57 protein-coding genes (1 of these 57 cut by a window edge) are annotated in these 55,078 nt (G+C 63.0%); 20 read left to right on the forward strand and 37 right to left on the reverse strand.

Going from position 1 to position 55,078, the window contains the following annotated elements; genetic code table 11:
• From ACSSVY_RS15895 to ACSSVY_RS15905, 3 genes are all read right to left on the reverse strand, one after another.
• On the reverse strand, positions 1-95 hold a 95-nt coding region (locus ACSSVY_RS15895; protein WP_139229758.1), incomplete at its 3' end, for a GTP-binding protein.
• 125 nt (positions 96-220) lie between these two features.
• Positions 221-877 (reverse strand): hypothetical protein, encoded by a 657-nt coding sequence (locus tag ACSSVY_RS15900; RefSeq protein ID WP_454270559.1) that lies wholly within the window; start codon positions 875-877, stop codon positions 221-223.
• 141 nt (positions 878-1,018) lie between these two features.
• Positions 1,019-1,753 (reverse strand): hypothetical protein, encoded by a 735-nt coding sequence (locus tag ACSSVY_RS15905; RefSeq protein WP_454270560.1) that lies wholly within the window; start codon positions 1,751-1,753, stop codon positions 1,019-1,021.
• A 119-nt stretch (positions 1,754-1,872) separates the two neighbouring features.
• Here ACSSVY_RS15905 and ACSSVY_RS15910 point away from each other — a divergent pair, with 119 nt between their 5' ends.
• Positions 1,873-3,273, forward strand: a complete 1,401-nt coding sequence (locus tag ACSSVY_RS15910; RefSeq protein ID WP_454270561.1) for a cytochrome P450 — start codon at positions 1,873-1,875, stop codon at positions 3,271-3,273.
• Between the two features lies 1 nt (position 3,274).
• Here the strand turns inward: ACSSVY_RS15910 and ACSSVY_RS15915 are convergent, their stop codons facing one another.
• Positions 3,275-4,435, reverse strand: coding sequence for a M20 aminoacylase family protein (locus tag ACSSVY_RS15915; RefSeq protein ID WP_009818141.1), 1,161 nt, complete (start codon positions 4,433-4,435; stop codon positions 3,275-3,277).
• A 189-nt stretch (positions 4,436-4,624) separates the two neighbouring features.
• Between ACSSVY_RS15915 and ACSSVY_RS15920 the strand changes: the two genes are divergently transcribed.
• Positions 4,625-7,012 carry a DEAD/DEAH box helicase gene (locus ACSSVY_RS15920; RefSeq protein WP_454270562.1) on the forward strand — a complete coding sequence of 796 codons (2,388 nt, stop codon included), beginning with the start codon at positions 4,625-4,627 and terminating at the stop codon, positions 7,010-7,012.
• 79 nt (positions 7,013-7,091) lie between these two features.
• On the opposite strand, the gene ACSSVY_RS15925 is transcribed toward ACSSVY_RS15920, so the two are convergent.
• Positions 7,092-8,600 (reverse strand): aldehyde dehydrogenase (NADP(+)), encoded by a 1,509-nt coding sequence (locus ACSSVY_RS15925; RefSeq protein ID WP_454270563.1) that lies wholly within the window; start codon positions 8,598-8,600, stop codon positions 7,092-7,094.
• 180 nt (positions 8,601-8,780) lie between these two features.
• Between ACSSVY_RS15925 and ACSSVY_RS15930 the strand changes: the two genes are divergently transcribed.
• From ACSSVY_RS15930 to ACSSVY_RS15945, 4 genes are all read left to right on the forward strand, one after another.
• Positions 8,781-9,587 carry an ABC transporter substrate-binding protein gene (locus ACSSVY_RS15930; RefSeq protein WP_454270564.1) on the forward strand — a complete coding sequence of 269 codons (807 nt, stop codon included), beginning with the start codon at positions 8,781-8,783 and terminating at the stop codon, positions 9,585-9,587.
• A 75-nt stretch (positions 9,588-9,662) separates the two neighbouring features.
• Complete coding sequence (locus ACSSVY_RS15935; protein ID WP_040651438.1) at positions 9,663-10,328, forward strand: amino acid ABC transporter permease; 666 nt, start codon at positions 9,663-9,665, stop codon at positions 10,326-10,328.
• Positions 10,329-10,339: 11 nt separating this feature from the next.
• Positions 10,340-10,993: an amino acid ABC transporter permease gene (locus ACSSVY_RS15940; RefSeq protein ID WP_454270565.1), complete on the forward strand. Its 654-nt coding sequence runs from the start codon at positions 10,340-10,342 to the stop codon at positions 10,991-10,993.
• Positions 10,986-11,708 carry an amino acid ABC transporter ATP-binding protein gene (locus tag ACSSVY_RS15945; protein ID WP_454270566.1) on the forward strand — a complete coding sequence of 241 codons (723 nt, stop codon included), beginning with the start codon at positions 10,986-10,988 and terminating at the stop codon, positions 11,706-11,708. Before ACSSVY_RS15940 ends, ACSSVY_RS15945 begins: the two co-directional genes overlap by 8 nt.
• Before the next feature lie 155 nt (positions 11,709-11,863).
• On the opposite strand, the gene ACSSVY_RS15950 is transcribed toward ACSSVY_RS15945, so the two are convergent.
• Together ACSSVY_RS15950 and ACSSVY_RS15955 are read right to left on the reverse strand one after the other, a co-directional pair.
• Positions 11,864-12,901 carry an Ldh family oxidoreductase gene (locus tag ACSSVY_RS15950; protein ID WP_454270567.1) on the reverse strand — a complete coding sequence of 346 codons (1,038 nt, stop codon included), beginning with the start codon at positions 12,899-12,901 and terminating at the stop codon, positions 11,864-11,866.
• 27 nt (positions 12,902-12,928) lie between these two features.
• Positions 12,929-13,564 (reverse strand): helix-turn-helix domain-containing protein, encoded by a 636-nt coding sequence (locus tag ACSSVY_RS15955; RefSeq protein ID WP_296634346.1) that lies wholly within the window; start codon positions 13,562-13,564, stop codon positions 12,929-12,931.
• A 156-nt stretch (positions 13,565-13,720) separates the two neighbouring features.
• On the opposite strand from ACSSVY_RS15955, the gene lhpI reads away from it, so the two are divergent.
• From lhpI to ACSSVY_RS15975, 4 genes are read left to right on the forward strand one after another with little or no spacing between them, the layout of a single operon-like run.
• Positions 13,721-15,421, forward strand: coding sequence for a cis-3-hydroxy-L-proline dehydratase (gene lhpI / locus ACSSVY_RS15960; protein ID WP_454270568.1), 1,701 nt, complete (start codon positions 13,721-13,723; stop codon positions 15,419-15,421).
• 40 nt (positions 15,422-15,461) lie between these two features.
• Entirely contained in the window at positions 15,462-16,421 is a 960-nt protein-coding gene (locus ACSSVY_RS15965; protein WP_454270569.1) for a dihydrodipicolinate synthase family protein, read from the forward strand.
• A complete protein-coding gene (locus ACSSVY_RS15970; protein ID WP_454270570.1) occupies positions 16,412-17,326 on the forward strand; it encodes a 4-hydroxyproline epimerase in 915 nt (304 codons plus the stop codon). The genes ACSSVY_RS15965 and ACSSVY_RS15970 overlap by 10 nt, the downstream gene beginning before the upstream one ends.
• Positions 17,327-17,347: 21 nt before the next feature.
• The gene (locus ACSSVY_RS15975) at positions 17,348-18,589 is read left to right on the forward strand and encodes an NAD(P)/FAD-dependent oxidoreductase (protein ID WP_454270571.1); all 1,242 of its coding nucleotides are present in this window, start codon (positions 17,348-17,350) and stop codon (positions 18,587-18,589) included.
• A 190-nt stretch (positions 18,590-18,779) separates the two neighbouring features.
• Here ACSSVY_RS15975 and ACSSVY_RS15980 read toward each other — a convergent pair whose 3' ends face one another.
• From ACSSVY_RS15980 to ACSSVY_RS15995, 4 genes are all read right to left on the reverse strand, one after another.
• A complete protein-coding gene (locus ACSSVY_RS15980) occupies positions 18,780-19,811 on the reverse strand; it encodes a trans-3-hydroxy-L-proline dehydratase (protein ID WP_454270572.1) in 1,032 nt (343 codons plus the stop codon).
• 139 nt (positions 19,812-19,950) lie between these two features.
• Entirely contained in the window at positions 19,951-20,808 is an 858-nt protein-coding gene (locus tag ACSSVY_RS15985) for a 3-keto-5-aminohexanoate cleavage protein (protein WP_454270573.1), read from the reverse strand.
• Between the two features lie 14 nt (positions 20,809-20,822).
• Positions 20,823-21,680 (reverse strand): alpha/beta fold hydrolase, encoded by an 858-nt coding sequence (locus ACSSVY_RS15990; RefSeq protein WP_454270574.1) that lies wholly within the window; start codon positions 21,678-21,680, stop codon positions 20,823-20,825.
• Positions 21,677-22,057, reverse strand: a complete 381-nt coding sequence (locus ACSSVY_RS15995; RefSeq protein ID WP_454270575.1) for a hypothetical protein — start codon at positions 22,055-22,057, stop codon at positions 21,677-21,679. Before ACSSVY_RS15995 ends, ACSSVY_RS15990 begins: the two co-directional genes overlap by 4 nt.
• Before the next feature lie 195 nt (positions 22,058-22,252).
• On the opposite strand from ACSSVY_RS15995, the gene ACSSVY_RS16000 reads away from it, so the two are divergent.
• Together ACSSVY_RS16000 and ACSSVY_RS16005 are read left to right on the forward strand one after the other, a co-directional pair.
• Entirely contained in the window at positions 22,253-23,128 is an 876-nt protein-coding gene (locus ACSSVY_RS16000; RefSeq protein ID WP_454270576.1) for a dioxygenase family protein, read from the forward strand.
• Between the two features lie 96 nt (positions 23,129-23,224).
• Positions 23,225-24,115 carry a LysR family transcriptional regulator gene (locus tag ACSSVY_RS16005; protein WP_454270577.1) on the forward strand — a complete coding sequence of 297 codons (891 nt, stop codon included), beginning with the start codon at positions 23,225-23,227 and terminating at the stop codon, positions 24,113-24,115.
• Between the two features lie 66 nt (positions 24,116-24,181).
• Here the strand turns inward: ACSSVY_RS16005 and ACSSVY_RS16010 are convergent, their stop codons facing one another.
• The 11 genes from ACSSVY_RS16010 to ACSSVY_RS16060 all read right to left on the reverse strand — a co-directional run bounded on the left by ACSSVY_RS16010 (position 24,182) and on the right by ACSSVY_RS16060 (position 34,188).
• Positions 24,182-24,871 carry an ABC transporter ATP-binding protein gene (locus tag ACSSVY_RS16010; protein ID WP_454270578.1) on the reverse strand — a complete coding sequence of 230 codons (690 nt, stop codon included), beginning with the start codon at positions 24,869-24,871 and terminating at the stop codon, positions 24,182-24,184.
• Positions 24,864-25,607, reverse strand: a complete 744-nt coding sequence (locus ACSSVY_RS16015; RefSeq protein WP_454270579.1) for an ABC transporter ATP-binding protein — start codon at positions 25,605-25,607, stop codon at positions 24,864-24,866. Before ACSSVY_RS16015 ends, ACSSVY_RS16010 begins: the two co-directional genes overlap by 8 nt.
• The gene (locus ACSSVY_RS16020) at positions 25,600-26,604 is read right to left on the reverse strand and encodes a branched-chain amino acid ABC transporter permease (RefSeq protein ID WP_454270580.1); all 1,005 of its coding nucleotides are present in this window, start codon (positions 26,602-26,604) and stop codon (positions 25,600-25,602) included. The genes ACSSVY_RS16015 and ACSSVY_RS16020 overlap by 8 nt, the downstream gene beginning before the upstream one ends.
• A 4-nt stretch (positions 26,605-26,608) precedes the next feature.
• The gene (locus ACSSVY_RS16025; RefSeq protein WP_008281969.1) at positions 26,609-27,478 is read right to left on the reverse strand and encodes a branched-chain amino acid ABC transporter permease; all 870 of its coding nucleotides are present in this window, start codon (positions 27,476-27,478) and stop codon (positions 26,609-26,611) included.
• Positions 27,479-27,532: 54 nt separating this feature from the next.
• A complete protein-coding gene (locus ACSSVY_RS16030) occupies positions 27,533-28,708 on the reverse strand; it encodes an ABC transporter substrate-binding protein (protein ID WP_454270581.1) in 1,176 nt (391 codons plus the stop codon).
• Positions 28,709-28,750: 42 nt separating this feature from the next.
• On the reverse strand, positions 28,751-29,530 hold the full coding sequence (gene benD / locus ACSSVY_RS16035) for a benzoate diol dehydrogenase BenD (protein WP_454270582.1): 780 nt from the start codon (positions 29,528-29,530) through the stop codon (positions 28,751-28,753).
• The gene (gene benC, locus ACSSVY_RS16040; RefSeq protein ID WP_454270583.1) at positions 29,527-30,549 is read right to left on the reverse strand and encodes a benzoate 1,2-dioxygenase electron transfer component BenC; all 1,023 of its coding nucleotides are present in this window, start codon (positions 30,547-30,549) and stop codon (positions 29,527-29,529) included. Before benC ends, benD begins: the two co-directional genes overlap by 4 nt.
• Positions 30,550-30,604: 55 nt before the next feature.
• Positions 30,605-31,132 (reverse strand): benzoate 1,2-dioxygenase small subunit, encoded by a 528-nt coding sequence (gene benB / locus ACSSVY_RS16045; protein WP_454270584.1) that lies wholly within the window; start codon positions 31,130-31,132, stop codon positions 30,605-30,607.
• 12 nt (positions 31,133-31,144) lie between these two features.
• Positions 31,145-32,533 (reverse strand): benzoate 1,2-dioxygenase large subunit, encoded by a 1,389-nt coding sequence (gene benA, locus ACSSVY_RS16050; protein ID WP_454270585.1) that lies wholly within the window; start codon positions 32,531-32,533, stop codon positions 31,145-31,147.
• Between the two features lie 39 nt (positions 32,534-32,572).
• A complete protein-coding gene (locus ACSSVY_RS16055; RefSeq protein WP_454270586.1) occupies positions 32,573-33,721 on the reverse strand; it encodes a muconate/chloromuconate family cycloisomerase in 1,149 nt (382 codons plus the stop codon).
• A gap of 206 nt (positions 33,722-33,927) precedes the next feature.
• Positions 33,928-34,188 (reverse strand): DUF2312 domain-containing protein, encoded by a 261-nt coding sequence (locus tag ACSSVY_RS16060; RefSeq protein ID WP_009818110.1) that lies wholly within the window; start codon positions 34,186-34,188, stop codon positions 33,928-33,930.
• 134 nt (positions 34,189-34,322) lie between these two features.
• Between ACSSVY_RS16060 and ACSSVY_RS16065 the strand changes: the two genes are divergently transcribed.
• Positions 34,323-34,538 carry a hypothetical protein gene (locus ACSSVY_RS16065; RefSeq protein ID WP_009818109.1) on the forward strand — a complete coding sequence of 72 codons (216 nt, stop codon included), beginning with the start codon at positions 34,323-34,325 and terminating at the stop codon, positions 34,536-34,538.
• A gap of 5 nt (positions 34,539-34,543) precedes the next feature.
• On the opposite strand, the gene ACSSVY_RS16070 is transcribed toward ACSSVY_RS16065, so the two are convergent.
• From ACSSVY_RS16070 to ACSSVY_RS16105, 8 genes are all read right to left on the reverse strand, one after another.
• The gene (locus ACSSVY_RS16070) at positions 34,544-36,526 is read right to left on the reverse strand and encodes an enoyl-CoA hydratase-related protein (protein ID WP_454270587.1); all 1,983 of its coding nucleotides are present in this window, start codon (positions 36,524-36,526) and stop codon (positions 34,544-34,546) included.
• Between the two features lie 72 nt (positions 36,527-36,598).
• Positions 36,599-36,808, reverse strand: a complete 210-nt coding sequence (locus ACSSVY_RS16075; protein WP_454270588.1) for a hypothetical protein — start codon at positions 36,806-36,808, stop codon at positions 36,599-36,601.
• 93 nt (positions 36,809-36,901) lie between these two features.
• Positions 36,902-37,228 (reverse strand): TraR/DksA family transcriptional regulator, encoded by a 327-nt coding sequence (locus tag ACSSVY_RS16080; protein ID WP_454270589.1) that lies wholly within the window; start codon positions 37,226-37,228, stop codon positions 36,902-36,904.
• Positions 37,229-37,326: 98 nt separating this feature from the next.
• Positions 37,327-38,355: a FliM/FliN family flagellar motor switch protein gene (locus tag ACSSVY_RS16085; RefSeq protein WP_454270590.1), complete on the reverse strand. Its 1,029-nt coding sequence runs from the start codon at positions 38,353-38,355 to the stop codon at positions 37,327-37,329.
• An 82-nt stretch (positions 38,356-38,437) separates the two neighbouring features.
• Entirely contained in the window at positions 38,438-41,122 is a 2,685-nt protein-coding gene (locus tag ACSSVY_RS16090; protein WP_454270591.1) for an ATP-binding protein, read from the reverse strand.
• Positions 41,123-41,389, reverse strand: a complete 267-nt coding sequence (locus ACSSVY_RS16095) for a hypothetical protein (protein ID WP_454270592.1) — start codon at positions 41,387-41,389, stop codon at positions 41,123-41,125.
• A complete protein-coding gene (locus ACSSVY_RS16100; protein WP_040650567.1) occupies positions 41,386-41,754 on the reverse strand; it encodes a response regulator transcription factor in 369 nt (122 codons plus the stop codon). Before ACSSVY_RS16100 ends, ACSSVY_RS16095 begins: the two co-directional genes overlap by 4 nt.
• A 69-nt stretch (positions 41,755-41,823) precedes the next feature.
• Positions 41,824-43,134 (reverse strand): helix-turn-helix domain-containing protein, encoded by a 1,311-nt coding sequence (locus ACSSVY_RS16105; protein WP_454270593.1) that lies wholly within the window; start codon positions 43,132-43,134, stop codon positions 41,824-41,826.
• Positions 43,135-43,476: 342 nt separating this feature from the next.
• Here ACSSVY_RS16105 and ACSSVY_RS16110 point away from each other — a divergent pair, with 342 nt between their 5' ends.
• The 3 genes from ACSSVY_RS16110 to ACSSVY_RS16120 all read left to right on the forward strand — a co-directional run bounded on the left by ACSSVY_RS16110 (position 43,477) and on the right by ACSSVY_RS16120 (position 45,776).
• A complete protein-coding gene (locus ACSSVY_RS16110) occupies positions 43,477-44,505 on the forward strand; it encodes a DMT family transporter (protein ID WP_454270594.1) in 1,029 nt (342 codons plus the stop codon).
• On the forward strand, positions 44,502-45,407 hold the full coding sequence (locus ACSSVY_RS16115) for a DMT family transporter (RefSeq protein WP_454270595.1): 906 nt from the start codon (positions 44,502-44,504) through the stop codon (positions 45,405-45,407). Before ACSSVY_RS16110 ends, ACSSVY_RS16115 begins: the two co-directional genes overlap by 4 nt.
• 102 nt (positions 45,408-45,509) lie before the next feature.
• Positions 45,510-45,776 carry a glycine zipper 2TM domain-containing protein gene (locus ACSSVY_RS16120; RefSeq protein ID WP_454270596.1) on the forward strand — a complete coding sequence of 89 codons (267 nt, stop codon included), beginning with the start codon at positions 45,510-45,512 and terminating at the stop codon, positions 45,774-45,776.
• Between the two features lie 125 nt (positions 45,777-45,901).
• Here the strand turns inward: ACSSVY_RS16120 and queF are convergent, their stop codons facing one another.
• From queF to ACSSVY_RS16145, 5 genes are all read right to left on the reverse strand, one after another.
• Positions 45,902-46,366, reverse strand: a complete 465-nt coding sequence (gene queF / locus ACSSVY_RS16125) for a preQ(1) synthase (RefSeq protein WP_454270597.1) — start codon at positions 46,364-46,366, stop codon at positions 45,902-45,904.
• A gap of 11 nt (positions 46,367-46,377) precedes the next feature.
• Positions 46,378-47,118: a 7-carboxy-7-deazaguanine synthase QueE gene (queE, locus tag ACSSVY_RS16130; protein ID WP_454270598.1), complete on the reverse strand. Its 741-nt coding sequence runs from the start codon at positions 47,116-47,118 to the stop codon at positions 46,378-46,380.
• A complete protein-coding gene (gene queD / locus ACSSVY_RS16135) occupies positions 47,097-47,453 on the reverse strand; it encodes a 6-carboxytetrahydropterin synthase QueD (RefSeq protein ID WP_454270599.1) in 357 nt (118 codons plus the stop codon). The genes queE and queD overlap by 22 nt, the downstream gene beginning before the upstream one ends.
• A complete protein-coding gene (gene queC, locus ACSSVY_RS16140; RefSeq protein WP_454270600.1) occupies positions 47,453-48,151 on the reverse strand; it encodes a 7-cyano-7-deazaguanine synthase QueC in 699 nt (232 codons plus the stop codon). Before queC ends, queD begins: the two co-directional genes overlap by 1 nt.
• A gap of 87 nt (positions 48,152-48,238) precedes the next feature.
• A complete protein-coding gene (locus ACSSVY_RS16145; RefSeq protein ID WP_454270660.1) occupies positions 48,239-49,717 on the reverse strand; it encodes a class I adenylate-forming enzyme family protein in 1,479 nt (492 codons plus the stop codon).
• Between the two features lie 120 nt (positions 49,718-49,837).
• Here ACSSVY_RS16145 and ACSSVY_RS16150 point away from each other — a divergent pair, with 120 nt between their 5' ends.
• From ACSSVY_RS16150 to accC, 3 genes are all read left to right on the forward strand, one after another.
• Positions 49,838-50,380, forward strand: a complete 543-nt coding sequence (locus ACSSVY_RS16150) for a LuxR C-terminal-related transcriptional regulator (RefSeq protein WP_454270661.1) — start codon at positions 49,838-49,840, stop codon at positions 50,378-50,380.
• A 149-nt stretch (positions 50,381-50,529) separates the two neighbouring features.
• Positions 50,530-51,018: an acetyl-CoA carboxylase biotin carboxyl carrier protein gene (accB, locus tag ACSSVY_RS16155; protein ID WP_454270601.1), complete on the forward strand. Its 489-nt coding sequence runs from the start codon at positions 50,530-50,532 to the stop codon at positions 51,016-51,018.
• Between the two features lie 12 nt (positions 51,019-51,030).
• Positions 51,031-52,380, forward strand: coding sequence for an acetyl-CoA carboxylase biotin carboxylase subunit (accC, locus tag ACSSVY_RS16160; RefSeq protein WP_454270602.1), 1,350 nt, complete (start codon positions 51,031-51,033; stop codon positions 52,378-52,380).
• Positions 52,381-52,529: 149 nt separating this feature from the next.
• Here accC and ACSSVY_RS16165 read toward each other — a convergent pair whose 3' ends face one another.
• Both ACSSVY_RS16165 and ACSSVY_RS16170 read right to left on the reverse strand, forming a co-directional pair.
• Positions 52,530-53,732 carry a pyridoxal-phosphate-dependent aminotransferase family protein gene (locus ACSSVY_RS16165; protein ID WP_454270603.1) on the reverse strand — a complete coding sequence of 401 codons (1,203 nt, stop codon included), beginning with the start codon at positions 53,730-53,732 and terminating at the stop codon, positions 52,530-52,532.
• A 168-nt stretch (positions 53,733-53,900) separates the two neighbouring features.
• The gene (locus tag ACSSVY_RS16170; RefSeq protein ID WP_454270604.1) at positions 53,901-54,584 is read right to left on the reverse strand and encodes a TIGR04283 family arsenosugar biosynthesis glycosyltransferase; all 684 of its coding nucleotides are present in this window, start codon (positions 54,582-54,584) and stop codon (positions 53,901-53,903) included.
• 64 nt (positions 54,585-54,648) lie between these two features.
• Between ACSSVY_RS16170 and ygfZ the strand changes: the two genes are divergently transcribed.
• A protein-coding gene (ygfZ, locus tag ACSSVY_RS16175; RefSeq protein WP_454270605.1) for a CAF17-like 4Fe-4S cluster assembly/insertion protein YgfZ crosses the window boundary here: on the forward strand, positions 54,649-55,078 show its 5' portion. The gene runs 317 nt beyond the window's last position; only the first 430 of its 747 coding nucleotides appear in the window; its start codon is at positions 54,649-54,651; the stop codon falls past the right edge of the window.

A 55,078-nucleotide genomic window follows, 5' to 3' on the forward strand; every position in this document is an offset into this window, starting at 1 on the left:
ATCGCCGCCGTCAACGTCGTCTTGCCGTGGTCAACGTGACCAATCGTGCCGATGTTCACATGCGGCTTGTTACGTGCAAACTTTTCCTTTGCCATATCTCAGGACGCCTTGTCAGTTGGGGGGCCGCCATGGCCCGATGGTTACATCGCGGGCCGTTTATTGGGTTGCGCCGGGAAAATCAAGCCGTTCCTCTCAAATGATGAGGCGAACAAGCAAGGTGTCATTTGGGTCCAAAGAGTCTCACCCTAGCATTCCCGGCCAAAGCCGACGCGAACAGCTTTACCTCTTCTTCTGGAGCCTTGGCCTTGGCACTGGTGCCAACAAGACCGCCCATCAATATATTGGTGGCGGCAGAGGCCTGACCGCGGAGGTCCATGCCACGCCCTAACTGCTCACCCGTAGCAGCATCCGTTACGGTTGCTCGGGCAAACACGGTGCTGATTTCGGGGGCTCCTCCGGGCGGGATGAAGGACATCCGACCCTGAGGTTTTATATATGCACCCTTCAAGGTTATATTGATATGCACGGACCGATGGCCCATTGGGTCGGCCGGTTTGACGATGGCATTCATGTACGCTTGAACAGTTTCCACAATTCTTTGATCGCTGAAGGATAACTCAGTCGGAACGCGCTCATAATCGGGCCCAAGCTCGACGGTCAATTTCTCGATTCTGAAGTCCTTGGTCTGCTCCAAGGTAAGCGCCTTGTTCGGATTAATCCTGCTAGAACTCTTGCTCGGCCCTGACGCATTGGTTTCACTCTTGCTCTGCAGCGGTGCGCCGGTTTCACTGGTTGAACCGGGAGTATCCAGGGTGGTTTGGCAACCAACCAATAAGCTTGCAGCGGAGACACAGAAAAACGCTCTTCTATCAATCATAAACCCAGTTCCCCTCGCTACAATTCCAACGTGTCCTGCGCAACGTGACACAAACCACGCAAAGACCTCAAGCCTTCCGGATTGAAAATATCTCGAATTTTGCCTGAGCCGAAGAATGGCCCCGTTCGCGCAATGTTCACACTATTCTACGGCCGGTGCGACGGTCGGCTCTTCGATCACTTCGGCAGCGGCGTTGGCGAGATCGGCGGCGCTTGGGGTCTCCGCCGGGGCAGGTGCAGGCGCATCCTCGGACAGGGTGGCAGGGACGATGGTCGCCTCTGCCTGAGGGGCCTCTGCCTGCCGCGCCGCGGGGCGCGGTTTGTCATTGGCGGGCACGCCGTCATCCTCGAACCAGCCGAATTCGTTGTTCTGCTGCACAAGCCAGTTCTGGATCTGCTTGGCCGCGTTGCGGCTCAGGTTCTCAAGCTGCTTTTCCTTGCTCTGGGTCAGGCCAGATCCAAGAAAAGTATTGCCCGAAAAGCTCTCGACCACCGTCACCAGATGCGGCTTGGCATTGAGCTTGGCGCCCTTTGCGTCATCCCATGCGGTGACATTCAGGATCAGCGCCGATTTTGGCGAAGCCACCAGCGGCACGCCCGGAATGGCCAGCACGTAGCCTTCGACACTCACCCCGAGATGATAGAGCTTGGTGCCTTCATAGCGCCCGAAGCGATCCGTCATCGCCAAGGTCATCGCCGCGATCCATTCCTCCTTGGAGGCCTCGCGTGAGGCCGGACCCTTGGTCAGGTTCGGGGCCACCACGACATTATGCCCAAGGTGAAAGTTACCCAAATAGGCCGGGGCCTCGTCAAGATCATTGGGATTGGTACACGCCGCCATCAGAGCAAGACCAAAGAGCGCGAGGAAACGGATCATCAAAAACTTCCCGAAACGTGACAGTTCGGGCAGGGATAGCCCAGCCACCGCCCTTGCGCAATCATTTGCCCGACGCCATCCCACGCCCTATGTCTGATGTGACCCGCAAGAGGTGCCCCATGCCGTCGATGTCCAAAACAAACCATCCCCGATCGCCCGTGCGTGTGCCTCTGGTGACTGAACCGATGGGGGTCTTGGCCAGCTTGCGCGCGGCGCGACGCAACATCCTGTCGATCATCCCGGAAATTGCCACCCGGCAGCCCATGGTCTCGGGGCGCACAGGCAAACGTTGGCATATGGTGATGGACCCCGGTGCAATCCGGCGCATGCTCTTGGAAAGTCTAGACAATTACCCAAAATCCATCGTCACCAAGAACCTCTTGCGTCCCGCGATCGGCGACTCTCTCTTTATCGCTGAGGGTGCCCATTGGCGCTGGCAAAGACGCACGGCGGCCCCGGTATTTTCGCATCGCAATGTGATGAACCTTGCCCCGATCATGACCGGCGCTGCCGACAGGAGCGCCGAGCGAATCGCGGCTGCGGGTCCACGCGCTGTGGATATGGCCGCCGAGATGGTGCGCACCACTTTCGACGTCATCGCCGATGTGACCTTTTCAGACGACGGCATGTTTGACGTCGATGCCGTGCACCGCGGGATTGACGCCTATATTTCTGAGGCGGGCAAGATCTCACTCTTTGATATTCTTGGATTTCCCGACTGGGTGCCGCGTCCGGGCCGGTTGATGTCAGGCGGCACTGTGAAAGAGATGAAGCGCGTGGCGGATCAGGCGGTCGAGGCGCGACGTTCGCGGGGCGCACAAGGCGTGCCCGACCTGCTCGATCTTTTGCTTGAGGGCGAAGACCCGGAAACCAAACGGCGCATGAACACGGCGGAATTGCGCGATAACCTGCTGACCTTTATCGTGGCAGGGCACGAGACGACGGCGCTGACACTGGGATGGTCGCTCTATCTCTGCGCCTATGATCAAACCGTTCAGGACCGCGCCCGCGCCGAGGCGCAAGCCGTGCTACAGGGGCGCGCCGCGACAGGCGAGGACGTGGCCCGCCTGCCCTATATCCGTCAGATCATAGACGAGGCGTTGCGGCTTTATCCGCCTGCGGGCATCATCTCTCGGACCGCGCAGGTTGCCGATACGCTCTGCGGGCGCGATATTCGTCCGGGGGATACGGTGATCATCCCGATCTATGCGCTGCACCGCAATCACCTCTTGTGGCCAGAGCCGGATGCCTTCGATCCAGATCGCTTTGCCGACCGCAAGAGCATCGAGCGTTACACCTACCTGCCCTTTGGCGACGGGCCGCGTATCTGCATTGGGGCAAGTTTCGCGCTGCAAGAGGCAGTGATCATCCTTGCAACGCTGCTCTCGCGATTCAGATTCACGCCCGTACCGGGCCGGGAGCCGGAGCCGGTGATGATCCTCACCCTTCGGCCACAGGGCGGGGTCTGGTTGATGGCCGATCCCATTCAAGAGATCGGTCAAAAACCCGCAACCGTTTGAATCAGGCTGGCATTCTCTCTTCGACAATCCCCGCCCACCAGCTACAGCCCGCAGGAATGGTCTCGTCGTTGAAATTATAGTCTGGGCTGTGAACCATCGCCGTATCGCCATTGCCCACAAGGATATAGGCCCCCGGCCGCTCTTCGAGCATGAAGGCGAAATCCTCACCGCCCATGATCAAAGGGGCTTCGTCGCAGCCGCCGCTGACCTTGGCCGCGACGCTCGCCGCGAACTCGGTCTGTTCTTCGTGGTTGATCATCACCGGGTAACCACGATGGTAACTCACCTCGGCACGACCTCCGAAACCCGCCGTCACATGCTCACACAGCGCACGAATACGGGCCTCTGCCAGATCTCGCATCTGCGTACTCATCGTACGAACTGTACCTCGAAGATGTACACCTTGGGGAATGACATTGAACGCGTTGGACGAGGTCTGAAAGGACGTGACCGAGACCACAACCTGATCCACCGGATCGGCGTTACGGCTGGCAATGGTTTGAAGCATTGTGACCAGATGCGCCGCCATGACGGTCGTGTCCACGGTCTCGTGCGGCTTGGCGGCGTGTCCGCCCTTGCCGGTGAGCGCGATGTCGAACTGATCGGTCGCGGCAAAGAACGCACCGGGTCGGATGGCAAAGCTGCCCACCGGGCGACCCGGCCAGTTGTGCATGCCGTAGACCTCCTGAATGCCGAAGCGGTCCATCATCCCGTCCTCGCACATCTCGCGGCCCCCGGCCCCTCCCTCTTCGGCGGGTTGAAAGATCACCACGGCAGTGCCATCGAAATTGCGGGTCTCCGCCAGATATTGCGCGGCCCCAAGCAGCATGGCGGTATGCCCGTCATGGCCACAGGCATGCATCGCGCCGGGGGTCTTGGAGGCGTAGTCAACACCAGTCGCCTCATGGATCGGCAGAGCATCCATATCCGCGCGCAGGCCGACCACCCGCCCCGACGCTGTGCTGCGGCCCTTGATCACCCCCACAACGCCGGTGCGCCCGATCCCAGTGACCACCTCATCACAGCCAAAGGCCTTGAGCTTTTCCGCGACAAGCGCGCTGGTACGATGCGTCTCGTAGAGGATTTCGGGATGGGCGTGGATATCGCGGCGCCAGTCCGTGATATCATTGTGCAATTCGGCAAAGCGGTTCTTGACGGGCATCGGTCACACTCCTCTTGGCAATTCGGCCTGTTCGCAAATTCGGGATTTGTCCCACCGTGGCGCAAAGCCGGTGCGACCACAAGGGGCACGGCCACAGCGGCGCATTTGCCATATACAAGAGCGCATGACTGAGGTATGCGTCGCGGCTTGACGCGCAAGCCGCACCCCTTTTCGGAACCGACCTCCCCCATGATCCTGCCTGCTCTCTCCAATGCTCTTGCCGCGCGCGGCTATGAAACCCTGACGCCTGTGCAAGAGGCGGTGACGGACCCCGCGCTCTCTGGGTCTGACCTTTTGGTGTCGGCTCAGACCGGATCGGGCAAGACCGTGGGTTTTGGTCTGGCGATTGCGCCGACCTTGCTCGATGGTGCGGAGCGTTTGCCACCTGCGGCCGCGCCGCTTGCGCTCATCGTGGCGCCCACGCGCGAACTGGCGTTGCAGGTGATGCGCGAGCTGAGCTGGCTCTATGCCGAGGCGGGCGCACGGTTGGTGTCTTGTGTGGGGGGCATGGATGCCCGCGACGAGCGGCGCGCGCTGGAGCGCGGCGCGCATATCGTCGTCGGCACGCCCGGACGGCTGTGTGACCATATCAACCGTGGCGCGCTCGACATGACCAGCCTGCGCGCCATTGTGCTCGACGAGGCCGACGAAATGCTCGATCTCGGCTTTCGCGAAGATCTCGAATTCATGCTCGCCGCCGCCCCGGCAGAACGTCGCACACTGATGTTCTCGGCCACCGTGCCGCCGATGATCGCCAAGCTCGCTGAAAAATTCCAGCGCGATGCGCACCGCGTGACCACCCTGACCGGGGCCAAGCAGCATGCTGATATCGCCTATCAGGCGCTGACCGTGGTGCCGCATGACGCCGAGGGTGCGGTGATCAACCTCCTGCGGTATCACGATGCGCAGAACGCCATCGTCTTTGCCAATACCCGCGCGATGGTGGCCCGGCTGACCGCGCGTCTGGCCAATCGCGGCTTTGCCGTGGTGTCGCTCTCGGGGGAACTCAGCCAAGCCGAGCGCACCCATGCCCTGCAAGCGATGCGCGACGGGCGGGCACGGGTCTGCGTGGCCACCGATGTGGCGGCGCGCGGCATCGACTTGCCCAATCTCGATCTCGTGGTGCATGCCGAACTGCCCACAAACTCCGAAGGCCTCTTGCATCGTTCTGGCCGCACGGGTCGTGCCGGACGCAAGGGCATCTCTGCCCTGATCGTCCCGGTCAAATCCGCGAAAAAGGCCGAGCGCCTGCTGAAATTCGCCAAGATCACCGCAGAATGGACCACGCCCCCGACACCCGAGGATATCGAGGCCAAGGATCGCGAGCGGCTCCTGTCCGATCCGGTCTGGTCCGAAACCCCCTCTGAGACCGAGGCGGCCTTTGCCGCCGAATTGCTGGCGCTGCACAGCCCCGAGGTGATCGCCGCCGCCTATCTGCGGCTCTATAAATCGCGCTGGTCCGCGCCTGAGGAACTGAGTGCGCCCGGCACACCTGCACCCGCCCGCGAGCGCGCCGCCTTTGGCCCGAGCCGTTGGTTTGCCCTCTCGGTCGGCAACAATGACCGGGCCGAGGCGCGGTGGTTGCTGCCGCTCTTGTGCCGCGCCGGCAATATGGACAAATCCGCGATTGGGGCCATTCGCGTGCAAGCCTCCGAGACCTATGTCGAATTGGCCGAGGCCGCTGTTCCGGGCTTTCTCTCCGCACTTGGCGAGGGCGGGCAGTTGGATGAGGGTATTATCGCCCGTCAGTTGGACAGCCCCCCCGATCTGGGCTCTGCGCCGCGCGCCCCGCGGGAGGACCGTCCCGAGCGGGCGCCCCGTGCCCCGCGGGACGATCGCCCAGAGCGTGCTCCGCGTGAAGACCGCCCCGCGCGCGCACCGCGCGAACAGCAGGTGTCCCGCGAGCATCATGCCCCCCGCGACAGCGCCCCGCGCCCCAAGCCACGTCCCAAACCGCTCGCTGATGCGCCGCGTCCCGCAGCCAAATCGCATCCAAAACCGGCCGGTGCCGCCACCGATGCGATGACCCGCGCGGTCGAGGACGGCTCTGTCACCGCCTATCGCAAACCCCGGACGGAGTCTGGCGATGCGCCACGACCAGCCAAAAAGCCGTGGTCAAGCGACAAACCCGCTGGAAAGCCTGCCAGCAAGCCCTTTGGCAAGCCTTCAGGGGATCGCAAACCGGGCAAACCCTTTGGCAAGCCCGAGGGGCGGCCCTATGCCAAGTCGGACAGCAAACCCGGTGCGAAACCCGGTGCAAAACCCTATGGCAAACCGGGGGCCAAACCCGGCGACAAGCCGTTTGACAAGCCTCGCGCACGTCCGGCCCCCCGCGATGCCGAGCCTGCCGCCCCCAAGCCCAATATGGCGGCCGATACCTCCAAACGCTTTGTGCCGCCCGGCGCAGCTAAGAATCCCGGCAAACCGGGAACGGGCAAACCTTTTGCGGCAAAGCCGGGAACAGGCAAACCGGGCGCAGGGAAACCCGGCGCAGGCAAACCCAAGGGCAAAGGTGCCCCGCCCAAGGCCGGTGCCGGCTTTGGCGGCAGCACGCCGCCCAAGCGCGGCAAGCCGTAAGCTCTCAAATCACGCTATCAAAACCATGAGGCCGGGAGGAAAATCCCGGCCTGAGTGCTATGGGGGTCTGCGCCTTGGCTCACGCTTCGGGCAAGAGGGTCTCTGGCATGTTCTGATAGCAGACCGGACGCAGGAAGCGGCGGATCGAGAGGGTGCCCACAGAGGTCGCGCCGAAATTGGTCGAGGCCGGGTATGGGCCGCCATGCACCATCGCGTCGCAGACCTCGACCCCCGTGGGAAAGCCATTGGCCAGCACACGGCCCGCCTTTCGTTCCAGCACCGGCAAAAGGCGGCGCGCGAGGGGCGTGTCGCCTGCATCCATGTGCAGCGTCGCCGTCAATTGGCCTTTGAGGCTCTGCGCGACCGCCATCATTTCCTCTGCATCCTGCGCCACCACGATCAGGCCAAGGGGGCCAAAGACCTCGTCGCTCAGTGCATGATTGCCCAGCCAGTCGCGCGCGGCGACCTTGAACAAGTAGGGTTTTGCCTCACGCTGATCACACATCGCGGTCAAGAGATCCTGCACCCCCGCCTGCTCTGCCATCTGCGCCGCGCCTGCCGCATAGGCCGATGCAATGCCCGTCGTCAGCATCACCTGCGCGCCGGTCGCGCTCAGCGCCGCGCGGGTGGCCTCGGCAAAGCCCTCCGCCTCTGGCCCCTTGGTCACCACGGCGATACCGGGATTGGTGCAAAACTGGCCTGCGCCCATGGTCAGTGACCCGGCCCAGCCAGTTGCCAACTCCGCCCCGCGCGCCGCCATCGCTTCAGGCAGCAGGAACATTGGATTGACGCTGCCCAATTCGCCAAAGAACGGGATCGGATCGGGGCGTGCCGCGCAGAGATCAAAGAGCGCCCGCCCGCCGGTCAGCGAGCCGGTAAAGCCCACCGCGCGGATCAGCGGATGCTGCACAAGGGTCTCGCCCACGCGCCGGGTGCCGCCCTGCACGAGGCTGAAGACGCCGCTTGGCATGGCGCATTTCACAATTGCCGCATGGATCGCCTCGGCCACAACCTCGGAAGTGCCGGGATGCGCGCCGTGGCCCTTGACCACGACGGGACAGCCCGCCGCGAGCGCCGCCGCCGTGTCGCCGCCGGCTGTCGAGAAGGCGAGCGGGAAGTTTGACGCGCCAAAGACCGCCACCGGCCCGACGGGCCGCTGCATCATCCGCAGATCGGGGCGCGGCAGGGGCTTGCGCTCGGGCAAGGCGGCATCGTGGCGGTGGTCAAGGTAATCGCCCGTCTGGATATGCTCGGCGAAGAGGCGCAATTGACCGGTGGTGCGCCCGCGCTCGCCCTCCAGCCGCGCGGCGGGCAGGCCGGTTTCGGCGCAGCCGATCTCGGTGATCTGCGTCCCCCGCGCCTCGATCTCATCGGCGACGGCATGCAGAAACGCGGCGCGCGCGGCCCGGCTGGTGGCGCCATAGGTCCAGAACGCCGCTTCCGCCGCCACGCAGGCGCGGTCCACCAACTCTGGTGTTCCGACCGAAAACGCCTGCCCCACGCCCTCCGCCGGATCAGAGAGGAATGTCTCCTCCGTGCCGGTCCACTCTCCTGCAATCAAATGCCTGCCGTGCGGTGTGAAACTCATGGGTAGCGTCCTTTCGGTCTGGGGAAGCCAGTCATTGCGCAGAACAACCCTTCCAACAACGTTTTCACGGCTTACCGATTTTTTTCCCCAGATGCCAGTATTTTTCTTATAGGAAAATTATTGCAAAAAAGAACCAAAGGCCCCATGCTGAAAATAGAATCAACAGAGAGGTCACCACCAATGAAAAAAATGACACTGATCGCCGCCCTGCTGGGGATGACCAGCATTGCTGGCACCGCTCAGGCGGATAAACTCGATGACATCATTTCCTCGGGCACCTTGCGCTGCGCTGTCGTGCTCGATTTCCCACCGATGGGCATGCGCGACGAAAGCAACGTGCCAATCGGGTTTGACGTCGATTATTGCAACGATCTGGCTGCGGCCCTTGGTGTAGAAGCCGAGATTGTCGAAACCCCATTTCCAGAGCGTATTCCGGCGTTGATGTCAGGCCGCGTCGATGTCGGCGTCGCCTCGACCTCGGACACGCTGGAGCGGGCCAAGACGGTTGGCTTCTCGGTGCCCTACTTTGCCTTTGAAATGGCCGTAACCGCGAACAACGCGACCGGCATTTCTTCTTATGAGGGTATGAAAGGGTTTACCGTCGGCGCCGTTGCAGGCACCTATGAGGCCATCGCGCTCGAGGCACAGGTCAAGGAATGGGGCGACGGAGAATTCCGCCCCTATCAGACCCAGGCCGATGTTTTCCTGGCGCTCAGCCAAGGTCAGCTTGACGCCACCGTCTCGACCTCGACCGTGGCACAGGCAAATGTGCAATCGGGCAATTTCGGGGATATTTCGGTGGTCGGCTTTGCCCCCTTCGACACTGATTATGTGGCGCTCTTTGCCAAGCGAGATGAGTATGGTTTCCTCAACTATCTCGACCTGTTCGTGAACCAGCAGGTCCGCACCGGCCGCTACGACGAGCTATATGAAAAATGGGTCGGCGGTGAGGTTCCGAAACTGATGGTGCCAAACGTCTATCGCTGATAGCTTCTGAACCGATTGGCGGCGCGGATCACCCGCGCCGCCTTTTTGCTATTTTCCAAGGGGCGCATCACCCAGATGTTTGATTACACCTTCCAATGGAAACAGGCGCTGAACCGGCTTCCGCAAATGCTGGATGGTGCCATGGTCACGATGGAAATCGCGATCCTGTCGATGGGGCTGGGCATTCTGCTCGCCATTCTTCTGACGGTGATGCGTCTGTCCGGCTCGCGCCCGCTGATGGCCTTTGCGACCACGTGGGTCGAGATTGCCCGCAATACGCCTGCCCTCTTTCAGATCTATATGGCGCATTTTGGCGTGGCGAGTTTCGGCATCCATTTCAGCCCCTTCGTGTCACTGTTGATCGGCATCACCTTCAACAACGCGGGCTATCTCACCGAGAATTTTCGCGGCGCGCTCAAGGCCATTCCCGACACGCAGGGACGTGCGGGCCGGTCGCTTGGTTTGACGCAATTGCAGGCGTTTCGTCATATCATCATGCCTCAGATGCTGCGCATCTCCTTTCTGCCGATGACCAATCAGATGGTCTGGGCCATCCTGATGACCTCTCTCGGTGTGACGGTCGGCATGAACAGTGACCTTTACGGGGTCACGCAGGATCTCAATGCGCTGACCTTCCGCACGTTTGAGCTATTCGCGCTGGCCGGGGTGATCTTTTACCTGATCACCAAAGCCATCACCTTTGGCGGCCGCCTGATCGCCGCCCGCCTGTTCCGGTATTGAGGGGGAAACGCATGTTTGATACCGCCCTCTCCGCCAATGATCTGGTCTTTCTCGCCAAGGGCGCGGGGATCACAATCCTTGTCACCGCCATTTCCGTAGTCATCGGCACCCTGCTTGGCATCCTCTTTGGGGTGATCCGGGTGCAACTTGGCCCCGTGCTGGCCGCCCCGCTGACCTTCTTTCTCGACATTTTCCGCTCTGTGCCGCTGCTCATTCAGCTTGTCTTGGGCAATGCTTTCGTTGGCATGGTGCTGCAACTCCAGATTTCGGGCTTTACCGTCGCCTGCATCGTGCTGTCGCTCTATACCTCGGCCTATTGCGCCGAGATCGTGCGAGGGGGCATTGATGCGGTGCCGGAAATCACCCGTCGCGCGGCCCGGTCGCTCGGCCTCACATGGGGTCAGGACATGCGCTATATCGTGCTGCCACTGGCCACACGCGTGGCGCTGCCATCCTGGATCGGTCTGGCGCTTGGGGTGATGAAGGACTCGGCGCTGGTCTATGTGGTGCAGGTCACGGAACTCTTGAAATCCACCCAGATCCTCATCACGCGCCTGCAAGAGCCGCTGTTCCTGTTGCTCATCTGTGGTGCCTTCTACTTTGTCATCAGCTTCCCGCTTGCCCGTTTTGGCGGCTATCTCGAAAAAAGGTGGTCCAATGATTGAGATCCAGAATGTCCGTAAATCCTTTGGCGAGTTGGAGGTTCTCAAGGGGATCGACCTGACGGTTCAGCGCGGCGAGGTCGTGACCGTGATCGGCGGCTCGGGGTCGGGTAAATCAACATTGCTCACCTGCATCAACGGGCTGGAGCCGATTGACAGTGGCCGGATCACCATCGACGGCACCGAGGTGCATGCCAAATCCACCAACCTGAACAAGCTGCGACGCAAGGTCGGGATCGTGTTTCAGCAATGGAACGCCTTTCCGCATCTGACGGTGCTGGAGAATGTCACATTGGCACCGCGCAAGGTGCTGGGCATGGCCAAGGCTGAGGCCGAGGCGATTGCCGAAAAGCAACTGCGCCATGTCGGTCTGGGCGACAAGCTGACGACCTATCCGTCGCGCCTCTCGGGCGGGCAACAACAGCGCATGGCGATTGCCCGCGCTCTGGCGATGTCGCCGGACTACATGCTGTTTGACGAGGTGACATCGGCGCTTGATCCGCAGCTTGTGGGCGAGGTTCTGGAAACCCTCAAGATGCTGGCCGAGGAAGGCATGACCATGATCTGCGTGACGCATGAGATGGGGTTTGCCCGCGATGTGTCCAAGCGGGTGGCGTTCTTTCATCAGGGCATCATGGCCGAGATCGGCGCGCCGGATCAACTCTTTGGCGATCCACAACACCCCGAGACGCAAAGGTTTCTCGCGAACGTGCGCTGAGACAGACGACAGAAAAGGGCGGAATGTGGGCGGAAGCCGACCTTCGCCCCAAGCGATGAGCCGAGCGGCGCGTGCCGCGCCTTTGTTCCGCGCGTCGGGGAGTGCCCCTCAAGACCACTTTCAAACCGCAAAGCCCGGCCCGAACACCCGCTCAATCACCCTGCGACCGCCGCCAGCCCGTCCGCTTCGAACCGCGCCAGTTGCGTCAGTTCCGCCTCGCTCAGAACGATCCCGTCGCGCAAGGACGCCTCGCGCGCGGCAAAGCGCCGCTCCGACGGCAGGCGCGCGCCCTGTGCCCCGATGGCGCTCAAGAGCCGCTCGCCTTCGGCAATCGGATCGCGCCCGCTGCGGGCGGCAAAGCTGGCCGGATCAAGCGCCAGAACCAGCGCGCCATGGCGCGGCAAGAGGCTGGTGCCGCCGGAAAACTCCAGCGCTTCCTTGCTCATGAATTCGCCCAGCATGGCGCCCGCCAGCAATTCGACCATGGTCGAAATCGCCGATCCCTTGTGCCCGCCAAAGGGCAGCATTGCGCCCGCCAATGCCGCCTCGGGGTCGGTCGTTGGATTGCCATCGCGGTCCATGGCCCAGCCCTCGGGGATGGGCGTGCCGGCGCGGCGGTGGAGTTCAATCTCGCCGCGTGCAGCGACGCTGGTGGCGAAATCAAACACATAGGGATGCGGGCCGGGGCGCGGCCAGCCAAAGGCGATCGGATTGGTGCCCAAGAGCGGTTCCTTGCCACCCGTGGGCGCGACCGAGGAATAGCTGGGACACATCGAGAGGGATGCAAGACCACGCGCAGCCAAAGCCTCGACATCGTGCCAGAGCGCAGAGAAATGTAGGCAATCGCGGATAACCAGTGCGGCAAGGCCCGTGTCGCGGGCGCGCGCAGCCAGTGCATCGACGGCCGCGTCAAAGGCCGGGTTGGAAAAGCCGCCGCCCGCGTCCACCTCGATCACCGCGCGGCCCGTGTCGTGCAACGCGGGCACCGCATCCGGCACCACCTTGCCCGCTGCGATCACCCGCAGACAGCCCTCGATCCGGTAGATGCCGTGCGATTTGCAATGATCCCGCTCGCCCGCAACGATCACCCGCGCCACCGCTGCGGCACTCTCGGGGCGCACGCCACAGGTCTCGAAAATCGACGTCACCCGCGCCAAGAGGTCATCAACGGAAATCACGGTCTGCTCGGCCATGCGGGCGGCTCCTTTTGCTTGGGCGGGTTATTTGTCGACGTCGGTATAGGTGCAGGCCCAGAACACCTTGGTCTCGGTGTCATCGAGCGCGCGCAGCCCGTGCTTGATCGTGCTGTCGAAATAGGCGCAATCGCCGGGTTCCATGATCACCGGCTCGTAATGCTCGACCGTCAACTCGACCCGGCCAGAGAGGACATAGAGCGTTTCCTCGCCGTCATGCGATTCCAACTCGTCGCGCGTGAGGGGCGCGCGTTTCTCGACCAGCGTCACCAGCGGGATGATTTTTTTCTCGGCCAGTGCGTTGCACAGCACCTCGTATTCGAAATTCTTGGCGCGCACCTTGCGGCCTTGGCCTGCGCGCGTCACCGTCATGCGGGTGGTTTGCGTGGCGTCGTGGTCGGCGGAAAAGAGCCGCTCCATGCCGATATCATAGGCGCGGGCGATCTTGATCAGGTTCTCATAGCTGGGCGAGACACGCCCGTTCTCGATCTTGTGGATGGTCGACAGGGCAAGGCCCGTGCGCTGCGCCGCCACTTCGAGCGTATAGCCGCAGGCCTGCCGGACCGCCTTCATCCGCGCGCCAAGATCGGCACGCAGTTGATGACGCTCGACATCCCAGTCATCCGCCGCGCTCTCGACTGAGGTTTTTTCTGTTTCGGCCATAATTTTTCTTTTCTTACCAGTCGTGATTGTTTAAGCATATATTTACGTTGGGCACAACAGTAGCAATCCGGAGTGCGCAGGGGGAGACCGAATATCGGATTTTTCCGAAATCCCTGCCGGACCGCGCCAAGACAGACTTCAACAAAGGGTGATCTCATGCCGGACCTGATTGTCGCCGCCGAGGTTGAGGGGCCGATCCTGCTCTGCGACGAGGGGTTGAGTGTCTGGGGCGGTGTTGATCCTCTGAGCGGTCGGATCATCGACGCGCATCACCCGCAGCAGGGCCAATCGCTGGCCGGTCACGTCGTGATGATGCCGACAAGTCGCGGCTCTTGCACCGGAAGTGGTGTGCTCTTGGGATTGGCCTTTGCCGGAACCGCGCCCAAGGCGCTGATTTTCCGCGAGGGCGAGGACATTCTCACCTTGGGCGCGCTGGTCGCCACGCGGCTTTTTGAACGGCCGATTGCTGTTCTGCGCCTCTCAGCCTCCGATTACGACCGTCTGGCGCGCGAATCCCATGCCGTGATTACCGGCACCCATCTGCGGGCGGGTGATCTGGAGTGGCCGCTGACCTCTGTTGCCTCTGAGGGTCTGACCCTCTCGGACGTTGACCGCGCCTTTCTGGCCGGGGAACATGGCGAGGCGGCGCAATTGGCGATGGAGATCATCACCACACTTGCCGCCGCCCAAGGTGCTCCGAGCCTGACGGATGTGACCCGCGTGCATATCGACGGCTGCATCTATGCCAGCCCCGCCTTTCTGACCTTTGCCCGCGCCATGGCGGACAAGGGCGGGCGGGTGCGGGTGCCCACGACAATGAACGCCATTTCGGTCGATCACGCCAACTGGCGTGCGCAGGGTGTGGCCGAGAGCTTCGGCTTGCCCGCCAGCCAACTGGCCGACGCCTATGTCGAGATGGGCGCGCGTCCCAGTTTCACCTGTGCGCCCTATCTGCTCGACGATAGGCCGGTCGCCGGCGAGGATATCGCCTGGGCCGAGAGCAATGCAGTGATCTATGCCAACACGGTTCTGGGCGCGCGCACCGTCAAGCATGCTGATTTCATGGACCTGTGCATCGCGCTCACCGGGCGGGCCGCGCGGTCTGGCGTCTATCTGGACCAGAACCGCGCAGCCCGCCGGATCATCGACATCGACGTGCCCGAGGGCATCGACGATGCCTTTTGGCCGATGCTGGGCTGGATCGTTGGTCAGGTTGCCCCTGACCGCATCCCGCTCTTGCGCGGGCTGGAGGGATTGCATCCCTCCGACGATGATCTCAAGGCGCTTTGCGCGGCCTATGGCACCACCTCTGCGTCACCGATGATGCATATCGCGGGAATCACGCCCGAGGCGGACATGCCCCCCACGCCCGATGCCGATCACGCGCGCGTCACGGCGCAGGATTTTGCGCAGGCTTGGCAGGGGTTCAATCAGGGGGCCGACAAGGTTGATCTGGTCGCACTCGGCAGCCCGCATTTTTCCGCCGCAGAAAGTGCGGTCTTTGCCGATCTGATGGAGGGGCACCATACCAATGCAGATGTAGCCACGATCATCACCCTCGGGCGCGGCACGCTGGTGACGATCACCGCGAATGGCGTCAAGGCGCGGCTTGAGGCCGCTGGCGTGATCATCGTGCCCGATATCTGCTGGTGCTCGATTTCCGAGCCGGTGTTTCCGCCAACGGCAGAGGTCCTGATGACCAACTCCGGCAAATACGCGCATTATGCCCCCGGCCTCAGCAATCGCGCCGTGCGGTTTGGCTCGCTCGAACAATGTGCCATGACCGCGCAATCCGGTCTGGCCCCCACAACCCCACCGCCGTGGATCGCCGCGGCCCCGGCCCTTGTGGGCCACTGACCGCCGCCACCGGCCCAACGCCAATCCAAAGGAGTTTCCCATGAAGAAAGACGTCTTTCACGGCACCATCCCCGCCCTGCTGACCCCCTGCACCCCGGATCGCAAACCCGATTTCGACGCGCTTGTGCGCAAGGGGCAGGAAATGATCAAAGCGGGCATGTCGGGCGTGGTCTATTGCGGGTCTTGCGGGGATTGGCCGCTCTTGACGGACGCCGAACGCATGGAGGGCGTCGAACGCCTGACAAAGGCGGGCGTGCCGGTGGTCGTGGGCACCGGGGCCATCAACACGAAATCCGCCGTGGCCCATGCCGCGCATGCGCAAGAGGTGGGGGCCGCGGGCCTTATGGTGATCCCCCGCGTTCTGTCGCGCGGTCTGTCGGTCGCTGCGCAGCGCAACCATTTCAAGGCCATTCTCGAGGCCGCCCCGGATGTGCCCGCGATCATCTACAACAGCCCTTATTATGGCTATTCCACCAAGGCTGACCTCTTCTTTGCCCTGCGCGCTGAGCATAAGAACCTGATCGGGTTCAAGGAATTTGGCGGCAAGAATGATCTCAGCTACGCCGCCGAGCACATCACCCATCAGGATGATGATGTGATCCTGATGGTGGGGGTCGATACCGAAGTGTACCACGGCTTTGTCAAATGCGGGGCGGTGGGGGCCATTACCGGCATCGGCACGATTTTCCCCAAAGAGGCGCTCTTGCAAGTGGCGCTGTCGCGGCGCGCGGCGCAAGGTTGCCCCGAGGCGGATATGCGCGCCCGTGAATTGGCCGATGCGTTTTCTGTGATCGCGAAATTCGACGAAGGTGTCGATCTCGTGCTCTATTTCAAGCATCTCATGGTGTTGAAGGGCGAAGAGGAGTACCGCCTCAACATCAACGAGACCGATGCGCTCTCGCCGTCTCAGGCGCGGTTCTGCGAGGCGCAGTTCCATCAGTTCAACACATGGTTTGCCAATTGGGTCAAACAGGGCGGGGTGATCGCTGAATGCATGTGATCGACAGCCACACCGGCGGCGAGCCGACGCGCGTGATCCTTGACGGGGGGCCGGACCTTGGGTCCGGGCCTCTGTCCGAGCGCGCCCGACTGCTGGCCTCGGAGCATCGCGATTTCTACCAGTCGGTCAGCCTTGAGCCGCGCGGTCAGGTGGCGATGGTCTGTGCGTTTCTGGTGCCGCCGACTGATCCGAGCTGCGTCACCGGCGTGATCTATTTCGACGCCGAGGCGGTTTTGGGCATGTGCGGTCATGGAACCATAGGCCTTGTCGTCACGCTCGCGCATATGGGGCGGATCAAACCGGGCATTCACCGGATCGAGACACCCGTGGGCATCGTCACGGTCGATCTGATTGACGCCAACACCGTCACCGTCACCAATATCGAGAGCTACCGCACCAATACCGGCGTCACGGTCGAGATCGACGGTATCGGCGCGGTCTCTGGCGATGTGGCCTACGGCGGCAATCTCTTTTTCCTTGTCGATCCCAGCCCCATTCCCGTCCATTCCGGCACTATCCGGGCGCTGACTGATGCCACCATTGCTGTGCGCGAGGCTGTGCAGGCGCAGGGAATAGACGTGGATCATGTTATCTTTTACGGCCCCTCCGACGATGCGGTAGCCCATAGCCGCAACTTTGTCCTATGCCCAGACAACGCCTATGACCGCTCGCCCTGCGGCACGGGCTGTTCGGCGCGGCTGGCCTGTCTGGCGGCAGAGGGGCGGCTGGAAGCGGGGGAAGAGATCGTGCAGGAAAGCGTGATCGGCAGCACCTACCGGCTGTCCTATAACCCCGGCCCGAATGGCGGCGTGATTCCGTCGATCACCGGGCGGGCCTATGTGATGGCCGAAAGCACATTGCTTTTCGATCCCAACGATCCGTTCCGCAACGGTATCCGTCTCTGACCCTTATGGCAAAGGTGCCCCATGGCGCGCTCTGAAATTCTCGTTATCGGTGCCGGTATTATCGGCGTCACAAGTGCCCTTGCGCTGCAACGGGACGGCCATTCCGTGCGTATTCTCGACCGCAAGGGCGTCGCCGCCGAGACCTCACGCGGCAATGCCGGGGCCTTTGCCTATACCGATATCGAGCCGCTGGCGACCCCCGGCATCCTGCGCAAGGCACCGAAATGGCTGCTTGATCCCTTGGGGCCACTGTCGATCCCGCCTGCCTATGCGCTGCCGCTCCTGCCGTGGATGCTGCGGTTCTGGCGGGCGAGTTGGCAGGACCGTTATGCCGCCGCTGTCACAGCGCAAGGCAGCCTGATGCACCAGTCCCGCGCCGCGTTAGAGCGGCTTATTGTGGATGTGTCAGGCGAACCGTTGATGCGCCGCGAGGGGCAATTGCAGGTCTATGAAGGAGAGGCCGCCTATCGCGCGAGCCTGCCATCATGGCATTTGCGCCGCAAGCATGGCGTGCGGTTCGACCTGCTTGAAAGCCCCGGCGCATTGGCTGAGATTCAGCCCCGTCTCAGCCCGCGTTTCACCCATGCGGGCTATACGCCCGACTGGATGAACACCGTCGATCCGGCGCGGTGGACCGAACATCTGGCGCAGCAGTTCGTGGCCGCGGGTGGCGTGATCGAGATCGCCGATATCCGCGCGCTGCGGCAGGTGGGCGATGGCGTCGAGGTCGAGACCGCGGCCGGCACGATCCACGCCGATCAGGTTGTGCTGGCGGCGGGCGCATGGTCGCACCATCTGGCGCGCACCTTGGGCGACAGTATCCCGCTCGAAACCGAGCGCGGCTATAACACCACCTTTCCCGCCGCCACGTTCGATTTGCGCACCCATCTGACCTTTGCCGACCACGGCTTTGTCGTATCCAAGATTGGCGAAGGGCTGAGGGTTGGCGGCGCGGTGGAACTGGGCGGCTTGCGCCTTGCGCCCAATTACAAGCGGGCGGAAATGCTGGTGCGAAAGGCCCGCGATTTCCTTCCGGGGTTTGAGCCGCAAGGCGGCACGCAATGGATGGGGTTCCGCCCCTCGCTGCCCGACAGCCTGCCGATCATCTCCCGCGCGCCGCGCGCCGACCGGGTGATCTATGCCTTTGGCCACGGGCATCTGGGCCTGACGCAATCGGCGGGCACGGCGGAATTGGTCGCAGCCCTCGCCGCGCGGCGTGATCCGGCCATTTCAATTGCACCGTTTGACGCGGCGCGGTTTTAGAGAGAGATTTGGCCTGAAGGTGACATTGGACCTCAGCGATGAGCCGCGCGATCGCTGGGCCGGGGACTAGCGATGCAACGGCAGCAACTGCCACTTTATGCAAGCACACTCCGTATGACTCCAAAGAGATGCACTGCATCTCAAAATCGCTTTAGTCCAACGTCCCCTTCAGACCAAACTCAGCCCCCCGTCACCCAATCCTCGGCCATGTATCCGACAACCGATACCCCCCCGGCCAAGGATCGCTCGGGTCGAGCATGTGCTGCGCGGTGCCGGTGATCCAGCCGCGCCCGTTGATCTCGGGGCGGATGGCATCCAGACCACCGACCGTCACGCGGCCAAGAATGCGCCCATGAAACTCTGACCCGATGATCGACACGCCGGTAAAGCGATCCTCCTCGCCCATCTCGCCCCGTGCCGCCAAAATTGCCATGCGCGCCGAGACCGCCGTGCCGGTGGGTGAGCGGTCGAGCTTGCCGGGCTGGATCGCCACGACGGATTGCGCGCGCAAGGTCGTGCGCTCCCGTGTGATCGGCCCGGCAAAGAGGCAAAAGGAATGATGCGCCCAATCGGGTTTTTCGGGATGCTCGAACCGGAACTGCGCATTGGCGGCATTGGTGATGCGAATGCCAAGCTCTGCGATCTGGCGCGCGTTATCCTCGACCAGATCGACGCCAAGCGCCACGGGATCGACGACCACGAAGCTATCCCCGCCAAAGGCCGTATCCACCGTGATCCGTCCCACACCCGGCACATCAAGCGGCACGCCCAGACGGCTGGCGAAGGACGGCAAATTCTCCACGTAAATCCGCTCGGCCTTGCCATTGGCGCACTCCGCCCGCACCCGCACCAGCCCGCCCGGCGCTTCAAGCACCATATGGGTCACCGGCTCTTGCATCGGCAGGATGCCACTATCCAGCAACACAGTCGCCACACAGATCGAGTTTGAACCCGACATCGGCGGCGTATCCTCGGGCTCCATGATGATCCAGGCAGCCTGTGCCTCAGGGTGCTTGGGTGGCACCAACAGATTGACATGCCGGAACACCCCGCCGCGCGGTTCGTTCAGCATGAAATTGCGCAGGGTCTGATCCTCGGCGATCCATTTGCGCTGCTCCCAGATCGTGTCGCCGGGGGGCGGCGTCACGCCACCGACGATGACATCGCCCACCTCGCCCTCGGCATGACAGGAAACGACGTGAATGATCTTGGTGCTGCGCATGATGTGCCCTCGTGCCGCTCTGCTGTCCCGTGGTCCCGCCTGTCACACAAGGACCGTGCCCGGTTGGTATGACGGAGCTACGCCCTAGAGGTCAATGGTCAGCGCACCACCGCGCGCCGGGCAGCACAGACATGCCCGCTCAGGCCGCCTTGCCGTCTGCCAAGCACGTCGTGCGCAGGCCCAGCATCTGCCGCGCCTCGGCACATGTGGCCACGGGGCGCGCGTGACGCGCGCAGATCTCGACCACCCGTTCCACCAGGGCAGCATTGGAGGGCGCAAGCGTGTCGCGATCCAGTCGCACGTTATCCTCAAGCCCGGTGCGGGCATGTCCGCCCGCCGCGACGGCCCATTCATTGAGCGTGATCTGATGCCGCCCGATCCCCGCCGCGCACCATGGCGCATCCGCACCGAACAGGCGTTTGACCGTGTGGATGTAATAGTCGAACACGTCGCGGTCGACCGGCATGGCGTTCTTGACCCCCATCACGAACTGAACATAGGGCGTGCCGAGGAGTTGGCCGTGATCCGCCATCTCCTTGGCCTTAAGGATGTGGCTCAGGTCAAACGCCTCGATCTCGGGCTTGACCTCATGGCTGCGCATTTCCCCCGCCAGCCAATCGACCAGATCAGGCGGGTTCTCATAAACCCGTGTGGGGAAATTGTTGGACCCGACCGAGAGCGACGCCATGTCGGGGCGCAAGGACAGCATAGCGCCCCGCGTTTCCCCCGCGCCCGACCGACCACCTGTCGAAAACTGAAGGATCATGCCGGGGCAATGCGTCTCCAACCCTTCCTTGAGGCGGGCGAACTTTTCCGGATCGGAAGAGGGCGATCCATCGTCATGACGCACATGCGCATGCACGATGCTCGCCCCGGCCTCAAACGCCGCATGGGTCGATTCGATCTGTTCGGCCACAGTGACCGGCACCGCCGGATTGTCGGATTTCTGCGGCAGGCTGCCGGTGATTGCCACGCAGATGATGCAGGGTTTGGTCATGTCGGTCGCTCCTGTTAGGCCGCGTGTGCCGCAGCGCAGGGCATCCGCGCGAGGGCATCAAGGAAAAACGGGCGGAACCCTTGGGGATGTTCGCTCATCGGGAAATGGCCCAACTCATCCATCACCGAAACCGTCGCACCGGGGATTGCCGCCGCCGTGCGTTTGGCATCCTCGGGGGTGCAGGTCAGATCATAGGCTCCCACCAGCAAATGCACCGGGGTTTTGCCGGTGTCGATCTGCCCCAACCGCCCGATCAGGCTATCGTCGCGGGTGTAAAAACTCAGATCGCCGCGAAAGACGCCCGGACCAGACTGCATGAACATCCAGAGCGTATTCCAGCGTTCGGCATTCGGGGCATAGGGTGAGATATTGGCCGACACGAGGGCCGCGCCCATCTCGCCGCCATGGGCATCGGGACGGTGGAACCAGTCGATGTCATACCACGCGGGTTGAAAATCCGACGCCTCGATGGCGATAAAGCCGCTGAATTGCTCAGGGTGCAGCGCCGCCAGTTGCAGCGCGATCCGCCCGCCCATCGAACAGCCCGCCAGAATGGGGCGTTCCAACCCCAAAGCTGCGACGACCGCCAGCACGGTTTCTATATAAGCCTCGGTGGTTAGAAGATATTCCTGCGTTTCAAACCCCTCGGGCGGCAGGGATTTCCCATGCCACGGCATGTCAAAGGCGATCAGGCGATGGCCCGCCGTCACCTCGGCGTCAGTCATCAGATGCCGCCATTGCCGCGTATCGGCCCCGGCGGTGTGCAGGCACAGAACGGCGCGCCCCTGCCCCGCCTCCTCGAAATAGATCCGGCGCGGGGTGCCACCGATCTCGATGTTCAGGTAACGGCCTGTGATTGGCTCAATGCTCATGCGACACCCTCCTCTGTGTGGCGGGCCAGCGCCATGACCTCCTTGAAGAACCGCAGGTTCTTGACCAGACACAGGATGTCGCCGTCAATCCGCCCGCGCCCAATCTTGGCCAGCCCGAAAATATCGTGAAATCCCGGCGCAGGGCGCGCCTGCCAGAACTGTTCCAGCGCGTCGGCATCGGTGCGGAGCGCGAACCGCCATGGTGTCTTGCGGCTTGGCCCGGCCTCGACCGAAACAATCCGCCCCTTGTCGAAGGTCAGATAGATTTCCTCGCCCTCAACCTCGATCAACACCGTCTCGGAAAAGAGCCGCCCAAGACGCAAGAGATGCGGCTGATCCTCCAGCCGTGCCTCTATCTCGCGAAATCTGTCGATCACCTCTGCCTCCCTCTTGATGCTGCGGATGTGCTAGAGGTGACATTTAAGAGGCCGGTTGATCCATGCCGGACGGGGTATCACGCGATACCGCCTGCGGCATTGGTTTGACGCCTGTCATGACCGACAACAAGGACCACAGGGCGTGCCCCGGCCAGCCCCAGGATATCAGAAACCCACCCGTTTGGAGGAGAACCCATGGGAATCGTCAATCTTGAGAATATCACCGATGTGGTGATCGCGAGCCTCGGCAAGCACGGTGACATCACCGACCGCCAGCGCGAGATCATGACCGCGCTCATCCGCCACCTGCACGCCTTCTGCAAGGATGTGAACCTGCAACATGGCGAGTTCCTTGAGGGCTGCGAATACCTCAAGCGCGCGGGACAAACGTGCGACGAGAACCGACAGGAATTCATCCTTCTTGGCGACATCATCGGTGTCGAAGTGCTGGTGGACATGCTCTCGAACCCAATTGACGGCCCCGAGAGCGAGTCGACCGTGCTTGGCCCCTTCTACCGCGAGAACCCGCCAGTGCTGCCCAAGGGCGCCTCGACCATCCAGAAACATTACGACAACGAGGAAACCGCCTATTACGAAGGCTATATCCGCGATGCGAATGGCAATGGCATCGCGGGCGTCACGCTCGATGTCTGGGAGGATGCGCCGAACGGCATTTACGAAAACCTCGACCCGGATCAGCCCGAATACAACCTGCGCGGCCGCTTTGAAACTGATGCGAATGGTCACTACGCCTTTGTCGCCGTGCGCCCAGTCCCCTATCCGATCCCCGACACGGAAACGGCGGGCGAGCTCTTGCGCTACATGGGCCATCACCCCTACCGCCCCGGCCATATGCATTTCATCATCTCAAAAGACGGCTACCGCCAGTTGATCAGCCAGATCTACGATGGCGACAGCAAATGGCTCGATGATGACAGCGTGTTCGCGGTCAAGGACAGCCTGATCGGCACATTCAAACCGGCCCCCAAAGAGCTCGGTACCGACCTGCATTTCGAGTTCGATTTCGTGCTCAAGGCGGACGCTGCGGCGCAGGCCGTCGCCGCCGAATAAGCCGACCTCTCTCCCTGCGACCTCAAGGCCCCCGTCACGCGGGGGCTTCTTTTATGGCCGCAACAGGCTAGGCTAGGCGCGGGGCTGGAGGGTGCCATGAATTTTAGACAACTGACCTATTTCATCGCCGTGGCGGAGGAACTGCATTTTGGTCGCGCCGCAGAGCGTCTCGACATGGCGCAACCGCCGCTCAGTCGCCAAATCAAGCAGATCGAAGAAGAACTGGAAGCGATCCTGTTCAACCGCGGCCGCAGCGCCATCAGTCTGACGCAGGCGGGTGAGCGATTGCTGGAGCGGGGGCGTTCGATACTCGCGCAATTGGAAGACACCAAGCTCGAAGTGCGCCGTCTGGGTCAGGGGGCCGAAGGGCGGCTGCGCATCGGCTTTGTCGGCTCGGCCACGTTCGGCATCCTGCCCAATATCATAAAATCGTTCCGCGCCAATTATCCCGAGGTCAATCTGAGCCTCAATCCCATGAACAACGCACAGTTGCATCGCGCTCTGGTGTCGCGCGAACTCGACGTGGCCTTTGCCCGCCCAGCACTGAGCGATCAGGAGTTCGTCACGCGGGAACTGATGGAGGAAAAGCTGATCCTGGCCCTGCCCGACACAGTCGATACCGGCGGGCGCACTGTGGCCAAGCTGGAGCGGCTCGAGACGCACAACCTCGTGCTTTACCCCGAGTATCCGCGGCCCAGCTTTGCCGATTTCGTGCTCAAGGCGATCGAGGGGGCGGGATTCACCGCCCCTCTGCGCCTCTGGTGTATGGATCTCCAGACAGCACTCAGCCTCGTCGCGATTGGCGAGGGCGTGTGTATCGTGCCAGAATCGGTCTCGACCGCCCCGCGCAAGGGCATGAAATTTCTCAGGATCGAGCCGGAGATTGCCCGCACCAGCCTGTCAGTCAATCACCGGCTCGACGAACAGGGCGTGCATGTCCACAATTTCGTGCAACTCGCCCAAAAGGTCGCGCGCAAGCAATTTTGAGCCGGGGCATTGGGCGAAAAGAGGCGCCCGCACGTCACGCGCGCCTCTCTTAGCACCTTGCCCCTGTCAAACCCCGAGCCAGCGATGCTGCGCCGCCGTATCTGCGCGGATATCCTCTGCCGTGCCGGTCCAGACCACCTGACCCTTGCTGACCACGACCACATCATCGGCAAGCGAGGTGGCAAAGCCGAAATTCTGCTCGACCAGCACCATCGACAACCCCTCGCGCTTGAGCTCCATCAGCTTGTCATGGATCAGCTTGACGATGATCGGGGCCAGCCCCTCGGTTGGCTCATCAAGGATCAGAAGGCGCGGGTTCATCAAGAGCGCGCGGGCAATCGCCAGCATCTGTTGTTCGCCCCCCGAAAGCTGCGTGCCGCCATTGTCCAACCGCTCGCCAAGACGCGGGAAGAGGTCCAGCACCCGGTCCGTCGTCCAGGCCCCGTCAAACCGCTTGGACGCGATTTCAAGGTTCTCACGCACCGTCAGAGAGGGGAAAATATCCCGCGTTTCCGGCACATAGGCGATGCCCGCCTTTGCGATGTCATAGGGCCGCTTGGGCATGGCGCTGCCCTCAAAGGTGATCTGCCCGTCGCGCAGCGGCAAGAGCCCCATCACCGTCTTGAGCGTGGTGGATTTGCCCGCACCATTGCGCCCCAGAATGGCCAGAACCCGACCCGCCTCGGCGCGCAGCCCCATGCCGTAGAGGACTTGGGTTTCGCCATAGCCGGAATTGACTGCACTCAGTTCAAGCATCTTCCCAACTCCCCAGATAGATGTCCTTGAGCAGCTTAGAGCCGCGCGCGGCCTCGGGCAGCCCGTCAAACACCACCTCGCCATAGTTCAGCACGGTGATCGTATCGGCCACGTCAAAGGCCAGATCCATGTCATGCTCGATGATCAACAGCGTGAGGTCACGCGGCAGATTGTTCAGCAGGTCGTGAAACCCCTTGGCCATCTCCGGGCCAACGCCGCTTGTCGGTTCGTCCATCAACAAAACCAGAGGCCGCGTCGCAAGCGCCACGCCCACCTCCAATTGACGCCGGACGCCGTAGCTGATCTCGGACACCCGCGCATGCAGATAGGGCATGAGATTGACCTGATCGGCCACCTCGGCCACGATTTCGCGCACTTCGGGACGTGCGAGGCTGTCGGTATAAAGCCGCGTTGCGTTGCCGGTGTGGATCGCCGCCGCCAGCCCCAGATTTTCCTCGACGGTCAGCCCGTCAAAGAGCGTGTTCTTTTGATAGCTGCGCGACAGGCCCTGCCGTGCGCGCCGCGCCACCGGCAGGGCGGTCACATTCTCACCCGCCAGATGCACCGATCCGCTGTCGGGGGTCAATTCGCCCACCAGCAGGTTGAAGAGCGTCGTCTTGCCTGCGCCATTCGGGCCAAGGATCACCCGCCGTTCGCCGCGTTCGAGCCGGAGCGAGACCCCGCGCGTGACATGCACCGCGCCAAAGCTCTTGTCGAGATTGTGTGTCTCAAGCATCGGTCTTGACCTCCCTCGGGTCTATATCGCGCACCGCATCCGCCGCGCGCCGTTCAATCCGCGCGCCAAAGCGCGCCTCGATCCAGCCAAAGATGCCATTGGCGCGGCTCATCACCACGGCGATCAGAAGAATACCGACCACCAGATGCCAATAACTCGTGAGCGCGCCCACCTCATGCTTGAGCAGCACAAAGACCGCAGCGCCCAGCAACGGACCGACCAGCGTGCCAAGCCCGCCAAGGATCACCACCACAAGCGCCTCGCCCGAGACCGTCCAGGACAAAAGCCCCGGTGAGACAAACATCACATGCTGCGCCGCCATCACACCAGCCAGACCCGAAATCAGACCCGAGAGGCCAAAGACATCCGCCTTGACCCGCCAGACTGTGAGGCCAAGCGCACGCATCCGCTGTTCATTATGCATGACACCTGAGAGGGATCGGCCCAATCCTGAGCGCAGGATCAGCACCGCCGCGCCATAAATCGCGGCCAACACCGCAAGGCAGAAGAGGGCAAAGCTTCGGCCGTCATTCAAGTCAAGGCCGATCAGCGTGAGATCAAGCCGGGCAATGCCGCCCAGACCGTCATCGCCACCAAAGAGCGGCGCCTCGAACACATAGGAATAGCCCATCTGCCCAAACGCGAGCGTTGCCATGATGAAATAGATGCCGTGGCTGCGCGCACAGATCGCGCCAATGACCCAAGCGATGGCCCCGGTCACGGCCACGGCCCCGCCCATTGCCATGAGCGGCGTCAGCCCCACCTTGGTGGACAGGATCGCATAGCCATAGGCCCCGACGCCCAACAGCGCCCCGTGGCAGAGCGAGACCATGCCGCCAAAGCCCGCGACCATATCAAGCGCGATCACCAGCATGGCGAGAATGAGAATCTCGGTGAGGATTTCCAGCCCGAAATATTCCGCCGTAAAGGCCTGAAAGAGGGCTGCCGAGGCCAAGAGCACAAGCGCGCCGTAGCGGAGCGGTGTATGTCGAAACATCGCCTTATCCTTTCGCCGGAAAGAGGCCCACGGGCCGGATCACCAGCACCGCCGCCAAGAGCGCGTAAATCAGAACCGAGGCCAGTTGCGGTGCCAGCACCGCGCCAAAGGTCTGCACGAAACCAAAGATGAGTGAGCCCGCGATGGCCCCCTTGAGCGAGCCTAGCCCCCCGATCACGATCACGATCAGCGTCGGGATCAGAATTTGCAGGCCCATATCGGGTGTGACGCTCAGTAGCGGTGCCGCGACGGCCCCCGCCAGCCCCGCCAGGGCGCAGCCAACGCAGAACACGATGAAGAACAGCCGCTCGACATTGATCCCAAGGCACGCCGCCATCGCGTCATTGTCCACGCCCGCGCGGATCATCGCACCGATCTGCGTCCGGCTGAGGACAAAGGCCAGTGCGCCAAAGATTGCCAGTCCCAGTGCGATGATGAAAAGCCGGTAGGCTGGATATTCAACGCCCAAGAGCGCCACACGCCCGGCTAGGAGTTCCGGCACTTCAAGCCCGAGCGCCAGATCGCCCCAGACGATCCGGGTTATATCGAGCAGCGCAAAGATCAACCCGAATGTGACCAGAACCTGTGCCATCGGCCCTGATTTGCGCATCCGCTGGATGAGGCCGGAATAGAGCAGCACGCCCACCCCCGCGACCGCCACCGGGGCCAGAAAGAAGCCCGCCCAATAGCCGCCGACCGCCGCCACAGAGGCCGCGAAATAGGCACCCAGAGCATAGAGCGCGCCATGGGCCAGATTGACGAAATGCATCAGGCCAAAGATCACGGTCAGGCCGATGGAGAGCAGAAACAGAAGCATCGAAAGCTGAAGCGCGTTGAGCGCCTGTAGCGTCCAGAATCCAAGATCGAGTGACATTGCGGAACCTCCTCCCGAAAAGGCCCGGCCAAGGATATGGCCGGGCCGCGTGTGTTAGTTGATGACGGGCGCTGCCATCTCGCAGCCATTCACCGGATCAGCCTCGGCAGGCAATTGTGCCAGCACCTTTTGCGTCATGCCGTCCGCACCGGCGACGGTCTCGTAGACATAGATCGGCTGCACGATGTTGTTGGTCGCGGGATCAATCGACAGCGCGCCGCGCGGTCCGTCAAAGCTGACCTGCCGCAACGCATTGGCGAGGCTCTCGCGGTCCGTGGCCCCGGCCTTTACGGCCTCGATCAAGGCGCGGCCTGCGTCATAGCCATGCACGGCGAATTCCGACGGCACGCGGCCGGTCTTGGCCTTGAACGCCTCGACGAACTGCGCGTTCGCAGGGTTGTCGAGCGTGGGCACATAATGCAGCGCGGTGATCACGCCCTCGGCTGCCGGACCCTCGGCGTTGACATAGAGCGACGAGGTGAGGAACCCCGAGCCATAGAGCGGCAACTCGGCTTTGAGGCCAAAGCTATCGTATTGCTTGACAAAGGAAATCGCCTCACCACCCGCGTAGAAGACGAACACCGCCTCGGCACCGCTTGACTTGGCCTGCGTCATATAGGGGCCGAAATCCTGCGTCTTCTGGAAGGGGGTGAATTCCTGCCCGACAATCTCGCCGCCAGCGGCGGTGAAGGTCTGAACAAAGCCGTCGATCATCTGGCGGCCTGCGGCATAATCGGGGGCCAGCGTATAGACTTTGCGAATGCCCTGATCATACATCCACTGACCCATCGGGCGGTTGACCTGCCCGTTGGAAAAGGACATGCGCGTGATATAGGGCGAGCACGCCTCGCCCGTGGCCTCGTCATTGCCGGCGTTGGCAACGATCAGCGGCACGCCCGCGCCATGCACCATGTCGCGCACAGCACCCAGCACGCCAGAGCTGACGATGCCCGAGATCACATCGACCTTGTCCTGCAAGATCAGCTTCTTGGCCTTGGCCAGAGCCACCGGCGGTTTGACCTCGGTATCCTCGCGGATAATCTCGAAGGTAGCCGGGGTTTCGGACCCGAATTGCTCGAGAGCGGTTGTGAACCCCGCCTCGATATCATTGCCAAGAGCGGCATAGACACCCGAGAAGGGCAAGAGCAGCCCGACCTTGATATCCTGGGCTGTTGCAGGCACAGCAAGGCCAGTGGCAAGCCCGAGGGCCGCCAGAATTGCGCGTTTCATAGGGTAGTTCCTCCAGTTGGTGTTCAGACCCCTCCTCAGGGTCTATCCAAGATCGCCCCCGCCCACCGGCACTGTGACGCCGGTGATGTAAGAGGCCTCATCCGACGCCAGAAACAGGATTGGCCCTGCCTGTTCGTCGAGTGTTCCGTAGCGTTTCATCAGGCTCGACTGGATCGTCTGATCGACGATGGTCTGATACCAGTCGGCGCGCTGTTCTTCGGCTGCATTACGGTTGCGCGGCACCACGCGCGGCGGGGCCTCTGTGCCCCCCGGCGCGGTGGCCACGACGCGAATGCCGCGTTCCCCCACTTCCCAGGCAAGACTGGCGGTGATCGCATTCACCCCACCCTTGGCCGCCGCATAAGGCACCCGGTTGAGGCCGCGCGTGGCGATGGACGAGACATTGACGATCACGCCAGATCCTTGCGGCAGCATCCGCTCGATCGCAGCCCGGCAGCAATAGAGCGTCGGGAAGAGAGAGCGCCGCACCTCGGCGTCGATCTCATGCGGGGCATAATGCTCATAGGGTTTGGCCCAGATCGTGCCGCCTACGTTGTTGATCAGAATGTCGATCCGTCCCCAGATCTCGACCGCCGCCGCCATGGCCGCCTCGCAGCCCTCCCAAGCCTCCAGATCGACGTTGAGCGCGTGGGCCTCGCCGCCGCCTGCGCGGATCGCTTCGACCACCGCGTCGCGATGCTCGGACCGGTCCACGACCAGCACGCGCGCGCCTTCGGCTGTGGCGCGTTCGGCCACCCGGCGCCCGATCCCTTGGGCAGCACCGGTCACAACCATCACCTTGCCTGTAAAACGCGGTGTCATGCGGCGGCCGCATCGGTTTCGGTCGGGTTGAACTTTTCAAAGTGGAACGCGGCGGGGGTAACGCCCAGTTGCGCGAAATGCCCGCGTACCGCATCCACCATTGGCGGCGGACCGCAGAGGTAAACGTCGCAATCGCCACTGTTCAGATCCTCTGCCGCTACATGATCGGTGACAAAGCCCTTGCGATCATGCGCCTCGTTCTGATCGGCCAGAACCGTGATTACGGTCACATTGCCAATCGCCTCGGCCAGTGCCGTAACGCGGTCCAGTTCCACCAGATCGGCGGCGCGGGTCACGGCGTAGTAGAGCGTGATCGGATGGTCGCTACCCTGCGCCGCCACCTGCTCCAGCATCGACAGGAAGGGGGCAAGGCCGGTGCCGCCCGCCAGCCACAGTTGCGGCCGCGTGATGGGCCGCAGGTAAAACGCCCCCATCGGCCCGGTCAGCGTGACGGTATCGCCGGGGCTGGCGCGCTCGCCCAGATAGCGGCTCATGACCCCGCCCGGAATGTTGCGAATGAGGAACGTGGCCTCAGCCGCGCCGGGGGCAGAGGAAAACGAATAAGAGCGGTGCGCCTCGGTGCCGGGCACGCTCACGTTGACATACTGGCCCGGCAGGAAGCCCATCGGCTTGGTTAGCTTGACGCGCAGGCCAAAGGAGGTCTCGGACAGCCGATCCACGGCGATAACTTCGGCGGCCACAGCCTCGGGCGCGGTCTTGCACACGGCAGAGGAGGCAGGCACCCGGATGACGCAATCGCTCTGCGGCATCATCTGGCAGGTCAGCACATAGCCTTCGGCCGCCTCATCCTCGGTCATCGCCTCGTCGAGGTAGAATTCCAGCTCATACGCGCCCTTTTCGGCAAAGCATTTGCAGGTGCCGCAGACCCCGTCGCGGCAATCCATCGGAATGTTGATCTTTTGCCGAAACGCGGCTTCGGTGACTTTCTCGTCATCGTCGCATTGGATGACACGGGTCACGCCATCCTCGAAATTCAGGGCGATGTTATAGCTGGTCATGGCGGGCTCCTCCCCTCTGCTGGCGCGCCCCCATAGGCGCACGCCGGTCATGGTCTCAGATGTGATAGACGTCGATCACATGGTGGATCTGGTCGTTCTTGAGCACGACCTTCTTATCGGTGATCAGCGGATTTTTCCCCGTTACATCAAGCGTGTAGAACGACGTGCCCCAGTGCTGATCGGTCTTGCCATAGCGATAGGTCAGCGTGTGCCAGTTGAAGCGCAGAGTGATCTGGCCTGTCTCGCGGGTCAGCACCTCGATATTGGCGAGGTTGTGATTGGTGCGCGGCTCGGGCAGAGATGTGGCCGAAGAGCGATCCGTCTGGATGCGGAACACGCGATCCTCGATCCCCGAACGGTCGGGATAATAGATCAGCGACATCTCGTTCTGGGGGTCTTCTGTCAGTTGATCCTCGTCATCCCAGGCGGGCATCCAGAACGGGCAATCAGCGTGATAAAACGTCAGCCAAGTGTTCCAGTCGCGATCATCGAGCGCGCGGGCCTCGGCATAGAGAAAGGCCTGAATTTCCTCGTAGGTCATGGTGGCCTCTGCGCTCTGGCGGTCAAGTGTTGCGGTTGTCATGGTCATCTCTCCTCACTCTGCCGCGACTTGGGCGTCGGATGCGGTGGCGCGTTCCTTGGCGATGGCCTGCGCCATACGCTCGGACCATTGCTTGTGCTGGATCACAAAGAGGCCCTCATCCTCGGTGCGGGCCCCCGACAGGATCGGGGTGATCCCGAGCGCCTTGGCATCCTCATCGGGCCCGTGAATCCACTGGGTCGCTCCGCGACAGATGTCATTCCACTTGGCATGGGCAGCCCCGGCATAGCCGCGCTGCGTAGCGCGGAATTCCTCGGTATCGTCGGGCGTGGCCATGCCAGAGGCGTTGAAGAAATCCTCATACTGGCGGATACGGCGCGAGCGGGCCTCTTGGCTCTCGCCCTTGGGGGCGATGCAATAGATCGTGACCTCGGTCTTATCGACGCTCACGGGGCGGAACACCCGGATCTGGCTGCTGAACTGATCCATCAGGAAGACGTTGGGATAGAGGCAGAGATTGCGCAGCACGCCGACCATCCACTCGGCCTTGGTGGTCCCGTATTTCTCGGTCCATTCCGCAAGGCGCGGATAGTTGGGGCGATTGGTCGAGTCGGCCCATGTGGTCCAGAGGAGCAGGTGACCATTCACATAGGAATGAAACCCGCCCTTCTGCTTGGCCCATTTGCTGGCATCGGTCGCCTTGATCTTGTCTTCCTTGCCATCCACCGTGCGGTGCGAGGTGGTGGCCACATAGTTCCAATGCACCGCCGAGACGTGATAGCCATCGGCGCCATTCTCGGCCTGCAATTTCCAATTGCCGTCAAACGTATAGGTGGACGAGCCGCGCAGCACCTCGAGCCCCTCATCGGATTGATCGACGATCATGTCGATCATCTTGCGCGCCTCGCCCAGATACTCCTCGAGCGGGGCCACATCGGCGTTGAGCGAGCCAAAGAGGAAACCCCGGTAATTCTCGAACCGCGCCACTTTGGTCAGATCATGGCTGCCGTCGGTGTTGAACTGCTCGGGGTATCCCGCGCCATTCGGGTCCTTGACCTTCAAGAGCTTGCCGGTGTTGGAAAAGGTCCAGCCGTGGAACGGGCAGGTGAACGTTTTCTGGTTGCGCCGCTTGAAGCGGCAGAGCTGCGCGCCGCGATGCGAGCAGGCATTGACCAATGCGTTCAGATTGCCGTCCTTGTCGCGGGTGATCACGACGGGCGTGCGCCCCATGGTCAGGGTGAAATAGTCGCCCGGATTGGGGATCTGGCTCTCATGCGCCATATAGATCCAGTTACCCTCAAAGACATGCTTGATCTCAAGCTCGAACAGTTCCTCATCGGTGAACATGTCGCGACGGGCGCGGAAAATCCCCGCCTCGGCATCCTCCTGCACGATACCGTCGAGACGGCCTTCCAGTTCGTCGAGATTGGATTGGGTAAACATCGTCGTTCCTCCTCCGGAATTATCTTGATCTTGGGCCGGTCACTCTCCGGCTACGGTTTTAAGGCTCCGCGCGCGGTCTCGGCGGAAAAAGTCGATCTTGTCAGGGTCGAGCGTCACGCCGATACCGGCACCCTGCGGCACCTCGACGGTGAAATCGCGATAGACGATCGGGGTGGCCAGAATATCCTCGGTCAAGAGCAGGGGCCCGAAGAGCTCCGATCCCCAACGCAATTCCTCAACCCCGGCAAAGAGTTGCAGCGCTGCTGCCGTGCCTAGGCCCGTCTCGAGCATCGTCCCGGCATAGAGCCCAAGCCCCGCCGCCTGCCCAATCGCCACCACCTCGGACGCGCGCTTGATGCCGCCCGATTGTGCCACCTTGACGGCAAAGACATCCGCCGCACCCTTGGCCACGATGCTGACGGCATCCTCTGGCCCGTTCAGCGCCTCATCGGCCATCACGGCAATTTCGTGGTCCCGCGTCAGTTCCCGCAGCGCATTGAGATAGCGCGCGCGTACCGGCTGTTCGACCAACTCGCAGCCCACATCCTGAAGACCTTTGAGACCCCAGCGCGCATCCTGCAAGGACCACGCCTGATTGACATCGACGCGGATGCTGGCGGCATCGCCCACGGCGGCCTTGATCCGCGCCACATGCGCCACATCCTCAGCAACCGCACGTTTGCCGATCTTGAGCTTGAAGATATTGTGGCGGCGCGTGGCGATCATCTCTTGCGCCTCGGCAATGTCGGTGTCGGAATTGCCCGAAGCGAGGGTCCAGGCCACCGGCAAACGGTCATGCACCGCGCCGCCGAACAGCTGTGCCACCGACACGCCCAAACGCCGCCCCAACCCATCCCAAAGCGCGATTTCCACCGCCGCCTTGGCGATCCGATTGCCCTTGACCAGATGGTCGATCAAGTGCAGCGCGCCGTTCACATCATCCGCCGCACGGCCCAGAAGGGCGGGCGCGATATAGGTGTCGATGGCGGATTGGATGCTCTCGGGGCTCTCTGGCCCATAGGTCAGCCCGCCGATGGTTGTGCCTTCGCCGATCCCCTCAGAGCCATCGGAGAACCGCACCCGCACCAATACGGCGGTCTGCACCCGCATCGTCGCCATCGACAGGACGTGGCCCCGGATGGTCGGAATATCGAGGATCATCGTTTCGATCTGGTCGATCTTGGTCACGGCGTTCACCACATGTCAGTATTGCATTGAGGTGCAAATTGCCTGTGACGCGGCGCCAAGTCGATGATGCTGCGGGTCTTGGGTGATACCCGGACCGAAGAGTTGCCCGGCCCTGCCACAGCGCCATATCCCGGGTAGAATGACAAAAGGCGCACCACGGGGGCGCGCCTTTTTTGATCGTCACGGTATTGCGCCTGTCTCGGCGCTTAGGCCATCCCGAGCGCTTCCTTATACATCTCGAGCACCGCTTCTTCCTCGGCGATATCGTCCTTGTCGCGTTTGCGCAGGGCGATCACCTTGCGCATGACCTTGGTGTCATAGCCGCGCCCCTTGGCCTCGGCCATCACTTCCTTTTGCTGGTCGGCGATGTCTTTCTTCTCGGCTTCGAGCCGCTCGAACCGCTCGATGAACTGGCGCAACTCATCGGCGGTGACGCGGTAGCTGCTATCGGAATTCATATCGTCCATGGCCTGATCTCCGGTCGGTTGGGGTTTCTGACTAGCGCCGCGTCGGATGCGGTGCAAGGGCCATTTGCCGCGCGGCTTGCAATGCTCGAAAAATTGCTCTAGCGCCGGGGCGGTGATGCAAAGAGGAGCAGACTATGGAGATCATGATCTGGGTGGGGGCTGCTCTGTCACTTGCCGGTCTGGCGACGCTCATCTGGTGTATCCTCAAGGTCTGGAAGGCCCGCAAGGCCGGTCTGTCCGACGCTGACCTGCGCGCCGCCGTGCAAAAGGTGGTGCCGCTGAACACTGGCGCACTTTTCTTGTCCGTGATTGGTCTGATGATGGTCGTCGTCGGCATTCTGCTCGGCTGAACGCCCTATGTGCTGGCCCGTCTGCCAAAAAATCCTTCACCGTTCTTGACCATATCGACCAGCATCGGCTGCACCTGCCAGAGCGGCGACTCCATCGGGGCAAGCGCCTTGATGTCCCGCAAAATCGCCAACATCCCCCTCTGATCCGCCACACAGAGCGGCCCGCCGCGCGCCCGGTCATAGCCGTAACCCCGCACCATCAGCACATCGAGATCCGAGGCCCGTTGCACCGCACCGCGCGCCAATAGCTGCATCGCCGCCCCGACCAGCGCCGCATGCAGCGCATGCCGTGGCGGAACGACGCCCAGCACCTCACCCGGATCACGCCCCGGCCCGGCCAGACCCTTGGGCGGGCGTGGTCCGTCGCTTGGATGGTCATAGAATCCGCGCCCGACCGTTCGGCCCACCGCCCCCTTGGCCAGCCGCTCGGCCAAGGGATCATCCGCGCCGGGCGCGGGGCACTCCAGCCAGTCCGCCACCACACGCAGCCGCGCCGCCACCGCCGGCAAGCCCTCGACATCCATCATCAGGAACGGCCCCGCCCGAAACCCGAGCCGCTGCGCCGCCTGATCCACCCGCAGGGGCGTCATCCCACGGCGCACCATCTCCAGCCCGGCCAGACAGAGCGCGCCCATCATCACATGGCCCAGCCCCGGACCAGCGGCAGGCTGCGCCGCGCGCACCGCCGTCACGCCCAACCCGGACCAGAGCCGCGCAAGGCTTGCGACATCACCGGGCTCGGCGGTCTCAGAAACCGCGAGTTCGGCCAGCCGCAAACTCTGCGCCGGACGGAAGAGCCGCAGCCCCAGTCGCGCCCCCGCCAGCCCGCGTCCCGTATCGAGTGGCACCACCAGCGCCGCACCCTCCACCTCCTCGCCGCGCGCATCGAGCACCAGATCGGCAGGCTCGGTGCCGACCTGAAGCCGCGCTTGCCGCACCGCAGAGGTGGCGGCGTCTATCTTGCCCTGCGTCATCAGCGCATCGAGCGCGCGCGCCACCCCGGCAGGCAGGTCCGGCGCATCGCTCTGAACCTGCCTGCCACCCTCCAGCAGCAATAGCGCGACATCGCCAAGACCCGCCCCAAAGAGGCTGATCCGGCCCATGTCGCGGGCCGCCCCCTGCGCCAATTCCGGCATGCCTGCGGCCCGCCGCTCGGCGGCATAGATATGCCGCTGAGCCTGTGCTTCGGGGCTGCGCAACCGATCCTCGAACAGCGCAGACTCAAAGTCTACTCCCTGCGCGAAGGGCAAGAGCTGCGCGGCCTCAACGGCGCGCAGAATGTCCGACGCCGCCCCGGCCTGCCCCTTCAGCCGCTCGGCCACGACGGCGATGGCGCGCTGATATCCGGCCGGATCAGACAGGCCACGCGTCGCCTCGCAACTGCGCGGCCAATGCCCCTGATCGGCCAGCCTGCGCGCAAGTTCAATGGCGGCGGGCACTGGAGTCTCGGGCGTGATCTGGGAAAAGAGCCGCCGCAACCGCGGATCAGAGGCCCGCACCGTCTGTCCCCCCAGCATCACTTCCAACGCGATCTGCGCCCCCAAAAGGCGCGGCAACCGTTGGGTCACACCGCCCCCCGGCACCATGCCAAGCGTGATCTCAGGCGAGGCCAATCGCGCCTCGGACTGTGCCACGCGCGCGTGCGCTGCCAGCGCCAGCGCCAAACCGGCCCCAAACGTGGTGCCATGCAGGGCTGCAATCACCGGCTTGGGATAGTCCTCAATCAGACTGGAGAGCGTATCAATCCACGGCTCCGCCAAAGGGCCATCGTATTCCGTCAGGTCCACGCCCGAGGAAAACCCCGTCCCGGCCCCGGCCAGAACAACGGCGCGCACGTCCTCGGCCACCGCAGCGGCCTCCAGAGCGCGCCGCAACTCTGCGCGCAGCTCAGCAGCCAAGGCATTGGCCACGGGCCGGTCGAGCAGCAACACCGCCACCCCGTCGCGCACCTCTTGACGTATTTGCCCTGTCACACCGTCCCCGCCCATCAAACACACCTGTGCACTAGTTCTAAGGGGAAAATCCCCATGCGCAAGCGTCTGACGGAAGAAGCGGCAGGATCAGACCGGCATGTTCTCGAATTGTGCCTCAATGGCCTCGCAGAGCAAGACCTCATGCAGGCTCTTGGTCTGGTCGGGAACCGCCAGCCCCTCGGCGCGCAGCCGCTCGATCATGCGGCGCAACTGCGGCTCCATTCTGTGGCGGGTTTCGGCATCCGCCTGCCCAATTTGATGCTGTAGGCGATCAAGCTCAGTGCAAGTATTGGTCATGGTCGTCCTCCCTGGTGGCAATTGCAACTCTAACGTGTTTTTCGCTTTGAAGCTATAACATAGGCCGCACCCGTAACAGATGCGTGACCGATTTCAGGATACCTGCGCAGCACAGCTCCGACACAGCGGCGTTTCCGGCAGAATATCCAGCCGGTCGGCGGAAATTGGCTCTTCGCATTTGGCACAGATGCCATAAGCCCCCTTGCGGATGCGGTCGAGCGCAGCACGAATTCGCGCCACCTCTTCCTGACCGTGCTGACCCAGATGCTCGAGAACCTCGTCACCTTCGCGCTCGATCGCAGCATCGTCCCAATCCTTGGATCTTGTTGAATCCAATTCACCTTCAATCGCGTGCAGGCGTTTATCCAATTCACCCAGACGCGCCATCAGCGCCGACCGATACTTTTCTGTCTCCAGCATGAGAACCCTCCTTGATTGTCCTCAGTCTATCAAACCGGCGCGCTTTGGTCATTGATGCAAGTCAACCGAGGCGGGTGGATCGGCACCAATGCGCCGGTTCACGCCGGCTCTCGGTTCTGACCGGCGTCGGACAGAGACACGAGATCGCGACCCGTGCGCGGCGGCGATGCGCTTGCGGCACCGGCAACCGGCACCTGCGTCGCGGTCTCATCCTCTGGGTCGGGCAGGTCGGGCAGCGGGGCAGCCCCGCCCGCGATCAGGCGCAGCGCGCGCCAGCCGTTCATCTGTCCCAGCTGTGCGATGGCCACCATATGCCCCTTGGTGCCCATCAGTTGCGTCTCGCCCAGTGCCTCACGCGGGATCGGCACCAAATCGCCGGGCTTGAACGCCCAGACATCGCGCAACGGCAACCGCATCCGGGCCATCACCGCATCAAGCACCACCGGCGCATTGCGCACCACCCCGTCCAGAGGCGCCGAGCCGTCCACCAATGCGCCCGCCCCAGGCGCTGCGCGGACGGGCAGTGGCACCACCGGCACCAGCAGGTCGAGACGCCCTGTCTTGGCCCCCGGCCCCAAATCGACCGTCAACCGCAGCAAGTCGTAATCTGGAGCCAGAAGCACAAGCGACAGCGCGCGCGTATCCTCGACCAAGTCGCCAAAGCTGAAGCCGCGCGCCAGATAGCCCTCGACCTCGGCTGTCATCTGGCTGTCAAACTCGGCCATCACCGCATCAATCAGCGGCGCGACCATCGCCGCATCGGTGCGCGTGGCGGCACGGGGCCGCGCCACGGCGGGGCGCACGGCCCCCGTGGTTTGCACCTCGATCAACCCCGCCAAAAACTGCGGATCAAGACAGAACGCCCCCCGCGCGCCCCCCGCTCCATCAAGATGCACCAAGAGTCCCTCATCGCTCAGATGCTGGGCAACCTCAGCCAACGGCAAACGCATCTGCTCGACCGTAGCGACCGTTACGCCAAGGCCAAAGAGCGAATCCGCCACCCGAGCCAGCGCCAGCCGCAACGCCTTGGCCGGGGACATTTGACGGCTGTCAAATCCGCCCCGTGCCGCCTGTGCCATGCGTTGAATGACCGAACTGTGATCCTGCGATCCCATAGCCTGCGCCATCGCCCCCTTCTGAAGCCTATGGGGCAACCCTAGGCAGGCATGGTTACGATTTCCTTTAGGCAGACCCGAAAACCGCGCGCCGCTACTGCGCCGCCATGCGCGCCATCAGTGGCAAGGTCACGCGAAATGCCGCGCCCTTCTGTCCCGGCAAATAGCTGACCGCGCCCTCCAACCGGGCCATGATCTCGCGGCAAATCGCAAGGCCAAGGCCCGCCCCCCCCGCCTGGTGCTGCCCAATACGTGAGAATTTCTCAAAAATAACAGCCTGTTGCGCGGGCGCGATGCCCGATCCGTTGTCGGTAAAGTCAATCACCAACTGCCCGTCCACCACCGCTGTGCGGATGGTCAGCACCGGCGGCTGCCCGTCACAATATTTGCGTGCATTGGCGATGAGATTGATGAACACCTGCGCCAATCGGTCAAGATCGGTGGTCAATTCCACAGCCTCGGCCACACGGTCGCGCACCACCCGGAGCGTGCCGCCCTGCACCCCCGCCGCGCGTTCCGCCCGGTCGAGGAGGTCAGCCAGCGATCCGGTCTGCACATGCAGCACGACCTGGCCGTTCTCCAGCACGCTGAGATCCAAGAGGTCATCCAAGAGCCGTGTCAGGCGCACCGCCTCGTCATGGATCACCGAGGCATATTTGTTCTGCTCCTCTGGTGTCAGATCTCCGGTGTCGCGCAGGATTTCCGAGAACGCCCGGATCGACGTCATGGGCGTGCGCAACTCATGACTGATCTGGCTCAGGAACCCGTCCTTTTGCACCGAAAGCTGTGTCAGCTTTTCATTGGCCTGCCGGAGCTGTCGCGCGGTCCGGGCCAGTTCCTGCGATTTCGCCTCAAGCTGGCTGGAATATTCCATGATCTGCGCGGTTTCATCCGCTACCGCCATCAGATCCTCGACCGAGACCGCAGCCCCTCCGACGATCTGGCTGATCATCGCATGGGCCGTGGCAGCCCCGACCGACCCCGACAATTCCCGCTCCAGCTCTTGCAGGAACGTCGGGCTGGGTTCGGGCAGGTACCCCGCCAGCCCTTGCCGCTTGGCGGCCTCGGCAAAGAGCGCCTGCGCCTCGGTCGCCCCCATGATGCGTTGCGCCATGATCAACAGATCTTCGCTCTGCGCCATGCCGCCGGTCCAGCCGCCGGGCGTGCCGGAATGATCGAACACATTGACGAATTGCGCGCCCTGCAACCGCTCGACCGGCTGCGGAAAGCTGAGCAGCGAGCCAAGGACAAAGGCGGCGGTGTTGAGCAGCATCGACCACAGCACCGCATGCACCACCGGGTCCATCCCCTCGGCCCCGAATAGCGCGCGGGGCCGCAGCCAACTCAGGCCAAAGAGCCCCTCGTCAAACACCACCTGCGGCAGCACAACCGAGGGTCCAAAACTTGGCAGGAAGAGGCAATAGATCCAAACCGTCGCCCCGACACAGAGCCCCGCCAAGGCCCCCGTGCGCGTGGCACCGCGCCAGAACAGCCCGCCCATCAGGGCCGGCATGAACTGTGCCACACCGGCAAAGGCGATCAGGCCAATCGCCGCCAGCGCGGTTCCCCCTCCCGACAGGCGGAAATACACATAGCCCAATAGCACGACCCCCGCGATGCTAAGCCGCCGCGCAAGGAGCGCCACATGCCGCACATCCCCCGACACCATCGCCGCACTTCCCGAAAAATGCAGCCAGAGCGGCATGACCACATGGTTTGACACCATGGTCGAAAGCGCGATGGCGGCCACGATGACCATCGAGGTGGCGCTGGAAAACCCACCGAGGAACGACAGGATCGCCAGCCCGTCGCGCCCATCCATCAACGGCAGGGTCAGCACAAAGAGATCGGGATTGGCCCCTGCTGGCATCACCTCCAGCCCCACCGCCGCGATGGGGACGACAAAGAGGCTCATCAGCATCAGATAGGTCGGAAAGGCCCAGGCCGCGGTGCGCAGGTGGTCCTCGTCCTCATTCTCGACCACCATCACCTGAAACATACGGGGCAGGCACAGAAACGCCGCCGCCGACAGCATCGTAAGACCAACCCAGCGACTGCCCGACACCTCAAAGCGTGCAATGGCCGAGGCGTCGATCCGGTCGAGCGTCGCCGCCACCCCGCCGGATAGGCCCCAGACCACGAAGATCCCGACCGCCAAGAGCGCACAGAGCTTGACCACCGCCTCCAGCGCGATGGCCATGACCACGCCGTGATGGCGCTCGTTCGCATCCAGATTGCGCGTGCCGAAAAGAATGGTAAAGAGCGCCAGCCCCCCCGCCACCCAAAGCGCCGTGGATTGCATGTCCGGCAGGGTCGTGGCCGTGGGATCGGTCTCGGCAAAGGCGGCAAAGGACAGCGTCACCGATTGCAATTGCAGCGCGATATAGGGCGTCGTGCCGATCACCGCCAACACCGTCACGATCACCGCCAGCAGGTTGGACTTGCCATAGCGCGAGGAAATCAGATCGGCGATCGAGGTGATCCGCTGACTGCGCCCCACCCGCACCATCTTGCGCAGGGTCCACCACCAGCCGATCATGATCAACGTCGGCCCCAGATAGATCGTGACGAATTCCAGCCCCGACCGCGCGGCAAAACCGACCGCGCCGTAGAACGTCCAGGCCGTGCAATAGATCGACAGCGACAGCGTATAGACATAGGGCGAGCGCAGCCAGCTTCCGCGCCCGCGCAGCGCCGCACGATCCGCCGCAAAGGCCACGGCAAAGAGAAACACCACATAAAGCACGCAAACAAGGATGAGGGCGTTGAGGATCGTCATCTAGCGCTCCTGCGATCCTTTCGGGTCGTCCTCGGTATCAGCGGGGCGCAGTCGCGTCGAAATCACGCCCGCGATCACCGCCAGCACGATCCAGAGACCAAAGATGTAGAACATCGCATCCGTGGTGCTCACCTCCCTAGTCTCCCACAAGAGCGGCAGAGAGAACAACACCGCCCCGGCAATCGGCAGCATCCGCGCCGCATCCGACAAACGCCGCAGCCGATAGGTGCGCCGCGCCAGAAACAGCGGGCTGCGTTCGGGACTCATGGCACCACCAGCGCCCGTACCGCCGCCAGCACATCGGCATTGGAAAACGGCTTGGTCATGTATTGGCTGGCTCCGGCACGCTCTGCCATCTCGCGATCCTTGGTCTGGCCGCGTGCCGTCAGCATCAGGACCGGCGTGCGGCCATAGACGGCATCGGCGCGGATTTCCTGAAGGATGTCAAAGCCGCTCTTGCCGGGCAGCATCACATCCAGAATGATCAGATCAGGCGCGCGGGCGCGCACCGCCTCCATCGCATCATGGCCATTCGCGTGGGTCTTCACCTCCCAGCCATCCCGCGACAGGATAAAGCTGACAGCCTCGATGATGTTCGGTTCATCCTCGATCACCAGAACCCTCTTACTCATGCAACTGGCCTCCCCTCCGTTGCGCGCGCAGGCGCTGCCGCGCGTTTGTCTGTCTGCCCGTCCATCCCGTCATAACCCTTCGGCGACGATCGACGGCTCACGCCGCGCCGCACAGTCGGGCACCGGACAGATCCGACAACTCACCCCCATCTGACGCAACCCGCCCCCCGCCTCGCCCGGATCGGGCAAAAGCAACATCAGCGCCTGCATCAGCGGCGGTCGATCAAAGCCCGCAGCCACAGCCTGTGCGGCCACGGCAAAGGCCTCAACCACCTCGGCCCCGCGCCCCGCCTGCCGCAACCGCATCCGAATGGGCACCTGCGGCTGGCTCAGCACCTGATAGAGCGGCCAGAGCGTGCAGGCCCCCGCCATACGCGGCATGGCAAATCCGCCAATCGGCTTGCGAAACGTCAAGGTGCCCGACGCATCGCAAATTACCAGACCGACCGGACCCACCTCTGCCTCCGGCAGGCTCGCCAGACGCCGGAACACCCGCGCCATATCCGCCCCCGTCGCCTCTGCCAATCGGTCGGGCCTCAGCCCCAGCATCCCCACCCGCGCCAGAAACGCCCTGAGCGGCAAGGCCTGCGCATCCTCCATATACCGCAAAAGCGCGTCGCGCGTCAGGCTCTGAGCCGGACTCGACATGCCCTGCGCCGCGGCCGCCTCGATCAACCGCGCCACATCGCGTGGCCCCGCCATCTCGCGCTCCAATTCCGCCAGATGATAGCCGCGCGCGGCCAGAAAGGCATGCATTTCGTCCTGTGGCGACGTCAGTTCCGCCTCGGTATTGGGGGCCGCCTCCAGATACCGCACCAAGGCCTGCGCGCCTTCGGTCAACCGCGCGCTGTCCTCGTTGATGTTGCGATGAAACCGCGCCTGCCATTCCGGCTCGATCGCCTCGGTTTCGACCAGAATCGAAGACGTCGCCCGAATCGCCGTCACCGCCGAAATCACCTCATGCAGCGAATCCGACAGAAACGGGTCATGCGCCAGACGGTCGGTCAATGTCTCGATGGTGCGCTCCAACGCCTGATTGCGGCGACGCAGCTCGTTCAACAGCCCCGCCCAGCCGGGATAGCGCCCGGCGAATTCCTCGATCCGGTCCAGTTCCGGCCCATCCGTATCAGGCTTGCCCGCCGCCTCGCGCAGACCGGAAATCAACGTCACTTCAGCACCTTGGGTCAATTGCGACGGCTCAACCTTGAGCGCCTCCGCAAGCTTCAGCAGGGTCTTGCCCCCGATCCGGCGGTGATTGTGCTCGATCAGGTTGAGATAGGAGGGCGAAATCCCGGCCTGCTGTGCCAGATCCGATTGCCGGATACCATTCAACACCCGCCTCTCGCGAATTCTGGTGCCGATCATGAGCCGGTCCGGCATCTGGCGAGTCCTTGTCCCGGAGGGCTATCTGTGGGCCATCTGTGAGCGCGAGAATTTTTTTACAACAAGCGCACAAGACTTGTCTATAAGTTTACAGCCTGTTTATTCCACGAAAATAACGCGGCGCGCAATATTCTTACGCCCATATCCGAGGTCACGTTTTCGTACAAGCCTGCCACCCCGACACAATGGCCATCAGCACCCCGGTGCCCGCGCAGACCCCTGCCCGGTTTTTACGCATCCGCGTCGCAAAGAGGCGCGACAGTCGCTTTTGATCTCCCCAGCGTGAGACAACCCTAAGACACGGCGGCGCGCGCGCCAAACTCATAGAAATGGACCCCCATGGCCACGCTTTCGGCACATCCCACCCCCGCGCCGTCGCGCGCGCTGCAGGGGATCCTCTGCGTCGAAATCGCCATGCTGCTCTTTGTCGGGCAGGATGCCATGATGAAAACGCTGCTGACCCTCTATCCGGTGTGGTTGCTGATTTTCGTGCGCTCCGTCGTGACCCTCTTGGTGATGACGCCCCTCATCTTGATTCTCGGAGCCCCGCACCGCCTGCTGACGCCACTTTGGCCGCTGCATCTCTTGCGCGCCTTCCTCTTCGCCACAGGCTTTTCCATGTTCTACGCGGCCTTCCCGTTCATGGGACTGGCCGAGGTCAGCACAATCTTCTTCTCCGCGCCGCTGATCACCGCACTCTTCGCCTCGGTCTTCTTGCGTGAAACGATCGGACCGCATCGCTGCGCAGCCCTCGTCGTGGGCTTTATCGGCGTGCTGATCGCCATGAACCCGGCGGGCGAGAATTTCTCTTGGGTGGCGATCCTGCCCTTGCTCTGCGCTGTGACCTACGCCATCTCGCAGATCATCGCCCGTCAGATCGGCGACCGCGAGAGCACATTGACCGTGGGCCTCTATACCCTCACCTTCGCCGGGCTGCTGATCCTGCCGATGGGCTGGCTGGTCAATCAGGTGATCGAGATCACCCCGGCCACCCACCACCTGCGCTGGGCCTTACCGCCCGAGGCGTTTGGCGACCTGCCACGCCTTGCTCTTTTGGGGGCCATCGGTATGGCCGCCTATTCGCTGGTCTCGCGGGCATACCAGATCGCAAACGCAAGCCTCGTGGCCCCCTTTGACTATACCTACCTGCCCTTTGCCGCGATCCTTGCCTATGTGCTCTGGGACGAAGTTCCGGCGCTGAATGTCCTCGCCGGCATGACGTTGATCATTGCCTCTGGCCTCTATCTCGGCTGGCGCGAATTGCGCGCAGCACGCCATAGCGACGAGGTGCCTGTCACCGCCGAGGCGATCTTTGCCCCCGGCAGCCCCCTGCCGCCCCAAATCCCCGAAGAAGAAAGCGCCAAATGACCACCGTCCTGACCCGGTCCGAACGTGACCTGCGCGGCTATGGCCTTGTGTTTCTCGCCGGTCTGGTCTGGTCCACAGTGGGTCTTGGCATTCGCCTGATTGACGAGGCGCAGGTCTGGCAGATTCTGTTCTACCGCTCTGTCTCGATGACGCTGTTGCTCTATGGGGTGATCCGCCTGCGCACCGGACAAGATCCGCTGCGCCTTGCGTGGCGCATGGGTTGGCCGGGGGTGATTGGCGGGCTGTCACTGGTTGCGGCCTACACAGGCGCGATCTTTGCCATCCAGACCACATCCGTCGCCAATGCAATGATGCTTTTCGCCTGCTCTCCCCTCTTGGCCGCTGTCCTTGGCCGCGTGATCCTTGGCGAATATGTGCGGCCCCAAACATGGGTCGCCATTCTCGTTGCGGGCTGTGGCATCGCGGTGATGGTCTGGGACAAGTTCGCCGGGGCCGCCCTCTTGGGCAATCTCGCCGCCATCGGCTCTGCGGTGGGGTTCGCGACCTTCACCATCACCCTCCGCTGGGGCAAGGCAACCGAGATGATGCCCGCCGTCTTTCTGTCGGGTGTCTTTGGCATGGTGCTGATGGCGATCATCTGCCTCTGGCTTGGCCTGTCGCTCAGGATCACCCCCGGCGACATGGGGATTTCGCTCGGAATGGGCGTGTTTCAGGTGGGTTTGGGGCTGATCCTCTATACCATCGGTTCCAAGACCGTGCCGGCCGCCGAACTGACGCTTCTGTCCTTGGCCGAAGTGGTGCTGGGCCCGGTCTGGGTCTGGCTTGTGCTCGGCGAGACGGCCACCCCGAATACCCTGATTGGCGGCACGATCCTTTTGACTGCGATTGCGGGCAACGCCCTCTCGGGCGCGCGCCGCAGACCCCCGCCACCCATGCTCTAGGCGGTAACTCCCTGCTCATCCGGTTTCCCGGACGGAACAAATCCCCTTTTGCCGCGTTAATCGATAATCCAGGTATCTAAAACAATTCAAAAGGGGATTCCCATGAACCGCAGTCTTATTCTCGCCAGCGTCACCAGCCTTGCCCTTGCTGGCTGCATGGAAGGGGTCAGCGACCGTGAACTGGTCGGCGGTGCGGCCGGCGCAGCCGGTGGCGCGTTGCTCGCCTCCGCCTTTGACGCCAGTTCCGGCTGGACCGTCGTTTCGGCACTGGCAGGCGCTGCCGCAGGCACGCTTGTGGCCCGCAACACCGCCAAGAACCAGTGCGCCTACTCGAATGGCGACGGCACCTATCGCACCGTGCCTTGCTGATGCAAAAAGTGTAGGGTCTTGGCCTTTAGGTGACGTCGGCTCCAAGCGCTTACGCGCGGCATCAAGCCCGAAGGGCGCCGCGCGATCGCTGGGCCGTCCGTCCCCTTGAGGCCAGACCCTGCCCTTCACCCTCTCCCGCGATAGGGTGGCACGCCTTGGTCGGGGATCCAAACCCCCTCAGGCATCACTCCGGTCTGCCAGAACACGTCAATCGGAATCCCGCCACGCGGATACCAATAGCCGCCAATCCGCAGCCACTGCGGCTCCAGAAACGCCACCAAGCGCCGCGCAATCGAAATCGTGCAATCCTCATGGAACGCGCCGTGATTGCGGAAGCTGGTCAGGTAAAGCTTGAGCGATTTGCTCTCGACCAGCCATTTGCCCGGCACATAATCAATCACCAGATGCGCAAAATCAGGCTGTCCCGTCATCGGACAGAGCGAGGTGAACTCGGGCGCGATAAACCGCACGTTATACTGCACATCCGCCTGCGGATTGGAGACCCGCTCCAATAGCGCCTCTTCGGGGGTCTGCGGTATCTGTGCAGCACCACCCAACTGCTTGAGGTCCTTGTAGATATTCTCGCTCATCGCTCTCTCCTTCACACCCCGCGCTTGTTGCCCCAGAGCATCACATGCAGTTGCGGCAGCACCTTTGCGTCAAACCATCCGTCGTCCGTTACCCGCTCCACCAACCAGCGCATGCGGTCGTCGATGCCGTCCTGATCCACGGTTGCAGCATCATCTTCGGGCGGCGGCGGCGTGTGATTGCCCGGTTGCAAATAGAGCGACAGATCAGGATACCGCCCCGCAACCTCGCGCGCCCATCGGTAATCTACCGCGTCGAACACCACGATCTTGAGCACGGTCGCCGCCCCCTTGGCCGCCGCAACACATTCCTCGAACAGCGCCCAATCCACCACCATGCTAGATGACGGCGGCTTGGGGCTGAGCACCAGCATATCGAGCGCCGCAAACCAGTCGCGCGCGACAGAGCCTTGGGTTTCCATCGCAAACCGATAGCCCTGCGCATGGCCCAGGTCGATCAACGCCCCCAGCGGCTGAATCGCCGGATTGCCGCCCGAGAGCGTCACCATGATTGGCCGCTCACCCGAGAGGCGCACCACCTCGGCCATCACAGCCTCTGCGCTCATCGGCACCCAAGTCTCGCGATAGGCCGAGTCTACCGCGTGCAGGCTGTCACACCAGACGCAGCGATAATCACAGCCTCCTGTGCGCACAAAAACCGTCGGCTGACCGATCAATGCGCCCTCGCCCTGAATGGTCGGACCAAAGATTTCCGAAACCCGGATCGCCTCGCTCACGGACGATACTCCGCCCATGTCTTCGGCGTCTCGCTGACCTTGACCGCGGTCACTTCGGGCCAGCGGGCACGGCACCAGTCAAAGAGATGCTTGGCCAACCGCTCGGCGGTCACGCAATCATCCCCCAGCACATCATTCAGGTGCCGGTGATCCAGCGTGTCGTCGATATACCGCTTCAGATCACCCAGATCGAGGTAATCGCGCACGAACCCATTCGCGTTCAATTCCGCTGCGGTCAGTTCCACCACCACGATGTAATTATGCCCATGCAGCCGCGCGCATTGATGCGTCTCAGGTAGGCCAAAGAGTTGATGCGACGCGGAAAAATGGAATTCCTTGGTGATCCGGTACATCACGCCCCCCGCCCGGCCACAGCCGTCAGCCAGAAATCGCGATCCTCATACTCTGTGGGGTCAACCACCCCGGCCAGATGAAACGCCTCGCGCCGCTCCACACAGGTGCCGCAACGCCCGCAATGTTTCGCACCACCCTTGTAGCAGGACCATGTCTCGGCAAAGGGCGTGCCATGCTTGGCGCCATCGGTGACGATATCGCCCTTCGAGCCGTTGAGATACGGCGTGTAGAGCGTGACCTCGGCATAGCCCTCCAGCGCCGCATCCTGCATCGCCTGAAACGCGTTGATGAAACCGGGGCGGCAATCGGGGTAGATGAAATGATCGCCGCCATGCACCGCCGTGGCCACGGCATCCGCCTTTTCCGCCGCCGCCATGCCAAAGGCAATGGCGAGCATGATCGCATTGCGATTGGGTACGATGGTGATTTTCATGGTCTCTTCGGCATAATGCCCATCCGGCACCGCCACATCATCGGTCAGCGCCGATCCCGACAGCGCCGCGCCAATCTGGCGAATATCCACCACCTTATGCGGCACCCCCAGACGGCGCGCGCAAGCGGCGGCGTACTCCACCTCTTTCACATGGCGTTGCCCGTAATCAAAGCTCAGAAGCCCCGCCAATTCATGCTCAGCGGCCACCTTGTGGGCGAGCGATACGGAATCGAGCCCGCCAGAGCAGATAACAATCGTCCTCATCTTTCATCCTTGTTTTTTAAAGCGGGTAGGCTGCGACCGCTTGACCCCACGCATCTAGCGCCTTTGATCGGCGAAAACAAGGTGAGGTTACTCGGCGAAACGCCCCCGCAACTCGGTTTTGAGCACCTTGCCGTAATTGTTCTTGGGCAGTTCCGGCACCGCAATATAGCGTTTGGGCCGCTTGAACCGGGCGATCTGGCTCAGGCAATGCGCGTCAAGCGCCGCCGCGTCCAATGCCCCGTTGCAAACCACAAAGGCCACCACCACCTCACCCCATTCCGGGTCTGCCTGCCCCACCACCGCCGCCTCAAACACCGACGGGTGGGTCAAGAGCACCTCCTCCACCTCGCGCGGATAGATATTACTGCCGCCCGAGATGATCATGTCCTTGGACCGATCCTGCAAGGTCACATAGCCGTCACCGTCCATCCGTCCCAGATCACCTGTCCAGAGCCAGCCGCCCTTGAGCGCCTTGGCACTGGCATCGTCGTTCTGCCAATACCCCGGCATCACCGCATCACCGCGCACAAGGATTTCACCGACCTTGCCCGGCGGCACCTCCGCGCCTGTCTCATCGGCAATCCGCACCTCCCCCACCGATTGCGCGCGGCCCACCGAGGCCAGCCGTTCGCGCCAACGCGGATGGTTGCGATCCGCTACATCGGCGCGGGACAGCGCCGTAATCGCCATCGGGCATTCCCCCTGCCCGTAGATTTGCAGGAAAACCGGCCCAAAGACCTCAACCGCCTCCAGAATATCGGCCAGATACATCGGCCCCCCGGCATAAACCACGCTGCGCAGCCCCGCGCCGGTCTCGCCGCTCACACGCGCCTGCGCGGTCAGCCGCTTGACCATCGTCGGGGCGGCAAACATATGCACCCGGCCATGATGCCGTGCGAGATCGAAGATCTCATCCTCGTCAAACCCGCCCGACGCCGGGCACACATGTCGCGCCCCGCGCAGCACATGAACCATCGCATAGAGCCCCGCGCCATGGCTCATCGGCGCTGCGTAGAGCGTGGCATCCGCGCCCGTCACCTCATCCACATCCGCCAGATAGCTCAGCGACATCGCCACCAGCATCCGATGCGTGATCCGCACCCCCTTGGGCCGCCCCGTGGTGCCGGAGGTGTAAAACAGCCACGCCAGATCCCCCGGCGCGCGTGTCGCCACCTCGGCCACGGCCTCGCCCCGCGCCACCGCCTGCGCCGCAACACCCTGTTCGGCCAAGGCCTCCCGCCGGGCCGCATCCGCCAGAACCACCCGCGCGCCCGCGTCCGCGATGATCCACGCCGCCTCTGCGCCATGCAGCTTGGCATTGATCGGCACGGCGGCGGCCCCGGCATACCAAATGCCATAGAGCGCCAAGAGATACTCTGGCGCGTTGCCCATGAAAATCACCACCCGGTCGCCGGGGGTCACGCCCTGCGCGACAAGCACGCCCGCCACCTCGCGGGCCGCCCGGTCAAATCCCGCATAATCCGCAACCCGCGCGACTCCCTGAAACAGTGCCTCGCGCGCGGGCCACGCCTGCGCCGCCCGCTCCAGCCAAATCCCGATATTCATCACCCAATCCTCCCCGTCGCCACCAAACCACCGACAAAGCCCCGGCACAATTCCGTAGAAACACGCAAAGCCCTTGGCGCGCCGCATCCCGCGCGCCATAAACGGGCCATGGAGACCGCCATGGAGATCAAGGAACTCGCCTTTGACCACGCCCCCGTGGGCCTCGCGCTGCTGGAACACCGCATCATCCGGCAGTGCAATCAAAAATTTGCCGTGATCTTTGGCGATGCCCCGGCCGATTACATCAACATCCCCCTCGCCCGCTATTATCCCTCGATTGAGGATTATCGCCGCATCGGGGCGGATGCGCTCTCGATCATGCGCAAGACCGGTCGCTATTCCGACGAGCGGGTGATGAAACGGCGCGATGGCACGCTCTTCTGGTGCCGGGTGCGCGGCCAATCCCTCACCCCCGAAGCCCCGTTTCAGCGCGGCATCTGGTCGTTTTCCGATCTCTCGAACGAACGCCCCATGGTGCAACTCACGCAACGCGAACGCGAAGTGGCGATTCTCACCTGTCGTGGCCTCACCTCCAAGGAAATCGGCCTTGATCTCGGCCTCAGCTACCGCACGATCGAGGTCTACCGCGCCCGCCTGCTTGAGAAATTTCAGGCCCGCAACCTCGCGGAACTCGTGGCCAAACTCTCAGGCATGCCGCTTTGAATACGCGCGCCTCTCGCAAAATTGCCCTCCCACCCCCAGATTAAGGGGCAATGGCCGCTTTTCTCAGCCTCCGCCTTGCCCTATAAGCGGCCAAAACAAAATGCCATGAGCCCCGGACGGGACATCATCGCGCTGTGGTCGAGGAAGATATGTCGAACAAATCCCATGAATCGGACGTGGCCTTTATCAAGGCGTTGGCGGAACTCTTGAACGAGAACGATCTGACCGAACTTTCGGTCAAACGTGAATACGGCGACTCAGACACGCTCAACGTGCGCGTCAGTCGCCGGGGCGAGACTGTCACCACCCATTACGCTCCCCCCGCCGCGCCCGCCCAGATGCACGCCCCTTCCGCCGCCTCGGCCCCGGCAGCCGCAGCGCCCGCCGAAGACCCCGCAAGCCATCCCGGCGCCGTGACATCGCCCATGGTCGGCACCGTCTACATGCAGGCAGAACCCGGCGCACCCGCCTTTGTCAGCGTGGGCACGCAGGTCTCTGAGGGCGACACCCTCCTGATCATCGAGGCGATGAAGACGATGAACCATATTCCCGCCCCGCGCGGTGGCACCGTCAAACGCATCCTGATCGAGGATGGCGCGGCGGTCGAATATGGCGCGCCCCTGATGATCATCGAATAAGGCCCGCTGCACATGTTCGAGAAAATCCTGATCGCCAACCGGGGCGAGATTGCCCTCCGCGTGATCCGCGCCGCCCGTGAGATGGGGATCAAGACCGTCGCCGTGCATTCCACCGCCGACGCCGACGCCATGCATGTGCGCATGGCTGATGAATCCGTCTGCATCGGCCCGCCCGCCTCGTCCGAGAGCTATTTGTCGATCCCCTCGATCATCGCCGCCTGTGAGGTCACGGGTGCGCAGGCGATCCATCCGGGCTATGGATTTCTGTCGGAGAACGCCAATTTCGTGCAGATCGTCGAGGATCACGGCCTGACATTCATCGGCCCGTCCGCCGAACATATCCGCATCATGGGCGACAAGATCACCGCCAAGGACACGATGAAGGCGCTTGGTGTGCCCTGCGTGCCCGGCTCAGAGGGCGGCGTCGCCAACCTCAAAGAGGCACAGGCGCTCTGCGCTGACATCGGCTTTCCGATCATCGTCAAGGCCACCGCCGGAGGCGGCGGGCGCGGCATGAAGGTGGCGCAGACCGCCGCCGAGTTGGAAAAGGCGTTTCTCACGGCGCGTTCCGAGGCCAAAGCCGCCTTTGGCAATGACGAGGTCTATATCGAGAAATATCTGACCACGCCGCGCCATATCGAAATTCAGGTGTTCGGCGATGGCAAGGGCCGCGCCGTGCATCTGGGTGAGCGCGATTGCTCGTTGCAACGCCGCCATCAAAAGGTGCTGGAAGAGGCCCCCGGCCCCTGCATCACCGCCGAAGAGCGCGCCCGCATCGGCAAGATCTGCGCCGACGCCTGCGCGAATATCCAGTATCGCGGTGCAGGCACCATCGAGTTTCTCTATGAAAAGGGCGACTTCTTTTTCATCGAGATGAACACGCGGTTGCAGGTCGAGCATCCCGTGACCGAGGCGATCTTTGGCGTCGATCTTGTGCAGGAACAGATCCGCGTCGCCGAAGGCCTGCCGATGTCCTTTACGCAGGACGATCTGATCATCAATGGTCACGCCATAGAGGTCCGCATCAACGCCGAGAAACTGCCCGATTTTGCGCCGCGTCCCGGTCGGATCACCCAGTTTCACGCCCCCGGCGGTCTGGGCGTGCGGATGGATTCGGCGCTCTATGACGGCTACAAGATCCCGCCCTATTACGACAGCCTGATTGCCAAGCTGATCGTGCATGGCAAGGACCGTCACAGCGCCCTCCAGCGTCTCGCCCGCGCCCTTGGCGAATTGATCGTCGATGGCGTCGACACCACCGTGCCGCTCTTTCACGCGCTCTTGCAGGAAGACGACATCCAGTCCGGGAATTACAACATCCACTGGCTGGAACACTGGCTGGAAACGCATCTGCGCGACTGAGGTCAGGTGCAAAGACCCTCCGGACGGACGCGAATGGCCTCTTTGCTGCCTTTCGTCCCAAACCCCTGCGCGCGGAATCACGCCCGAAGGGCGCCGCGCGTCGCCCCGCATTAGCCAAACGTCCCCGTCAGGCCAACCCCGCCCGCCCCCTAACCCTTACCCGAAATCACCCGAGCGGCCGCCGCCAGCCCGCCCTCACCATGCGGAATATCGAGCGCCGTAAGCCCGGCCTCAATCGCAGCAAGCGCCCCCAGAACCATATGCGCATTGACATGCCCCATATGGCCGATGCGGAAAAACCCATGCCACGCCGGATCACCCGGCTCGGCCATGCCAAGCCCGATCCCCAGCGTCACGCCTGCATGATCCTGCACCCAGGACCGCAACCGCGACCCATGCGGCGCGCCGATCCGAAGCGCGGTCACGGCCCGGCTGCGCAAGGCGGGATCGGCGATATTCAATTCCAGCGGCCCCACCTGCCCCCAGGTCTCGCACGCGGCCCAGATGGCCCGCGCCAGCCGGTCATGCCGCGCCCAAACCACCTCGATCCCGCCCTCCGCTGCGATCAGGTCGAGCGCCGCGCGCAACCCGTAAAGGTGATGCGTGGGCGCGGTGCCGCCGAAATACTGATAAAACATCTGCGGATCGGCCCGATTGGTCCAATCCCAGTAGCGACTGACCAGAGGCATCTTCTTGCGCGCCTCCGCCGCCTTGTCGGAAAAGAACACAAACGCCAGACCCGGCGGCACCATCAGCCCCTTTTGGCTGCCCGCCACCATCACATCGACGCCCCAAGCGTCCATCTCGAACCGGTCACAGGCCAGCGAGGCGATGCAATCGGCCATCAAGAGCGCCGGATGCCCGGCCGCATCCAGTGCCGTCCGCACCCCGGCAATGTCATTGAGGACCGAGGTGGACGTATCGACATGGGTGGCCAGAACCGCCTTGATCCTCTGCGCCTTATCGGCGCGCAGCACGTCTTCCAGTCGGTTGAGATCAATCGGCGACCGCTTGCCGAAATCCAGCATCTCGACCGCAATCCCCTGCCCCTGCGCCACATCCGCCCAGCCATGCCCAAACCGCCCCGTGGCCGGCACCAGCACCCGGTCGCCGGGTTGCAGCGTATTGGCGAGCGCCGCCTCCCACGCGCCATGCCCGTTCGAGATATAGATCGCCGCATGCTGGCGCGTGCGCGCGACAGCGCGCAAGTCGGGAATAAGCCCCGCCGTCATCTCGATCAGCTCGCCCTCATAGATATTCGGGGCGGCGCGGTGCATGGCACGCAGCACCTCTTCTGGCATGACCGAGGGGCCGGGAATGGCCAGATAGGCGCGACCGTGGGCGAGGCTCATGTGGGGGGATCTCCTGCTTCTTCGCGGCGCACCTTACGCCCTTGGCAAGCGGCGTCAATCGCGGCCGCGCGCTCTTGCCCCTGTCCGAGGTCGTCGTTCCCACGTCGCGTTGAGACAAGAAAATTCAAAATTTTCTTGTCCGGAATTTTTCAAGAATTCCGTGCGCCTCTAGTCCTTGCGCCGATACGCCTCAGCCAGCCGCACAGGGTCGGCCCCGCAGAGATAGCGGATCAGCGTCCAGAGATTGCGTGCCCCCCGCCGCAGCCACCCCTCGCGCCGATACCGCGCCGCAGAGGTGGTGACCGCCAGCGGCAAGAGCGCAATGCCGCCCTTGAGCGCGCGCGCCATAGCGACATCCTCCATCAGCGGAATATCGGCAAATCCGCCCACCGCCTCATAGTCGTTGCGCGCGATCAAGAGCGCCTGATCCCCGTAGGGCAGGCCCAGCACCCGACTGCGCAGATTGGCCCAGCCCGCCACCAGTCCGGGCATCACCCCGGTCGCATCAAACGACAGCCGAAAGGCGGCGGGTCCACCCAACGCCATTTGCGCGCTGACCGCGCCCGCCCATCCAACAGGCAAAACCGTATCGGCATGCAGAAACAGCAACCAGTCCCCGCCCGCCACATGCGCCCCACGCCGCAATTGCCCGCCGCGGGACGCCGCCCCCTGAACGATCACCGCCCCCGCCGCATCGGCAATCTGCACCGTGGCATCGCCCGACCCGCCATCGGTCACGACCAATTCACGGATCAAACCTGCCTCCAGCCCCTCCATCAACGCGGCAAGACAGACAGGCAGACTTGCCCCTGCATTCCGTGTCGGAATCACCACCGAGAGTGCTGCGCGCATGACGACCCCTGTTGTGTCTGCTTTCGTGACCTATATTACGGGCGAACAACACGGGGGAAGAGGCATGACGCGCCGCATTCTGCAGATCACCGGCAAAGACGCCCTGCATTTCCTGCAAGGCTTGGTGACAAACGACCTAAACAAACTCGATCAGGGGCTGGTCTATGCCGCCATCCTGACGCCTCAAGGCAAATATCTGGCCGACTTCCTGGTGTCGCGCCAAGGCGATACCATCCGGATCGACGTCGATGACAGCCTTGCGCCGATGCTCTTGCAGCGCCTGACCATGTACAAACTGCGCGCTGATGTGACCCTCACCCAAACCGACCTCAAGGTTCGGCGTGGCACTGGCCCCGCCCCTGCGGGCGCACTCACAGACCCGCGCCACCCGGACTTGGGCTGGCGGCTCTATGGCGATGCAGAGGGCGACGACGGCAGCGATTTCGAGCGGATTCGCGTGGCCCATTGCATCCCCGAAACCGGGATCGAACTGA

It is taken from the genome of Roseovarius sp. MBR-51 (assembly GCF_053628575.1).

Excerpts from the sequence above, each read along its gene's own strand:
- ACSSVY_RS15900 (WP_454270559.1), bottom strand. The coding sequence starts at position 877 with ATGATTGATAGAAGAGCGTTTTTCTGTGTCTCCGCTGCAAGCTTATTG.
- ACSSVY_RS15905 (WP_454270560.1), bottom strand. The coding sequence starts at position 1,753 with ATGATCCGTTTCCTCGCGCTCTTTGGTCTTGCTCTGATGGCGGCGTGT.
- ACSSVY_RS15910 (WP_454270561.1), top strand. The coding sequence starts at position 1,873 with ATGCCGTCGATGTCCAAAACAAACCATCCCCGATCGCCCGTGCGTGTG.
- ACSSVY_RS15915 (WP_009818141.1), bottom strand. The coding sequence starts at position 4,435 with ATGCCCGTCAAGAACCGCTTTGCCGAATTGCACAATGATATCACGGAC.
- ACSSVY_RS15920 (WP_454270562.1), top strand. The coding sequence starts at position 4,625 with ATGATCCTGCCTGCTCTCTCCAATGCTCTTGCCGCGCGCGGCTATGAA.
- ACSSVY_RS15925 (WP_454270563.1), bottom strand. The coding sequence starts at position 8,600 with ATGAGTTTCACACCGCACGGCAGGCATTTGATTGCAGGAGAGTGGACC.
- ACSSVY_RS15930 (WP_454270564.1), top strand. The coding sequence starts at position 8,781 with ATGAAAAAAATGACACTGATCGCCGCCCTGCTGGGGATGACCAGCATT.
- ACSSVY_RS15935 (WP_040651438.1), top strand. The coding sequence starts at position 9,663 with ATGTTTGATTACACCTTCCAATGGAAACAGGCGCTGAACCGGCTTCCG.
- ACSSVY_RS15940 (WP_454270565.1), top strand. The coding sequence starts at position 10,340 with ATGTTTGATACCGCCCTCTCCGCCAATGATCTGGTCTTTCTCGCCAAG.
- ACSSVY_RS15945 (WP_454270566.1), top strand. The coding sequence starts at position 10,986 with ATGATTGAGATCCAGAATGTCCGTAAATCCTTTGGCGAGTTGGAGGTT.
- ACSSVY_RS15950 (WP_454270567.1), bottom strand. The coding sequence starts at position 12,901 with ATGGCCGAGCAGACCGTGATTTCCGTTGATGACCTCTTGGCGCGGGTG.
- ACSSVY_RS15955 (WP_296634346.1), bottom strand. The coding sequence starts at position 13,564 with ATGGCCGAAACAGAAAAAACCTCAGTCGAGAGCGCGGCGGATGACTGG.
- lhpI (WP_454270568.1), top strand. The coding sequence starts at position 13,721 with ATGCCGGACCTGATTGTCGCCGCCGAGGTTGAGGGGCCGATCCTGCTC.
- ACSSVY_RS15965 (WP_454270569.1), top strand. The coding sequence starts at position 15,462 with ATGAAGAAAGACGTCTTTCACGGCACCATCCCCGCCCTGCTGACCCCC.
- ACSSVY_RS15970 (WP_454270570.1), top strand. The coding sequence starts at position 16,412 with ATGCATGTGATCGACAGCCACACCGGCGGCGAGCCGACGCGCGTGATC.
- ACSSVY_RS15975 (WP_454270571.1), top strand. The coding sequence starts at position 17,348 with ATGGCGCGCTCTGAAATTCTCGTTATCGGTGCCGGTATTATCGGCGTC.
- ACSSVY_RS15980 (WP_454270572.1), bottom strand. The coding sequence starts at position 19,811 with ATGCGCAGCACCAAGATCATTCACGTCGTTTCCTGTCATGCCGAGGGC.
- ACSSVY_RS15985 (WP_454270573.1), bottom strand. The coding sequence starts at position 20,808 with ATGACCAAACCCTGCATCATCTGCGTGGCAATCACCGGCAGCCTGCCG.
- ACSSVY_RS15990 (WP_454270574.1), bottom strand. The coding sequence starts at position 21,680 with ATGAGCATTGAGCCAATCACAGGCCGTTACCTGAACATCGAGATCGGT.
- ACSSVY_RS16000 (WP_454270576.1), top strand. The coding sequence starts at position 22,253 with ATGGGAATCGTCAATCTTGAGAATATCACCGATGTGGTGATCGCGAGC.
- ACSSVY_RS16005 (WP_454270577.1), top strand. The coding sequence starts at position 23,225 with ATGAATTTTAGACAACTGACCTATTTCATCGCCGTGGCGGAGGAACTG.
- ACSSVY_RS16010 (WP_454270578.1), bottom strand. The coding sequence starts at position 24,871 with ATGCTTGAACTGAGTGCAGTCAATTCCGGCTATGGCGAAACCCAAGTC.
- ACSSVY_RS16015 (WP_454270579.1), bottom strand. The coding sequence starts at position 25,607 with ATGCTTGAGACACACAATCTCGACAAGAGCTTTGGCGCGGTGCATGTC.
- ACSSVY_RS16020 (WP_454270580.1), bottom strand. The coding sequence starts at position 26,604 with ATGTTTCGACATACACCGCTCCGCTACGGCGCGCTTGTGCTCTTGGCC.
- ACSSVY_RS16025 (WP_008281969.1), bottom strand. The coding sequence starts at position 27,478 with ATGTCACTCGATCTTGGATTCTGGACGCTACAGGCGCTCAACGCGCTT.
- ACSSVY_RS16030 (WP_454270581.1), bottom strand. The coding sequence starts at position 28,708 with ATGAAACGCGCAATTCTGGCGGCCCTCGGGCTTGCCACTGGCCTTGCT.
- benD (WP_454270582.1), bottom strand. The coding sequence starts at position 29,530 with ATGACACCGCGTTTTACAGGCAAGGTGATGGTTGTGACCGGTGCTGCC.
- benC (WP_454270583.1), bottom strand. The coding sequence starts at position 30,549 with ATGACCAGCTATAACATCGCCCTGAATTTCGAGGATGGCGTGACCCGT.
- benB (WP_454270584.1), bottom strand. The coding sequence starts at position 31,132 with ATGACAACCGCAACACTTGACCGCCAGAGCGCAGAGGCCACCATGACC.
- benA (WP_454270585.1), bottom strand. The coding sequence starts at position 32,533 with ATGTTTACCCAATCCAATCTCGACGAACTGGAAGGCCGTCTCGACGGT.
- ACSSVY_RS16060 (WP_009818110.1), bottom strand. The coding sequence starts at position 34,188 with ATGGACGATATGAATTCCGATAGCAGCTACCGCGTCACCGCCGATGAG.
- ACSSVY_RS16065 (WP_009818109.1), top strand. The coding sequence starts at position 34,323 with ATGGAGATCATGATCTGGGTGGGGGCTGCTCTGTCACTTGCCGGTCTG.
- ACSSVY_RS16070 (WP_454270587.1), bottom strand. The coding sequence starts at position 36,526 with ATGGGCGGGGACGGTGTGACAGGGCAAATACGTCAAGAGGTGCGCGAC.
- ACSSVY_RS16075 (WP_454270588.1), bottom strand. The coding sequence starts at position 36,808 with ATGACCAATACTTGCACTGAGCTTGATCGCCTACAGCATCAAATTGGG.
- ACSSVY_RS16080 (WP_454270589.1), bottom strand. The coding sequence starts at position 37,228 with ATGCTGGAGACAGAAAAGTATCGGTCGGCGCTGATGGCGCGTCTGGGT.
- ACSSVY_RS16085 (WP_454270590.1), bottom strand. The coding sequence starts at position 38,355 with ATGGCGCAGGCTATGGGATCGCAGGATCACAGTTCGGTCATTCAACGC.
- ACSSVY_RS16090 (WP_454270591.1), bottom strand. The coding sequence starts at position 41,122 with ATGACGATCCTCAACGCCCTCATCCTTGTTTGCGTGCTTTATGTGGTG.
- ACSSVY_RS16095 (WP_454270592.1), bottom strand. The coding sequence starts at position 41,389 with ATGAGTCCCGAACGCAGCCCGCTGTTTCTGGCGCGGCGCACCTATCGG.
- ACSSVY_RS16100 (WP_040650567.1), bottom strand. The coding sequence starts at position 41,754 with ATGAGTAAGAGGGTTCTGGTGATCGAGGATGAACCGAACATCATCGAG.
- ACSSVY_RS16105 (WP_454270593.1), bottom strand. The coding sequence starts at position 43,134 with ATGCCGGACCGGCTCATGATCGGCACCAGAATTCGCGAGAGGCGGGTG.
- ACSSVY_RS16110 (WP_454270594.1), top strand. The coding sequence starts at position 43,477 with ATGGCCACGCTTTCGGCACATCCCACCCCCGCGCCGTCGCGCGCGCTG.
- ACSSVY_RS16115 (WP_454270595.1), top strand. The coding sequence starts at position 44,502 with ATGACCACCGTCCTGACCCGGTCCGAACGTGACCTGCGCGGCTATGGC.
- ACSSVY_RS16120 (WP_454270596.1), top strand. The coding sequence starts at position 45,510 with ATGAACCGCAGTCTTATTCTCGCCAGCGTCACCAGCCTTGCCCTTGCT.
- queF (WP_454270597.1), bottom strand. The coding sequence starts at position 46,366 with ATGAGCGAGAATATCTACAAGGACCTCAAGCAGTTGGGTGGTGCTGCA.
- queE (WP_454270598.1), bottom strand. The coding sequence starts at position 47,118 with ATGGGCGGAGTATCGTCCGTGAGCGAGGCGATCCGGGTTTCGGAAATC.
- queD (WP_454270599.1), bottom strand. The coding sequence starts at position 47,453 with ATGTACCGGATCACCAAGGAATTCCATTTTTCCGCGTCGCATCAACTC.
- queC (WP_454270600.1), bottom strand. The coding sequence starts at position 48,151 with ATGAGGACGATTGTTATCTGCTCTGGCGGGCTCGATTCCGTATCGCTC.
- ACSSVY_RS16145 (WP_454270660.1), bottom strand. The coding sequence starts at position 49,717 with ATGAATATCGGGATTTGGCTGGAGCGGGCGGCGCAGGCGTGGCCCGCG.
- ACSSVY_RS16150 (WP_454270661.1), top strand. The coding sequence starts at position 49,838 with ATGGAGATCAAGGAACTCGCCTTTGACCACGCCCCCGTGGGCCTCGCG.
- accB (WP_454270601.1), top strand. The coding sequence starts at position 50,530 with ATGTCGAACAAATCCCATGAATCGGACGTGGCCTTTATCAAGGCGTTG.
- accC (WP_454270602.1), top strand. The coding sequence starts at position 51,031 with ATGTTCGAGAAAATCCTGATCGCCAACCGGGGCGAGATTGCCCTCCGC.
- ACSSVY_RS16165 (WP_454270603.1), bottom strand. The coding sequence starts at position 53,732 with ATGAGCCTCGCCCACGGTCGCGCCTATCTGGCCATTCCCGGCCCCTCG.
- ACSSVY_RS16170 (WP_454270604.1), bottom strand. The coding sequence starts at position 54,584 with ATGCGCGCAGCACTCTCGGTGGTGATTCCGACACGGAATGCAGGGGCA.